The 50,756-nt window shown below is 53.1% G+C and carries 70 protein-coding genes, 6 tRNA genes, 1 pseudogene and 1 CRISPR repeat array (2 of these 78 only partly in view); of the genes and pseudogenes, 14 read left to right on the top strand and 63 right to left on the bottom strand.

Annotation, left to right across the window (positions count from 1 at the left end):
• Positions 1-1,104, top strand: the 3' portion of a protein-coding gene (locus ACZ47M_RS01850; RefSeq protein WP_315339538.1) for a hypothetical protein. 96 nt of this gene lie to the left of the window's left edge; the window shows 1,104 of its 1,200 coding nt (coding positions 97-1,200); its start codon lies off the left edge, out of view; it ends in the stop codon at positions 1,102-1,104.
• Here the strand turns inward: ACZ47M_RS01850 and asnB are convergent.
• From asnB to minD, 3 genes are all read right to left on the bottom strand, one after another.
• Positions 1,087-2,544, bottom strand: a complete 1,458-nt coding sequence (gene asnB, locus ACZ47M_RS01845) for an asparagine synthase (glutamine-hydrolyzing) (protein ID WP_315339537.1) — start codon at positions 2,542-2,544, stop codon at positions 1,087-1,089. The two genes, ACZ47M_RS01850 and asnB, sit on opposite strands and share 18 nt — an antisense overlap.
• Positions 2,545-2,650: 106 nt before the next feature.
• A complete protein-coding gene (locus tag ACZ47M_RS01840) occupies positions 2,651-3,397 on the bottom strand; it encodes an ATP/GTP-binding protein (RefSeq protein ID WP_315339536.1) in 747 nt (248 codons plus the stop codon).
• A 12-nt stretch (positions 3,398-3,409) separates the two neighbouring features.
• A complete protein-coding gene (gene minD / locus ACZ47M_RS01835) occupies positions 3,410-4,144 on the bottom strand; it encodes a cell division ATPase MinD (RefSeq protein ID WP_315340852.1) in 735 nt (244 codons plus the stop codon).
• 95 nt (positions 4,145-4,239) lie between these two features.
• On the opposite strand from minD, the gene ACZ47M_RS01830 reads away from it, so the two are divergent.
• The gene (locus ACZ47M_RS01830; protein ID WP_315339535.1) at positions 4,240-6,048 is read left to right on the top strand and encodes a PINc/VapC family ATPase; all 1,809 of its coding nucleotides are present in this window, start codon (positions 4,240-4,242) and stop codon (positions 6,046-6,048) included.
• Positions 6,049-6,196: 148 nt separating this feature from the next.
• Positions 6,197-6,757, top strand: a complete 561-nt coding sequence (locus ACZ47M_RS01825; RefSeq protein ID WP_315339533.1) for a Maf-like protein — start codon at positions 6,197-6,199, stop codon at positions 6,755-6,757.
• 457 nt (positions 6,758-7,214) lie between these two features.
• Positions 7,215-10,434: a CRISPR direct-repeat array (repeat unit 30 nt; unit sequence GTTGCAATAAGACTCTGAGAGAATGGAAAC).
• 114 nt (positions 10,435-10,548) lie between these two features.
• Here ACZ47M_RS01825 and ACZ47M_RS01820 read toward each other — a convergent pair.
• A complete protein-coding gene (locus ACZ47M_RS01820; protein ID WP_315339531.1) occupies positions 10,549-11,202 on the bottom strand; it encodes a PHP domain-containing protein in 654 nt (217 codons plus the stop codon).
• A gap of 132 nt (positions 11,203-11,334) precedes the next feature.
• Between ACZ47M_RS01820 and ACZ47M_RS01815 the strand changes: the two genes are divergently transcribed.
• From ACZ47M_RS01815 to ACZ47M_RS01800, 4 genes are all read left to right on the top strand, one after another.
• On the top strand, positions 11,335-11,763 hold the full coding sequence (locus ACZ47M_RS01815) for a cobalamin B12-binding domain-containing protein (RefSeq protein ID WP_315340851.1): 429 nt from the start codon (positions 11,335-11,337) through the stop codon (positions 11,761-11,763).
• Between the two features lie 38 nt (positions 11,764-11,801).
• Positions 11,802-12,773, top strand: a complete 972-nt coding sequence (gene meaB / locus ACZ47M_RS01810) for a methylmalonyl Co-A mutase-associated GTPase MeaB (RefSeq protein WP_315340849.1) — start codon at positions 11,802-11,804, stop codon at positions 12,771-12,773.
• Between the two features lie 4 nt (positions 12,774-12,777).
• On the top strand, positions 12,778-13,176 hold the full coding sequence (gene mce / locus ACZ47M_RS01805; protein ID WP_315339529.1) for a methylmalonyl-CoA epimerase: 399 nt from the start codon (positions 12,778-12,780) through the stop codon (positions 13,174-13,176).
• 177 nt (positions 13,177-13,353) lie between these two features.
• On the top strand, positions 13,354-13,836 hold the full coding sequence (locus ACZ47M_RS01800) for a DUF835 domain-containing protein (RefSeq protein ID WP_315339527.1): 483 nt from the start codon (positions 13,354-13,356) through the stop codon (positions 13,834-13,836).
• A 9-nt stretch (positions 13,837-13,845) separates the two neighbouring features.
• Here the strand turns inward: ACZ47M_RS01800 and ACZ47M_RS01795 are convergent.
• Positions 13,846-13,923, bottom strand: a tRNA-Arg gene (locus tag ACZ47M_RS01795).
• A gap of 121 nt (positions 13,924-14,044) precedes the next feature.
• On the opposite strand from ACZ47M_RS01795, the gene ACZ47M_RS01790 reads away from it, so the two are divergent.
• The 3 genes from ACZ47M_RS01790 to ACZ47M_RS01780 all read left to right on the top strand — a co-directional run bounded on the left by ACZ47M_RS01790 (position 14,045) and on the right by ACZ47M_RS01780 (position 16,348).
• Positions 14,045-15,286, top strand: coding sequence for an alpha-amylase family glycosyl hydrolase (locus tag ACZ47M_RS01790; RefSeq protein WP_315339525.1), 1,242 nt, complete (start codon positions 14,045-14,047; stop codon positions 15,284-15,286).
• A 58-nt stretch (positions 15,287-15,344) separates the two neighbouring features.
• Positions 15,345-15,422 (top strand) — tRNA-Gly (locus ACZ47M_RS01785).
• A 170-nt stretch (positions 15,423-15,592) separates the two neighbouring features.
• A complete protein-coding gene (locus ACZ47M_RS01780) occupies positions 15,593-16,348 on the top strand; it encodes a metallophosphatase family protein (protein WP_315339524.1) in 756 nt (251 codons plus the stop codon).
• Positions 16,349-16,360: 12 nt separating this feature from the next.
• Here ACZ47M_RS01780 and ACZ47M_RS01775 read toward each other — a convergent pair whose 3' ends face one another.
• Entirely contained in the window at positions 16,361-16,660 is a 300-nt protein-coding gene (locus ACZ47M_RS01775; RefSeq protein ID WP_315339523.1) for an FUN14 domain-containing protein, read from the bottom strand.
• Between the two features lie 113 nt (positions 16,661-16,773).
• Here ACZ47M_RS01775 and ACZ47M_RS01770 point away from each other — a divergent pair, with 113 nt between their 5' ends.
• Positions 16,774-17,100, top strand: coding sequence for a PadR family transcriptional regulator (locus ACZ47M_RS01770; RefSeq protein ID WP_315339522.1), 327 nt, complete (start codon positions 16,774-16,776; stop codon positions 17,098-17,100).
• A 48-nt stretch (positions 17,101-17,148) separates the two neighbouring features.
• Here ACZ47M_RS01770 and ACZ47M_RS01765 read toward each other — a convergent pair whose 3' ends face one another.
• From ACZ47M_RS01765 to ACZ47M_RS01490, 56 genes and pseudogenes are all read right to left on the bottom strand, one after another.
• The gene (locus tag ACZ47M_RS01765; protein ID WP_315339521.1) at positions 17,149-17,307 is read right to left on the bottom strand and encodes a 50S ribosomal protein L40e; all 159 of its coding nucleotides are present in this window, start codon (positions 17,305-17,307) and stop codon (positions 17,149-17,151) included.
• 35 nt (positions 17,308-17,342) lie between these two features.
• Positions 17,343-17,430: transfer RNA gene (locus ACZ47M_RS01760), tRNA-Leu, on the bottom strand.
• Between the two features lie 39 nt (positions 17,431-17,469).
• Positions 17,470-18,075: a 30S ribosomal protein S2 gene (gene rpsB, locus ACZ47M_RS01755; protein WP_315339519.1), complete on the bottom strand. Its 606-nt coding sequence runs from the start codon at positions 18,073-18,075 to the stop codon at positions 17,470-17,472.
• A 15-nt stretch (positions 18,076-18,090) separates the two neighbouring features.
• Positions 18,091-19,116 (bottom strand): hypothetical protein, encoded by a 1,026-nt coding sequence (locus ACZ47M_RS01750; RefSeq protein WP_315339517.1) that lies wholly within the window; start codon positions 19,114-19,116, stop codon positions 18,091-18,093.
• Between the two features lie 11 nt (positions 19,117-19,127).
• Positions 19,128-19,301 (bottom strand): DNA-directed RNA polymerase subunit K, encoded by a 174-nt coding sequence (locus ACZ47M_RS01745; RefSeq protein WP_010479003.1) that lies wholly within the window; start codon positions 19,299-19,301, stop codon positions 19,128-19,130.
• 36 nt (positions 19,302-19,337) lie between these two features.
• Positions 19,338-19,415: transfer RNA gene (locus ACZ47M_RS01740), tRNA-Pro, on the bottom strand.
• 15 nt (positions 19,416-19,430) lie between these two features.
• Positions 19,431-19,628 (bottom strand): DNA-directed RNA polymerase subunit N, encoded by a 198-nt coding sequence (locus tag ACZ47M_RS01735; protein WP_315340846.1) that lies wholly within the window; start codon positions 19,626-19,628, stop codon positions 19,431-19,433.
• Positions 19,629-19,660: 32 nt separating this feature from the next.
• Positions 19,661-20,068: a 30S ribosomal protein S9 gene (locus ACZ47M_RS01730; protein WP_010479007.1), complete on the bottom strand. Its 408-nt coding sequence runs from the start codon at positions 20,066-20,068 to the stop codon at positions 19,661-19,663.
• 10 nt (positions 20,069-20,078) lie between these two features.
• Positions 20,079-20,507 carry a 50S ribosomal protein L13 gene (gene rplM / locus ACZ47M_RS01725; protein WP_315339513.1) on the bottom strand — a complete coding sequence of 143 codons (429 nt, stop codon included), beginning with the start codon at positions 20,505-20,507 and terminating at the stop codon, positions 20,079-20,081.
• Positions 20,508-20,513: 6 nt separating this feature from the next.
• Complete coding sequence (locus ACZ47M_RS01720) at positions 20,514-20,879, bottom strand: 50S ribosomal protein L18e (protein WP_315339511.1); 366 nt, start codon at positions 20,877-20,879, stop codon at positions 20,514-20,516.
• 66 nt (positions 20,880-20,945) lie between these two features.
• Positions 20,946-21,030 (bottom strand) — tRNA-Leu (locus ACZ47M_RS01715).
• 1 nt (position 21,031) lies between these two features.
• A complete protein-coding gene (locus ACZ47M_RS01710; RefSeq protein ID WP_315339509.1) occupies positions 21,032-21,814 on the bottom strand; it encodes a DNA-directed RNA polymerase subunit D in 783 nt (260 codons plus the stop codon).
• Positions 21,815-21,843: 29 nt separating this feature from the next.
• Positions 21,844-22,260: a 30S ribosomal protein S11 gene (locus tag ACZ47M_RS01705; protein ID WP_010479018.1), complete on the bottom strand. Its 417-nt coding sequence runs from the start codon at positions 22,258-22,260 to the stop codon at positions 21,844-21,846.
• Complete coding sequence (locus ACZ47M_RS01700) at positions 22,257-22,799, bottom strand: 30S ribosomal protein S4 (protein ID WP_315339507.1); 543 nt, start codon at positions 22,797-22,799, stop codon at positions 22,257-22,259. The genes ACZ47M_RS01705 and ACZ47M_RS01700 overlap by 4 nt, the downstream gene beginning before the upstream one ends.
• A gap of 10 nt (positions 22,800-22,809) precedes the next feature.
• Entirely contained in the window at positions 22,810-23,259 is a 450-nt protein-coding gene (locus ACZ47M_RS01695) for a 30S ribosomal protein S13 (protein WP_315339505.1), read from the bottom strand.
• A 35-nt stretch (positions 23,260-23,294) separates the two neighbouring features.
• Positions 23,295-23,381 (bottom strand) — tRNA-Ser (locus tag ACZ47M_RS01690).
• Positions 23,367-23,954, bottom strand: coding sequence for a class I SAM-dependent methyltransferase (locus ACZ47M_RS01685; protein WP_315339504.1), 588 nt, complete (start codon positions 23,952-23,954; stop codon positions 23,367-23,369). Before ACZ47M_RS01685 ends, ACZ47M_RS01690 begins: the two co-directional genes overlap by 15 nt.
• 291 nt (positions 23,955-24,245) lie before the next feature.
• Positions 24,246-24,548 (bottom strand): hypothetical protein, encoded by a 303-nt coding sequence (locus tag ACZ47M_RS01680; RefSeq protein ID WP_315339503.1) that lies wholly within the window; start codon positions 24,546-24,548, stop codon positions 24,246-24,248.
• Between the two features lie 45 nt (positions 24,549-24,593).
• Entirely contained in the window at positions 24,594-25,583 is a 990-nt protein-coding gene (locus tag ACZ47M_RS01675; protein ID WP_315339502.1) for a halocin C8-like domain-containing protein, read from the bottom strand.
• Between the two features lie 219 nt (positions 25,584-25,802).
• Entirely contained in the window at positions 25,803-26,807 is a 1,005-nt protein-coding gene (locus ACZ47M_RS01670) for an RNA-guided pseudouridylation complex pseudouridine synthase subunit Cbf5 (protein ID WP_315339501.1), read from the bottom strand.
• 20 nt (positions 26,808-26,827) lie between these two features.
• On the bottom strand, positions 26,828-27,055 hold the full coding sequence (locus tag ACZ47M_RS01665) for a type II toxin-antitoxin system HicA family toxin (protein WP_315339500.1): 228 nt from the start codon (positions 27,053-27,055) through the stop codon (positions 26,828-26,830).
• Positions 27,027-27,248: a type II toxin-antitoxin system HicB family antitoxin gene (locus ACZ47M_RS01660; RefSeq protein ID WP_315339499.1), complete on the bottom strand. Its 222-nt coding sequence runs from the start codon at positions 27,246-27,248 to the stop codon at positions 27,027-27,029. Before ACZ47M_RS01660 ends, ACZ47M_RS01665 begins: the two co-directional genes overlap by 29 nt.
• Before the next feature lie 44 nt (positions 27,249-27,292).
• Positions 27,293-28,003 carry an SDR family NAD(P)-dependent oxidoreductase gene (locus ACZ47M_RS01655; protein ID WP_315339498.1) on the bottom strand — a complete coding sequence of 237 codons (711 nt, stop codon included), beginning with the start codon at positions 28,001-28,003 and terminating at the stop codon, positions 27,293-27,295.
• A 74-nt stretch (positions 28,004-28,077) separates the two neighbouring features.
• On the bottom strand, positions 28,078-28,329 hold the full coding sequence (locus ACZ47M_RS01650) for a 50S ribosomal protein L14e (RefSeq protein ID WP_010479037.1): 252 nt from the start codon (positions 28,327-28,329) through the stop codon (positions 28,078-28,080).
• The gene (cmk, locus tag ACZ47M_RS01645; RefSeq protein ID WP_315339497.1) at positions 28,330-28,914 is read right to left on the bottom strand and encodes a (d)CMP kinase; all 585 of its coding nucleotides are present in this window, start codon (positions 28,912-28,914) and stop codon (positions 28,330-28,332) included.
• Positions 28,915-28,924: 10 nt separating this feature from the next.
• Positions 28,925-29,197, bottom strand: a complete 273-nt coding sequence (locus ACZ47M_RS01640) for a 50S ribosomal protein L34e (protein WP_315339496.1) — start codon at positions 29,195-29,197, stop codon at positions 28,925-28,927.
• 42 nt (positions 29,198-29,239) lie between these two features.
• Complete coding sequence (locus ACZ47M_RS01635) at positions 29,240-29,761, bottom strand: EMC3/TMCO1 family protein (RefSeq protein WP_315339495.1); 522 nt, start codon at positions 29,759-29,761, stop codon at positions 29,240-29,242.
• Entirely contained in the window at positions 29,754-30,344 is a 591-nt protein-coding gene (locus tag ACZ47M_RS01630; protein ID WP_315340843.1) for an adenylate kinase, read from the bottom strand. The genes ACZ47M_RS01635 and ACZ47M_RS01630 overlap by 8 nt, the downstream gene beginning before the upstream one ends.
• Positions 30,345-30,419: 75 nt before the next feature.
• Positions 30,420-31,799, bottom strand: coding sequence for a preprotein translocase subunit SecY (secY, locus tag ACZ47M_RS01625; protein WP_315339494.1), 1,380 nt, complete (start codon positions 31,797-31,799; stop codon positions 30,420-30,422).
• Between the two features lie 46 nt (positions 31,800-31,845).
• The gene (locus tag ACZ47M_RS01620; RefSeq protein ID WP_315339493.1) at positions 31,846-32,292 is read right to left on the bottom strand and encodes an uL15m family ribosomal protein; all 447 of its coding nucleotides are present in this window, start codon (positions 32,290-32,292) and stop codon (positions 31,846-31,848) included.
• Positions 32,293-32,303: 11 nt separating this feature from the next.
• Complete coding sequence (locus tag ACZ47M_RS01615; RefSeq protein ID WP_315339492.1) at positions 32,304-32,771, bottom strand: 50S ribosomal protein L30; 468 nt, start codon at positions 32,769-32,771, stop codon at positions 32,304-32,306.
• Between the two features lie 11 nt (positions 32,772-32,782).
• Positions 32,783-33,490 carry a 30S ribosomal protein S5 gene (rpsE, locus tag ACZ47M_RS01610; RefSeq protein WP_315339491.1) on the bottom strand — a complete coding sequence of 236 codons (708 nt, stop codon included), beginning with the start codon at positions 33,488-33,490 and terminating at the stop codon, positions 32,783-32,785.
• Positions 33,487-34,092, bottom strand: a complete 606-nt coding sequence (locus ACZ47M_RS01605) for a 50S ribosomal protein L18 (protein ID WP_315339490.1) — start codon at positions 34,090-34,092, stop codon at positions 33,487-33,489. Before ACZ47M_RS01605 ends, rpsE begins: the two co-directional genes overlap by 4 nt.
• Before the next feature lie 10 nt (positions 34,093-34,102).
• Positions 34,103-34,549: a 50S ribosomal protein L19e gene (locus ACZ47M_RS01600; protein WP_315339489.1), complete on the bottom strand. Its 447-nt coding sequence runs from the start codon at positions 34,547-34,549 to the stop codon at positions 34,103-34,105.
• Positions 34,550-34,554: 5 nt separating this feature from the next.
• Positions 34,555-34,938 (bottom strand): 50S ribosomal protein L32e, encoded by a 384-nt coding sequence (locus ACZ47M_RS01595; protein ID WP_315339487.1) that lies wholly within the window; start codon positions 34,936-34,938, stop codon positions 34,555-34,557.
• 15 nt (positions 34,939-34,953) lie between these two features.
• Positions 34,954-35,508, bottom strand: coding sequence for a 50S ribosomal protein L6 (locus ACZ47M_RS01590; protein WP_315339486.1), 555 nt, complete (start codon positions 35,506-35,508; stop codon positions 34,954-34,956).
• Between the two features lie 115 nt (positions 35,509-35,623).
• Positions 35,624-36,016: a 30S ribosomal protein S8 gene (locus ACZ47M_RS01585; RefSeq protein ID WP_315339485.1), complete on the bottom strand. Its 393-nt coding sequence runs from the start codon at positions 36,014-36,016 to the stop codon at positions 35,624-35,626.
• An 11-nt stretch (positions 36,017-36,027) separates the two neighbouring features.
• Positions 36,028-36,198, bottom strand: a complete 171-nt coding sequence (locus tag ACZ47M_RS01580; RefSeq protein WP_315339484.1) for a 30S ribosomal protein S14 — start codon at positions 36,196-36,198, stop codon at positions 36,028-36,030.
• Position 36,199: 1 nt separating this feature from the next.
• Positions 36,200-36,751, bottom strand: a complete 552-nt coding sequence (locus ACZ47M_RS01575; protein ID WP_315339483.1) for a 50S ribosomal protein L5 — start codon at positions 36,749-36,751, stop codon at positions 36,200-36,202.
• Between the two features lie 11 nt (positions 36,752-36,762).
• Entirely contained in the window at positions 36,763-37,494 is a 732-nt protein-coding gene (locus ACZ47M_RS01570; RefSeq protein WP_315339481.1) for a 30S ribosomal protein S4e, read from the bottom strand.
• On the bottom strand, positions 37,494-37,859 hold the full coding sequence (gene rplX / locus ACZ47M_RS01565; protein ID WP_315339479.1) for a 50S ribosomal protein L24: 366 nt from the start codon (positions 37,857-37,859) through the stop codon (positions 37,494-37,496). Before rplX ends, ACZ47M_RS01570 begins: the two co-directional genes overlap by 1 nt.
• 10 nt (positions 37,860-37,869) lie before the next feature.
• The gene (locus tag ACZ47M_RS01560) at positions 37,870-38,295 is read right to left on the bottom strand and encodes a 50S ribosomal protein L14 (protein ID WP_315339478.1); all 426 of its coding nucleotides are present in this window, start codon (positions 38,293-38,295) and stop codon (positions 37,870-37,872) included.
• Positions 38,296-38,298: 3 nt separating this feature from the next.
• Complete coding sequence (locus ACZ47M_RS01555) at positions 38,299-38,643, bottom strand: 30S ribosomal protein S17 (RefSeq protein ID WP_315339476.1); 345 nt, start codon at positions 38,641-38,643, stop codon at positions 38,299-38,301.
• On the bottom strand, positions 38,640-39,017 hold the full coding sequence (locus tag ACZ47M_RS01550) for a ribonuclease P protein component 1 (protein ID WP_315339475.1): 378 nt from the start codon (positions 39,015-39,017) through the stop codon (positions 38,640-38,642). Before ACZ47M_RS01550 ends, ACZ47M_RS01555 begins: the two co-directional genes overlap by 4 nt.
• Positions 38,903-39,169, bottom strand: coding sequence for a stress response translation initiation inhibitor YciH (gene yciH, locus ACZ47M_RS01545; protein ID WP_315340841.1), 267 nt, complete (start codon positions 39,167-39,169; stop codon positions 38,903-38,905). The genes ACZ47M_RS01550 and yciH overlap by 115 nt, the downstream gene beginning before the upstream one ends.
• Positions 39,170-39,205: 36 nt before the next feature.
• Positions 39,206-39,406, bottom strand: coding sequence for a 50S ribosomal protein L29 (gene rpmC, locus ACZ47M_RS01540; protein WP_010479080.1), 201 nt, complete (start codon positions 39,404-39,406; stop codon positions 39,206-39,208).
• Complete coding sequence (locus ACZ47M_RS01535; protein ID WP_315339474.1) at positions 39,393-40,022, bottom strand: 30S ribosomal protein S3; 630 nt, start codon at positions 40,020-40,022, stop codon at positions 39,393-39,395. Before ACZ47M_RS01535 ends, rpmC begins: the two co-directional genes overlap by 14 nt.
• 5 nt (positions 40,023-40,027) lie before the next feature.
• A complete protein-coding gene (gene rplV / locus ACZ47M_RS01530; protein WP_315339472.1) occupies positions 40,028-40,498 on the bottom strand; it encodes a 50S ribosomal protein L22 in 471 nt (156 codons plus the stop codon).
• Positions 40,499-40,508: 10 nt separating this feature from the next.
• A complete protein-coding gene (locus ACZ47M_RS01525) occupies positions 40,509-40,907 on the bottom strand; it encodes a 30S ribosomal protein S19 (RefSeq protein WP_010479087.1) in 399 nt (132 codons plus the stop codon).
• 2 nt (positions 40,908-40,909) lie between these two features.
• Positions 40,910-41,629 carry a 50S ribosomal protein L2 gene (locus ACZ47M_RS01520; protein WP_315339469.1) on the bottom strand — a complete coding sequence of 240 codons (720 nt, stop codon included), beginning with the start codon at positions 41,627-41,629 and terminating at the stop codon, positions 40,910-40,912.
• A 13-nt stretch (positions 41,630-41,642) separates the two neighbouring features.
• Positions 41,643-41,903 carry a 50S ribosomal protein L23 gene (locus ACZ47M_RS01515; RefSeq protein ID WP_315339467.1) on the bottom strand — a complete coding sequence of 87 codons (261 nt, stop codon included), beginning with the start codon at positions 41,901-41,903 and terminating at the stop codon, positions 41,643-41,645.
• Positions 41,904-41,909: 6 nt separating this feature from the next.
• On the bottom strand, positions 41,910-42,677 hold the full coding sequence (gene rpl4p / locus ACZ47M_RS01510) for a 50S ribosomal protein L4 (protein WP_315339465.1): 768 nt from the start codon (positions 42,675-42,677) through the stop codon (positions 41,910-41,912).
• 10 nt (positions 42,678-42,687) lie between these two features.
• On the bottom strand, positions 42,688-43,728 hold the full coding sequence (locus tag ACZ47M_RS01505) for a 50S ribosomal protein L3 (protein WP_315339463.1): 1,041 nt from the start codon (positions 43,726-43,728) through the stop codon (positions 42,688-42,690).
• Position 43,729: 1 nt separating this feature from the next.
• A complete protein-coding gene (locus tag ACZ47M_RS01500; RefSeq protein WP_315340839.1) occupies positions 43,730-44,500 on the bottom strand; it encodes a putative RNA uridine N3 methyltransferase in 771 nt (256 codons plus the stop codon).
• 383 nt (positions 44,501-44,883) lie between these two features.
• Positions 44,884-46,028 (bottom strand): annotated as a pseudogene (locus ACZ47M_RS01495) (RNA ligase).
• 113 nt (positions 46,029-46,141) lie between these two features.
• Positions 46,142-46,690, bottom strand: coding sequence for a 50S ribosomal protein L16 (locus ACZ47M_RS01490; RefSeq protein WP_315339462.1), 549 nt, complete (start codon positions 46,688-46,690; stop codon positions 46,142-46,144).
• A gap of 328 nt (positions 46,691-47,018) precedes the next feature.
• Between ACZ47M_RS01490 and ACZ47M_RS01485 the strand changes: the two genes are divergently transcribed.
• Positions 47,019-48,176: a pyridoxal-phosphate-dependent aminotransferase family protein gene (locus ACZ47M_RS01485; protein ID WP_315339461.1), complete on the top strand. Its 1,158-nt coding sequence runs from the start codon at positions 47,019-47,021 to the stop codon at positions 48,174-48,176.
• 2 nt (positions 48,177-48,178) lie between these two features.
• On the opposite strand, the gene ACZ47M_RS01480 is transcribed toward ACZ47M_RS01485, so the two are convergent.
• Positions 48,179-48,760, bottom strand: coding sequence for a P-loop NTPase family protein (locus ACZ47M_RS01480; RefSeq protein ID WP_315340836.1), 582 nt, complete (start codon positions 48,758-48,760; stop codon positions 48,179-48,181).
• 208 nt (positions 48,761-48,968) lie between these two features.
• On the opposite strand from ACZ47M_RS01480, the gene ACZ47M_RS01475 reads away from it, so the two are divergent.
• Positions 48,969-49,877 (top strand): asparagine synthetase A, encoded by a 909-nt coding sequence (locus ACZ47M_RS01475; RefSeq protein ID WP_315340835.1) that lies wholly within the window; start codon positions 48,969-48,971, stop codon positions 49,875-49,877.
• Positions 49,878-49,942: 65 nt separating this feature from the next.
• A protein-coding gene (locus tag ACZ47M_RS01470; RefSeq protein ID WP_315340832.1) for an aminotransferase class V-fold PLP-dependent enzyme crosses the window boundary here: on the top strand, positions 49,943-50,756 show its 5' portion. Its footprint extends 368 nt past the window's final position; 814 of the gene's 1,182 nt are visible here — the first part of the coding sequence; it begins with the start codon at positions 49,943-49,945; its stop codon lies off the right edge, out of view.

The raw sequence follows: 50,756 nt of genomic DNA, 5'->3' as shown, positions 1-50,756 counted from the left end.
TTAAAGCTAATCCTTCAAGCGGCGAAAAAGTATGAGGAAGAGAAAAAACTTGAAGACGCCGCCAGGCTGTACCAGTACTCCGGGTACTTCTCTCTGGAAAAGTTGAAAAAGCCCGATATTGCCAAAAAACCGCTTCTCAAAAGCGCCTCACTTTACATAGAACTCATTGAGAGGGAGCTGGAAAAGTTGGAAGTTGATACGGACAGGCTCGGCGAGTACATCTCAAAAACCCTCTCTATTTTCGCGACCATAAGGGACGAAAAGAACCTCAAAAAATATGCGAAATACTTCGCGGAGATTTACGAGGACCTGGCCAATACCTACAGGGAAAACGAAAACATCTCACTGGCTATCAAAACGTACGAAGATGCTTTCAGGTACTATAAGCTACTCGAGGACGAAGAATCGATCAAGAGGATCGCCGACATTCTAATAACCATATACGGGGAACTGGCCGAGAAGACGCTCCAAGATGGAAAAATCGGAAAGGCCGCCGAGGCCTTTTACAGGGTCGCCACCTACGTTCTGGAGCTCTTCGACTACGGTTCCCAGTACATTGAGATGATGGACACCGCCGCCAAAAACTATGAAAAGGCCAGCAAGATCGCCTATTCTCAGGGCGACCTGGACGAGACAACCAGCTATCTCCTCGAAGCCCAGTACGCGTATCTTCTGGCAGGAAACGCAAACAGGGCCAAGCTAATAGGCTTAAACAACACAAGAATGCTTTATCAGGTCATAACTTCCCATCAAAAAGAGGGGGACGAGAGAAAAGCAGGAGAAAAGTTCCTTGAACTGTCTCAGGCCCTCCTCCTGATAGGAAAAACGGAAGAGGCTTTTAAAGCATACAGGGAAGCACTCAGCAGGATTGGAGACTTAAAAACCAAAGCCCTCATGAGGGCCGCCATCCTGAAGGTTTATGGAGCTGAGAAAAAAGATAAAAACGTCCTACTTGTCGCTGAGGAAGCCAATTACTACATCGAAAGGGGAGACGCCTCAAGGGCAATTACCCTGCTAAACTCCGTGTTGCTAAACACAGAGGAACTAAGACCGGTCGTTGAACTGCTCCACGAAGCGGAGGGGCTCTCAAGGCCAACCCACTGAACCAAAGACTTTCCGGAAAAGGAACTCAGCAAATTCACCGGGCTTCATTTTTTTCTCCCTAGCCAGTTTCATCAGGATTTTCTGGGAACCGCTACCGTACTGGGCGGCTTTTTTCTCCCTCCAAACCAGATCGGCGGGAAGGCCCATCTTCTCGGCGGCTTTTCTAAGAATAAACTTCCTGACGCCGTTTTTGATCTTCATGCTGTGCGGCATTTTAAGGGCCAGCCCCATGAGTGGAAGTGCAAGGTAGGGATACCTGGTTTCAACGCCGTTGAGCATAGCTATCTTGTCGTCTCTGGTCAGATTCCTCTCGCCCAGCTCAAGAAGGTCCCTCTCCATCAGCTCAGGATTCTCAATGTACCTGGCGTAGCCACCGAAGAGTTCATCGGCGCCCTGACCGCTGAGCAGGACTTTAAGGCCATCGGAAGCGGCGAGGGCCGTGGCAAAATAGAGGGGAATCCCTATGGCAAGGTTCATGAAGTTGGGCTCCTCTATGGCGAAGATGACCTTTTCAATGACGTTTTCAACGTCTTCTTCTGTGAAAAGCCTCTCCTTCAGCGGAATACCGAGCTCGTCAGAGGCCTTTCTGGCCCACTCAACGTCCTCGCTACCCTCAACGCCGGCGGTGTAGAGGGTAACGTCTGAGAACTCTGAAGCTAAGTAAGCGACTATTGAACTGTCCAGACCACCGGAGAAGAGAACCCCTGTTCTGGGGCCAACCCTCATCCTAACGGAGCACTCGAGGGATTTAACCAGGGCCCCAACAGCCCTTTCCTCGGTGAATTCTTTTCTGCACCAGGGAAGCTCTCTTATGTCAAGAACTTTTTTCCTATCGGCACCCCCGGGGGAGAGTCTCACCAGCTCACCGGGCCCAACGGGGACGGCTTTCTCCCCTATTGCCCACAAAACTTTTTTCTCACTGGCAAAAAAGCCGCCGGGGGAAAAGTAAAGGGGCCTTATACCGGCGGGGTCCCTGAACAGGTAGATACTGCCCCTCCAAAGGAAAGCAATGGCGTAGTCACCGTTCATCATTATCATGGCCCTCTTAACGGCCTCGTGAACGCTCAGGCCCCCTGAAATGAGGTACTCGAGGAGGCGGAGCACAACCTCGCTGTCAACGTCGGTTTCAAATTCAACGCCCTTGCCCTCAAGGTAATCCCTGAGCTGGCGGTGATTGTAGATCTCTCCGTTGTGAACGAGAACGATGTCATTGAAAAAGGGCTGTGCGAAGTCCCTCGATCCCGTCATTGCCAGCCTGCACTGAAGAAGACCCACGCTTCCCTCGGGGATTTCACCGATCTTTGAAAAGTCCCCCGACTTGAAAACTCCCAGATCAGTCCAAACGCCAAAGGAATCAGGACCCCTGTGTTTCCCGGCAAGGATCATGCGGATGAACTTATCCTTAAGATTTAATCCCATTCCTCCCGCGATGAGGCACATGGCACTCCCCCGGCGCAGTTGGGGGGATGCCAGATAAGCTTTGCCAATTCCAACTTGGAGAGGTTTTCCAAAAAAAGTTGCAGGATGTGAACATCTGTCCAGGAACTCAGGTCAAATCTCCGCAGGTGCAATAGTGTTCATAGGAAAGGGTTTCCAGCTCATCAAACCCCTCGCCGGTTTTAGCTGAGGCGTAAACAACCCTAACCGGGGAAGAAACCTCTGGAAGAAAAGAACATATCCTGCTCGCCAAAAGGCCCTGCATGGATGGATCGAGCCTAAGGCGGGCGTTTAAATAATCTACCTCCTCAAGGAGCCGCCTTATCGAGGGCAGTTCTTCCTTAATTAAGTCGACCTTGTTGAGGACGGGAACCGTTGTCGTGCCCAGACGGAGGGCTATCATTATGGCGAAGAACCTGACGAAACAGTAGTCGCGGGGCTTCTTCAGGATCTCGGGGCTGAAGAGGTACGCGACCAGCGGCTCGCTCAGGTGCTCCGTAATCCTGATACCAAAATCGTGAAAGAGAAAGCTCTCCATCTGCCCGGGAGTGTCTATAAGGAGGTAGTCGCGCTCTTCATCAAGTTCAAGTATTCCCCCGACTATCCCCTCAGCGTGGGAAAGCAATCTGTCATAGCTCTCAACTATGGCCCCGTTTGGCCCATAGCCCTCCTTCATAAGTTCTTCAACGGTTATTATATCCCGGACGTCGATGTCCGGCCTGTAGGGGAGTTTCTTAACCCCGGTGTCCAGGTTGACGTAACCGACTGATTTACCGTTTTTCTCAAGATACTCCCCGAAGGACGCGGTTATGGTTGTCTTTCCGCTACCTGCCGTACCCAGAAAAATCAGTATCATCGCACCACCTCATTACATGACCCTTGCCTTAAAGCCCGCTATTCTGATAACCTCCTCGGCCAGCTTCATAAAAGCCCTGGCACCCTCCGACTCCGGGGCGTACTCCACAACAGGGACTCCTTCAAGGGTTGCCTCCCTGACTTTGGGGTCCTCTGGAACCACGGCCAGGAGGGGAACTTCCATGACCTCCTCAGCGGCCTCAGGAGGGATGTCGTTTTCGCTTCTTCCGTAGCGGTTGAGAACAAAACCCAAAACGGCCAAACCAGCTTTTTTGAGGACTATCCCAACTTTCATGGTGTCCGCTATGCACGCGATTTCGGGGTTGGTGACTAAGATTACCTCCTCACCGCTAAGCATGGCGTTCATTGCGTCCATCTGAAGGCCGGCGGGGCAGTCTATTAAGACGAAATCGTACCTGTCCTTCAGGGGCTTTATAACCACGGGAAGCTTTCTGGGGTCAGCTTTTTTAACGTGCTCCCAGTCTATAGCTGCGGGAATCAGATCAACGTTTTCGTAACGTGTCTGATATACCACTTCATCGACCGTTGCCTCCCCGGCGAGAACGTCGTGTAGGGTCGGTTCGGCATCATCAATACCCATTACCAGGCTGAGATTGGCCATCGTCAGGTCGGCATCAACCGCCAGAACCTTTTTGCCAAGCTTTCCAAGGGCTATTGAAAGGTTTGCAGTCGTCGTCGTTTTCCCAGTCCCACCTTTACCGCTCGCTATTGATATCAGATGCCCCATTGAGCTCACCGCTGGAAAGTTTGTTTTCCATCTTTATGAACTTTGAGGCACGCTAACTTTATGAAGGCATCCGACCACCCAGTTCCGGTGAGAAAATGAAAGTGTTCGTTCCAGACACGAGCGTGATAGTTGATGGCAGGCTGACCCAGTTCCTCTCAACGCTCGGTGAGAAGGTTAAGGTGGTTATCCCGGAGGCGGTCATAGCGGAGATAGAGCACCAGGCCAACGAGGGGAAAGCCATTGGCCATGTCGGCCTTGAAGAGCTCAAAAAGCTCCGCGAGATGGCCGACAGAGAGGAGATACTCCTTGAGTTCTACGGCGGCAGACCGGAGCTCTGGCAGATTAGAAGGGCCAAGGCAGGTGAGATAGACCACATGGTGCGCGAGGCCGCGAGGGAGCTCGGTGCAACCCTCATAACCGGCGATCAGGTTCAGAGGGACGTTGCCATAGCCAAGGGGATAGATGTAATTTACCTTGCCGCCAAGAAAGAGCTCAGGCACCGCCTTGAGGACTTCTTCGATGAAACAACCATGAGCGTCCACCTCAAAGCTGGTATAAGGCCGCTCGCCAAGAGGGGCAAACCCGGCGAGTGGAAGCTCGTTCCCGTCAGAGACGAACCTTTAACAGATGAAGAGCTCGAGGAGGTTGCCAACGACATTGTAGAGCGCGCCAGGCGCGACCCGGAGAGCTTCATAGAGATGGACGAGCCAGGAGTGACGGTCGTTCAGCTCAGGAACTACCGCATAGTCATAGCCAGACCGCCCTTCGCTGACAGGATAGAGATAACCGCGGTGAGACCGGTCAAAAAGCTCAGCATAGAGGACTACGAGCTAAGCAAAGAGCTCATGGAGCGCCTTAAGGACAAAGCGGCCGGGGTCATCGTGGCCGGCGCCCCGGGCGAGGGAAAGACAACGTTCGCTCAGGCTTTGGCCGAGTGGTACGCCTCCATGGGTAAAATCGTCAAGACGATGGAGAAGCCGAGGGATTTACAGGTCAGCGAGGAGATAACGCAGTACACAGCCCTAAACGGCAGGATGGAGCTGACCGGGGATATCCTCCTCCTCGTCAGGCCGGACTACACGATATTCGACGAGATGAGAAAGACCAGCGACTTCAAGGTCTACGCCGATTTGAGGTTAGCAGGCGTTGGAATGGTGGGGGTGGTTCACGCCACGAAGCCCATCGACGCTATTCAGAGGTTCATCGGCAGGGTCGAGCTCGGGATGATACCGCAGATAGTCGACACGGTAATTTTCATCAAGGCCGGTAAAGTTGCGAAGGTTCTGACGCTGGAGTACCTCGTCAAGGTGCCGAGCGGCATGAAGGAAGAGGACTTGGCAAGGCCAGTCATAGAGGTCAGGGACTTCGAGACGGGCGAGCTTGAGTACGAGATATACACCTACGGTGAGGAGGTAAGCGTCGTTCCCGTTAAGAAGGAGGAGAAGGCCCCCGCCCTGAAGCTCGCGGAGAGGAGGCTCAAGCAGGAGATAAAGAAGTTTCTGCCGGATGTCTACTCGGAAGTCGAGATAGTCAGCCCGCACAAGGCAGTTATCTACGCCGACGAGTTCGACATTCCAACCATAATCGGAAAGAAGGGCAAGAGGATAAGCGAGTTGGAGAAGAAGGTGGGAATAAGCATCGACGTCAAGAGCTTCGCCGAGAGGGAAGCGGAGAAGCCGAAGGAGGAGATACCCGTTGAAGTCGAGGCAAAGAAGAAAACGATCGTCCTCAGAGTTTCGCCTGACCACGCGAAAAAGCCCCTCAAGTTCTACGGGGGAGAGCAGTACATCTTCACCGCAACACCGAACAAGAAGGGCCTCGTGAAGGTGAGCACGAGCACGCCGATAGGGAAGGAGCTGAAGAGGCTCATCGAAGCGGGCATAAAGATATGGGCCAGCACATGAGACAGGCTTTTAACCCCCTTTTCCGGGGGACATTCTGCCCTTCATGGGCTCGGCTGCGAGGGTAGTCATCACACCTCAGCTAGCGAAATCCTCGTCATCGCCCTCATAGGTAGCTCTTCCCCTTTAATGACTTTTCGGGGGTTAAGCCATGCTGGTGCTTGCCTCGGCTTCACCGAGAAGGAGGGAGATACTGGCGAGGTTCATAAAGGACTTTGCCGTGATGCCAAGCAACGCCGACGAGAAGTGCTCCCTCACCGATCCCGAAGAGGTGGCACTGGGGCTGGCCAGGAGAAAGGCGGGGGAAGTCCACTCCAGGGCTGGCGGAACGGTCATTGGAGCCGACACCGTCGTGAGCGTGGAGGGGAGAATTCTTGGTAAGCCGAAGGACGATAACGAGGCCTACGAAATGCTAAAACTCCTCAGCGGCAGGGTTCACAGGGTCACGACGGGCTACTGCATAATCCACGAGGGAAGGGAGCACTGCGGGGCAGTGGTCACGGAGGTTAAGTTCCGCGAGCTGGACGACGGGATCATCAGGGCTTACATAGCCACGGGCGAGCCGATGGACAAGGCGGGGGCCTACGGGATACAGGGGCTCGGGGGCCTCTTCGTCGAGTGGATAAAGGGGGACTACTACAACGTCGTTGGTTTTCCAATGGAGATAATCTGGAAGCTCAGGGAGCTGGGCTTTGAAGTCATATCACGATGACGTTCCTTTTATTGAGATTTTGCCCTTTCTGGCCGGTTTTACTGCGATTTAGACGGCTCCGAGCCCCCTGGAAGTCTTTAGTAACCTTTTGTTATTATCTAACATTTTGTTACAGGTTTTTGTGCATTTTGTAACGAATTTTTTTCGGAGCTTTGAACGGAGGAAGGGAAGAGCCTGGAATCCAGCCCTTCCTATGGAAATCGGAGTTTTTTGAGTTTAAAGGGTTTAAACGCCATTTTTGCCTGTTTGAGCTCTTTTTCTCCCTTTGGAAGTCTCGTGCTCATAAGGGTACATTGTGGGAAAAGCCCCGAGGGATGGTTTTGTCCGTTGAGTTTGGCCTTTCAATAGCCGGAAATCCGGTCTTTTGGGGGCTCTTTTAAGACCCCTCCACAGAAAAACTTATAAAATCCGGGGATTAATATGGTCTTGCAGGACAAACTGAGGAGAAACCCGCCCTGTTGCAATAAGACTCTGAGAGAATGGAAACACATAATAACTCTTATGAAAATACAATGAAATTTCAATGGTTGCAATAAGACTCTGAGAGAATGGAAACTTGTGTGTGGGTTTGTGTGTGTTGTGTTGGTTTTGTTGTTTCGTTGCAATAAGACTCTGAGAGAATGGAAACTATACTCATGCCTCCCAACAGTCACAAACCTCCCAGTTGCAATAAGACTCTGAGAGAATGGAAACATACTCATCAAAACGATTAATCTCATCACCAAACTTGTTGCAATAAGACTCTGAGAGAATGGAAACTATGTTGATGTTGGAGCTGGGTTGAATGGTTATTCTGGTTGCAATAAGACTCTGAGAGAATGGAAACTGAGCTCTCTGTCCAGCCCTGTTGGGAAAAATAATGTTGCAATAAGACTCTGAGAGAATGGAAACTCACAATACTCACACTCAACAGCACACAAAATATACTCGTTGCAATAAGACTCTGAGAGAATGGAAACCGTGTCTTGCCCTGCCTCCCTTACAAAGACTAACTCGTTGCAATAAGACTCTGAGAGAATGGAAACACAACAAAAACAAAAAACCAACACACCACCCAAACAATGTTGCAATAAGACTCTGAGAGAATGGAAACCCGGGAAATCCTTTACGTATCCCTCAACGCTGTCCCAGTTGCAATAAGACTCTGAGAGAATGGAAACCTGCGGTTTTGGCACAAAGAGAACCACTGCGACAACGTACGTTGCAATAAGACTCTGAGAGAATGGAAACCTTGAACCTTTGCTCTAATCAATTCATCATCACTGACAGTTGCAATAAGACTCTGAGAGAATGGAAACCATATACATTCGTAGGTTGGGTAGAAAGGTAGGGGGTTGCAATAAGACTCTGAGAGAATGGAAACTAACGGTTGCGGGGGCAACTGCCTTGATAAGTTCTTGTGTTGCAATAAGACTCTGAGAGAATGGAAACGGAACCGCTTCAAGACCTGCTCCTCCACCATCTTTCCCGTTGCAATAAGACTCTGAGAGAATGGAAACTCCCATTTCCGTTCCCGTTTTCCCAACTTTTCCCATGTTGCAATAAGACTCTGAGAGAATGGAAACCCTGCTCAAGAAGCGCCTGCAGGCGTGCTTTTGCCAGGGTTGCAATAAGACTCTGAGAGAATGGAAACCGTATACTGACCAACTGTAATACTCATTCCCGCCGACACGTTGCAATAAGACTCTGAGAGAATGGAAACTAAGGCGGCACCACAACCCCATTATCAACAACCTCAAGTTGCAATAAGACTCTGAGAGAATGGAAACGTCTGGAATCGTCCCATTCCATGTAAATCTAACACCAGGTTGCAATAAGACTCTGAGAGAATGGAAACACGAACTCGAACTTCCACTTCAACTCCGCCGCTCTTGCGTTGCAATAAGACTCTGAGAGAATGGAAACCATTTTTCCGCCTCCTGCATCTGAGTAATACCAAGGAGTTGCAATAAGACTCTGAGAGAATGGAAACGCGGGAGAGTCTCAGTAACGTTCGGGAAGAACGTAAGTTGCAATAAGACTCTGAGAGAATGGAAACAGTCGTATTAGTAATCATATCAACATACTCCATCTTCTGTTGCAATAAGACTCTGAGAGAATGGAAACACAAGCATATATACCGTAACCGACGAGTTTTCACCAAGTTGCAATAAGACTCTGAGAGAATGGAAACTACAGCTTGTTCGGGTTTAGTTCGATTTGTATCGACTGGTTGCAATAAGACTCTGAGAGAATGGAAACCATACCTGAGCGCAAGTTTCCTGGCGGCTTCCCTGCTCGTTGCAATAAGACTCTGAGAGAATGGAAACCCAACACAAGTAACTGAGTCATCATTATCTCACTCTATAGTTGCAATAAGACTCTGAGAGAATGGAAACGTAGGATACGAATTATTCTTATAAACTCCATTCAAAGTTAGTTGCAATAAGACTCTGAGAGAATGGAAACCGGAACAAACAAAACATAACCCCTCTTATCATAATCACTGTTGCAATAAGACTCTGAGAGAATGGAAACAGCTCGCCTACTACCAGACCCAGCAGGGGTACTATGAAGTTGCAATAAGACTCTGAGAGAATGGAAACAATAAGGTGTATAAGGAGACGGATGAGTTTTATGAGTGTTGCAATAAGACTCTGAGAGAATGGAAACCACTAGATATTAACTAATCAAGAGTATATAAACTTTTGTTGCAATAAGACTCTGAGAGAATGGAAACCGCATTGACGGTAACAAGGACTTAACTATTTGCCCAATAGTTGCAATAAGACTCTGAGAGAATGGAAACCTCACTCAACAGCACAAAAGACTCACGCACATATCATAGTTGCAATAAGACTCTGAGAGAATGGAAACCCTGTACCTTTTTGTTCGCCAGTGCACTCGCTAGCATCAGTTGCAATAAGACTCTGAGAGAATGGAAACAGCATCTCCTTCACCTCCTTTCTTTGGGGAGTCCGGGACGTTGCAATAAGACTCTGAGAGAATGGAAACGACGCGACTGCTTCAGTAAAGTCCTTAATGTAGCATGTTGCAATAAGACTCTGAGAGAATGGAAACTCTTATCACAATACCATCCCTAATAGACTGAACAATGTAGTTGCAATAAGACTCTGAGAGAATGGAAACGCGGTGAAGGCGAGCAGAAAAACAGGGGGTTAACCTGGGTTGCAGTTGCAATAAGACTCTGAGAGAATGGAAACATCCTCTCTCCCCACTCTAACAATGATGTTCCTTCCGGGAACGTTGCAATAAGACTCTGAGAGAATGGAAACTCAAGAACACCCCTACCAACCACATCAACAAACACCGTTGCAATAAGACTCTGAGAGAATGGAAACGCAGGGGGGATGCGTATGAACGTGCTTGAGTTACTTCCCCTGTTGCAATAAGACTCTGAGAGAATGGAAACGACTTTGTGCACTTTTTGCACTTTGTGCACACCCATGTTGCAATAAGACTCTGAGAGAATGGAAACCGTGAAAAACTCACGCGACTTGCTAATGTGCTCTGGTTGCAATAAGACTCTGAGAGAATGGAAACTTGCTCTCGATAACCACGAACCTCCCGCCTGGGTATGTGTTGCAATAAGACTCTGAGAGAATGGAAACAAGAACCGCACTAGGTGGGCGATGCTCCACCTCTCTGTTGCAATAACACTCTGGGAAAATTGAAAGACAAGAACACGGTTCTAACCGGGCTTTGATGGAAGTCCCGGCAAACTTCGAGGGGGTGTGGGGGACGGAACGTCCCCCCAGACTCTGGGAGAATTGAAATCAGAAGAATCGAAACTACAGAAACTCCTCGAAGAGGAGGTCCTCCTTCTTTCCGCCCGCCTTTAAAAACACGCTCTCGCTCCACTTTACACTCCCCACATCCCCTGGAGTGTGGGCGTCGCTCGCGAGGGTGAGCTTTATTCCCCTCCTTATGCACTCCCTCACGAAGTCAAGCTCCGGAACGCTGTAGCGGGAGCTTATTTCAAAGGCCTTTCCGTTCGCTTCCGCAAGCTCGAGGATCTCCCCAATCTCCTCCGCCCCGGGGAAGCCCGTGTACGGAAAGTTGGCCCCGAAGTGGCCGATGACGTCAACCTCCTCGTCCATCAGAGCAATTTTGACGAGCTCCAGGTACTGCCCGGGAGTCTCAAGGTACTCGTGAACGCTCGCTATAACGAAGTCGAGCTTCTTCGCCATAAAAGCAGGGACGTCGACGCCGTTTTCCGTTATGTTCCCTTCCACCCCGGCCAGGACCACGACCTCAGAATCTTCCGCCCACTGCCTTACCTCGCGGACGTAGCGGTTCAGGGTCTTCGGCTCAAGGTAGTGGCTGTGGTCGGTTATTGCGAGAACCCTCAGCCCCTTCTCCTCAGCGGCCGCTATGTTGTCCGATACCGTGCCAATGCCGTCCGAGTAAACCGTGTGCGTATGGGTGTCGTGGGGGAACCTCATGGCAAACACCGGGTGATGTTGGATGAGGGGTTTAAGCCTCTTATTGTTGGACAAAATATCCAACGTAAAACCTAACCTTGAACTTTGACAAACCTTTAAATACGGCGGAGACCATTAGGAGTGGTGGTGCTCATGGTGGAGCGCTCAAAGGTGCGCGTTGTAGTGGCGAAGCCCGGCCTCGACGGCCACGACAGGGGGGCAAAGGTCGTTGCGAGGACCCTCAAGGAGGCAGGCTATGAGGTCATCTACACTGGGATAAGGCAGACGCCCGAGCAGATAGTCGAGACAGTTATCCAGGAAGATGCCGCAGTCCTTGGAATAAGCGTACTTTCCGGGGCGCACATGGTTCTCATCCCGAAGATACTCAGGCTTTTGGAAGAGAAAGGGCTGAAGCCCGGGGAGGACGTTGCCGTCTTTGCCGGCGGAATAATCCCACCCGACGACGCTGAGGAGCTCAAAAAGATGGGGGTCTTCGAGGTCTTTGGCCCCGGAACGCCGCTGAAAACCATAATAGAGGCCGTTGACAAAGCCGTCGAAAACCTCAAGAGGTTCAGGGCTTAGCTTTATATTATCCCTGGATAATTTCTCCAGTGATGCCTATGACTGAGGAGCTCGACGACTTGATCGAACTTGCCCTCAAAGGCGACAAGAAGGCGATAGCCAGGCTGATAACCCTCGTCGAGAACGACGAGGAGAAAGCCAAGGAGATAGTGAAAAGAATATCCCCCCTCACCGGAAAGGCCTACGTCGTTGGAATAACCGGCCCACCCGGCTCCGGAAAGTCAACCCTCCTCGACAAGCTCATAAAGCTCGCGAGGGATGAAGGGCACAGGGTCGGCGTCATAGCCGTTGACCCAACTTCACCTTTCACCGGCGGGGCTTTGCTGGGAGACAGGTTAAGGATGCAGAGGCACTCGACCGACGAAGGCGTATTCATAAGAAGCATGGCAACGCGCGGCGCCCTTGGGGGTCTGGCAAAGGCTACCAACGACGCCATAAAGGTTCTCGACGCCGCTGGCTACGATCTAATATTCGTTGAAACGGTTGGAGTCGGGCAGATAGAGGTGGACATCGTCAAGACCGCCGACACGGTTGTTCTCGTAACCGTTCCCGGACTTGGCGACGGGGTTCAGGCGATAAAGGCCGGCCTCATGGAGGTCGCCGACGTATTCGCCATCAACAAGGCCGACAGGGAAGGCGTGGAGATAGTTTACCTTGAGCTCAAGATGGCCCTCGAGTTCGAAATGGACAGGTGGAAGGAACTGGGATGGGAGCCGCCGATAGTAGAAACGACGGCCTTCACCCTTAATGGAGTCAGACCCCTCTGGGAGGCCATAAAGCGGCATAGAGAGTACATGGAGTCGAGTGGAAGGTTAAGGGAGCGCAGGGCCTTCCGGGCCAGGGAGGAGGTAAAGACCATAATAACCTCCTCGATAGCGAGGAAAGTCGAGGAGAGGCTCGCGGGGGGAGAGGCCAAAGAGCTTATTGACGGGGTCGTGGAGGGGAAGCTTGACTCGTATTCGGCTTCTCAAATCGTCATGGAGAAACTTAAGGAGGACCTCTGGAGGTGATGGCATGTTTAAGAAAATAGACCACGTTGGTATAGCCGTCAGGAACCTTGGGGAGGCCATGAAGGTATGGGAAGGCCTCGGCCTCAGGGTTGACGAGGTTGAGGAGGTTCCGGATCAGAAGGTCAGGACTGCAATAATTCACATAGGGGAGAGCAGGATAGAGCTTTTGGAGCCAACTGCGGAGGATTCACCCATAGCGAAGTTCATAGAGAAGCGCGGTGAGGGTATACACCACATAGCCCTCGGCGTTGATGACATTGAGGAACACCTCAGGGAGCTGAAGGAGAAGGGCTACCAGCTCATAGACGAGAAGCCGAGGATAGGCGCCGGTGGGGCAAAGATAGCCTTTGTGCACCCGAAGGCGGTAACAGGTGTTCTCCTGGAGCTTTGCCAGAGGGAATGAATTTTCAGCTCGTTTCACTTTTTGTGATGCTTTTTGTTTGCCCCCCTAACGGTTTTATCCCAAATGTATTCAAACGTCCAGGCAAACTATGCGAATACAATGGAACTCAATGTTATGACAAGTGCCAAAAACCGATAATCTTTTATACAAAAACTACAACTTTCTCTGGGACTTGATATGATGTTCTCAAGGCTGGCAAAATCGTGGGGAGCGAAAAGGAACGTTGATGAAAGCACCGGAATAATTTCACCAGTGGAGCTTGGGGATGTGCTTCTCTCTGTATCTAAGTGGTCTCCAGTCCTTTTTGTTGGCAGAATTCCACCAAAAGTCCTCCTCTCTAATTTAAAGGTCCCGACAGGAAAAATAAAACCCCTCTGGCTTACAACGGTCGAAACGCAGAGTCCCCACGCGGTTAACCCGAGACATCTGTATAAGATTGTGGCAATAATTGAGAGGGAAGTGGCAACAAACAAGTCCCGGGTAATAGTTGATGGAATCGAGTACCTCATAATAGAAAACGGACTGGAACCAACCCTAAAGTTCTTAGGGCAGGTAAGAGACGTAACGGCTCTCCATGGATCAAGCCTCTATGTTGTGGCAAGCAACGCCCTAAACGAGAAAGAGATAGCCCTCATAAGAAGGGTTTTGGGTTTGCCGTGAAAACTGTTCTGGCGCCCCGGCGGGGATTTGAACCCCGGACCGCGAGGTCCGCAGCCTCGCGCCCTATCCTGGCTAGGCCACCGGGGCACGCCCGCTAACATTCCTGAGGACGCCTTATAAATTTAACTTTTCTGCCGTTGTCGAACCATGCAATGTCAAAGGAACGTTAACTTTATCTCGGGAAATGTGTAACACCGTCGGTGATACCATGAACCCGAAGAAGCTGGTAATCTACGAGGTCTTCCCCAGGAACCACACCGAAGAAGGAACCCTCAAAGCCCTGATGGATGATCTTCCAAGGATAAAGTCCCTCGGCGTGGATTACGTCTGGCTCATGCCCATATACCCAATAGGGGAAGAGGGAAGGAAGGGAACCCTCGGCTCTCCATACTCCATAAAGGACTACCGTTCTATAAACCCGGAGCTTGGAACCTTTGAGGACTTCAAGGCCTTCGTTGACAGGGCACACTCTCTTGGCCTGAAAGTCATGGTAGACGTTGTATACAACCACACCTCCCGGGACTCCATCCTGTTCCACGAGCATCCCGAGTGGTTCTACAGGGAAAACGGAGCCCCTTCCCGGAAGGTTCCGGACTGGAGTGACATCTATGACCTTGATTATTCCAAGCCAGAGCTCTGGGAATACCAGATAGAGACCCTCAAGTTCTGGGCCAGATACGTGGACGGCTTCAGGTGCGATGTGGCCCCCCTGGTTCCCCTCGAGTTCTGGAAGAAGGCGAGGGAAGAGGTTTCCAAGGTGAACCCCAACATCCTCTGGCTTGCCGAGACGGTACATCCTTCCTTCCTGCTCTGGCTCAGATCTAGGGGTTTCGTGGTTCACTCTGATCCGGAGATGCACGCGGCTTTTCACCTCACCTACGACCACGACGGCAGGGAAGTCTTTGAAGCCTACCTGAGGGGGAAGAAAGGCCTCGGGAGCTATGCCGAGTATCTAAACGTCCAAGAGGCGCTGTATCCAGCGGACTACGCGAAGCTCCGTTTCCTGGAAAACCACGACACTCCAAGGGCGGCCTCCATATTCCGGGATGAACTCAGGCTCAGGAACTGGACTGCGCTTACGTTTATGCTCAAGGGAGCGACACTCGTTTATGCCGGCCAGGAATACGCAATAAAAAAGGCCTCGAACCTCTTTGAGAAGGACCCGGTACCCTGGGAGACCGGCGATGAGGAGTTCCTGAGGTTCTTCGAGAGGCTTATTTCCATCAAGAAAGCCTTGAAGTGTGAAAACCAAAGGGTAAGGACGCCCAAAGAGGGTGTGCTTGTCGTGGAGTGCGATAACGCGACGGGGGTCTTCAACGTAGAGGGGAAGATCGGGGAGATCGAACTGGAGATCAACGGAAAGAACCTCCTCACAGGAGAAGATGTAAGGAGCAGGGACGGGAAACTGGAGCTGGACTTTGAGCCCATGATAGTCCTCCGGGATGGCTAACGTGGGAGCCACCGAAAGATTTATAAAGCGGCCGGGAGTGAGTATGTACCGGGCCAGTGCGGTGGTAGTCTAGCCTGGTCCAGGACAGCGGCCTGCCACGCCGCTGGCCCGGGTTCAAATCCCGGCCACCGCACCATAATTTCTGACGTTGCTATTTTATGAGATTTTTCTAAGAATCTTCAAAGCCCGGCACGTTACCGTTTTCTGGGGTTCCCGCTTCCCGCGACGTTAGGGCGCATGTGAAGGGAAAACCTTAAAAGCCCCCAGTTTTTAGTAAATAGGGGTAACAAAAAAGGAGGTGGGAAGATGACGTACGTGGCTGTTCTGGCCAACATAAACGGAAACTTCCCGGCGTTCGCGAAGGCCCTCGAAAGGATTGAAGAGCTAAAAGGAGAGGGTTATGAAATTGAGAAATACTACATCCTGGGCAACATCACAGGGCTTTTCCCATACCCGAAGGAGACCATTGACGCGCTGGAGGACCTGATGAAGGAAAACAGGGTAAAGGTGATCCGTGGTAAATTCGACCAGATCATCGCGGAAAGCGACCCGCACGCGGAGGGCCCGAAGTACATAGACAAACTGGATCTCCCCCGCTACACCAAAAAGGCCCTAAAGTATACGTGGGAAAAGCTCGGACACGAGGGAAGAGAGTTCATAAGGGATCTACCGATTTACTTAGTGGACAAAATAGGGAAAAACGACATCTTCGGCGTTTATGGAAGCCCGCTTAATCCCTTTGACGGAGAAGTACTTCCAGACCAGCCCACAAGCTACTACGAGGCGATAATGAGGCCCGTAAAGGACTACGAGATACTCTTCGTCTCGTCCCCGAGGTACCCCGTGAACGCAATGACCAGGTATGGAAGGGTCGTCTGCCCTGGAAGTATAGGTTACCCCCCGGGGAGAGAACACAGGGCAACGTTTGCACTGGTGGACGTGGAGACCCTGCACACGAAGTTTATAGAGGTCGAGTACAACAAAAAGCTGATCGAGGAAAAGATAAAGACCGAAGGCCTCCCGGAGGAAATCATTAAGGTACTCCACCATGGAAAAGTCTGAGGTTTCCTTTTTTCATCCCTTTTGGAACCCCAGGTAAAAACCTGCTATAAAAGCACCAGTCCCCGGAAGAAGTCCAACGGCCTTCTGGACAAGACTTACTGTCTGAGAGGTTGCACTCTCAGCCAAATTGAAAAGTTTCTGGGTATCTATGGTTATGACGCCCTTCTGCTGGAGCCAGAACAGGCTGAGTATATAGGCACCGATTATAGTCATCACTATTTTCATGAACTTCTTCAGAGCGTAGCCAGTGATGAAGCCCGCTACACCCCCAACGCCAACATCCCCCATCATACCACCAAGGCTAAACTCCATGCGTCATCACCGGAGATACTGAAACATGGGAATTAATAAGGTTTTCCAGAGCAAAAGGTTTAAATTACACAGTTTTGAAATATTTTACAAGCCTTAAACTCGAAGGTGGGAGCATGACGAGCCCAATGGAAAGGTTAAAGGTTAAAATAACGAAGGAAGTTTTATGGCTATACGTACTCAGCCTCCTCAAAGAGAGACCCATGTACGCCTATGAACTGAAGCAGAGAATAAAGGAAAGCTTTGGGTTCGAACCTGCGACGGTAAGTTCTTACGTCGTCCTGTACAAGCTGGAAAAAGAGGGCTACGTAACTTCGGAATGGCAGGAAAGTGATGTCGGGAAGCCACTCAGGAAGTATTACCGTCTAACCCCGAAGGGGGAGAAACTGCTGGAAGAAGGCATAGCTTTTCTCGAAGGGATACTCTCAAAATTGAAGGGATAATCCCCCAGGCGTAGCAAAACGGAAAACATAAAGACAGAATAGAAAACCTCAGCGTGCCATTCCACCGCGTGGCTCTCTCGCCTTTGGTCTAAGCCCCTTGTAGCCGCACTTTCTGCACTTCTCAGCCTTCCAGGGGTTAGTAGCACCGCAGCGCTTGCAAACGTATTTCTTAAATATTCTTGCCTCAGCCTCAGGGAATCTCGCCATCGTAATCACCCCAGGATCCTGACATGTCTTAAAGCTGGTGCGGGGGACGGGATTCGAACCCGCGCAGCCCTGCGGCAGCGGATCTTAAGTCCGCCCCCTTTGGCCAGGCTCGGGCACCCCCGCGCGAGGGAAATTAAGTGGGGGGAGTTAAAAAGTTTCCCCTCAAGCTTTGACGATCGTCATCTCGAAGTCCTCAACCGGAACCTTGAAGTCCTCCCTGCTCTCAATTTCCTTCCTGTTGTAGAGTATCTCCCTTGCGAGGATCCAGTAAATGAGGGCCAAAGATTTTCTGCCCTTGTTGTTGGTCGGTATTGCTAAGTCGACGTAGCTGAGGAAGTTCTCGGTGTCAACGAGGGCAACTATCGGGATGCCTATCTCAACGGCTTCCTTCACAGCCTGGTGGTCGGCCCTTGGGTCGGTGACGATGAGAACGTCCGGTTCTACGAAGTTCCTGACCTGCGGGTTGGTCATAGTTCCCGGAAGGAAACGGCCTGGTATTGTCCTGGCGCCAGTGACCTCGCCGAACTTCTTGACGGGCTTTTGGCCATAGAGCCTGACGCTCACGGCGAGGATGCTCTCGGGGTCAAACCTGGCAAGGAACTTGCCGGTGACCCTCAAGCGCTCGTCGGTTTTCCTGACGTCGAGGACGTAGAGGCCGTCCTGTCTAACCCGGTAGATGAACTTCTTCATGTCCTCGGTCTTCTGCTGGGTGCCGATGTGGACACCCGCGGCAAGGTATTGATCGAGCGGAACCAGATACTCCTCCATCTTTCCCAACCTCCTTCATTCTTCAAACGTTATCAACCTACCCCTTTCGCCGAGATCCTCAGCAATTCTGTTGAGTTCATTAAGCTTAGCCACCGAGTCCTTCCCCAGCATAATGGCCGGGCAGCGAAGGCCCAGGGCTATGTGGGGAAGGGCCTCGTCGGCCGATTCATATCTGGCCTCGGCCAGGATTGGGGTTATTCTCTCGGATTTAACATCGCTGACTAAATTGTAGAGATCAGTGAGAGTGCCGAGGTTTATGGGTTTTATGGACAGGGCATTGTAGTAGCGTCTGTCGAGTATGCCCTTTCTCTGGAAGAGATACTCGCCATCGACAAAAACTCCATGGGTTCCGGCTATTAGCTCAAGGAACACCTCTTCGTCGCCCACCGGCTTTATATAGGAAACGTTGTAATCCTCAACGATGGAAAGCACTTCCTGGATCGAGAGGGGTTTCTTCTGGACTATGCCCAGAGTTACTTCGAGGCCCAGCTCACTTCCAACCTTCTCGCTGGCCCTGGAAAGTTCCTCAAGCGAAGGCTTCTCTGCAACATTCAGGAGATTAACCGCGGCGTCAACAACATCGGTTATCTCCATGATGTCCTTTACCAGGACATAGTAGTCGAAGTCTTCTCCCCCCATAATCTCAAGGAGTGGAACCGGGAGTTCTGTTGTGAATGTACCCCCAATGTAGCTGTACAGGGGCATCTTCTTTACACTGGCCGCCGCCTTGGCAACGGCCACCGAGACGGCCAGGGCAGTGTTGGCACCGATGTGACTGAAGTCCTCCGTTCCGTCTATCTCCCAAAGGTAGCTGTCTATGAGCTCCTGCTCGCTTGCGTCAAAGCCTATGAGCTCAGGGCCGATTATTTCGTCAACCTCACTGACTGCCCTGTGGGCCTCCGCTATGTAGAGCTGAGGGTTATCATCGACAGGGGCGGCGAAGCGGCCGAAGCCCGAAGTAGTTATGACGTCAACTTCAACCGAATACCTACCACCCCTGAGCACTGCAACCCTGCCCACTACGTTCTCTATGATGGTCATCGCCCATTCCCTCATACGGGTCTTACAACTGTTATTGGGATTACCCCCATCTCAAACTCGACTATCGCGGCCTGGAGCGGAGTAGCCCCCTCTGGGACGTCCACCAGCACGGGAGCACCCATTGCTATCTGGAGCGCCCTCGCTCCGATGATGCGGGCCTTTTCAAAGCGGGTATATGTGAACATGCTTACCACCCTGCCACTTCCAGTGAGGTTAAATTTTGGTGGGGCCGCCGGGATTTGAACCCGGGTCTCCGGCACCCCAAGCCGGGAGGATAGACCAAGCTACCCCACGGCCCCCCAGAAAGGTGGTTTTTAATACACCTTATACTCCATTACCTGGTCTATTAACTCGACGTGGCTGAGCAGCGTTCTCCTACAGCAGTATCTCTCAACACCGAGCTCGTCCAGTACTTTAACCGGATCTTCCCCGGCCTCGACCCTCTTCTTGAACTCGTAGTATTTGTCGCCTATGACCTTGCCACACGTGAAACACCTTACGGGGACTATCAACCTCATCACCCCAAATTTTTAAAGGAAAGCCATCAGCGGTAGGACTTCTGCCTCTTGGCCCTCGGACCCTTGGTCGAGCGGTTGGGCTTGTGGGGCTCGGTTCTCCTGCTGTCACCAACGAGCATAGTCCTGTCATACTTCATAAACTTTTCCTTCAGGTTCATGTCGTTGGTCCACTCAACGAGGGCCCTTGCTATGGCGACGCGGGCAGCTTCTGCCTGCCCCATGAAGCCGCCGCCCTCCACTTGGACGTCGATGTCAACCTTGCTGACGATCTCCTCACCCGCAAGGATTAGCGGTTCCATGATGGCGAAGCGAGCCATCTCAGGCTCGATTATCTCGACCGGCTTGTGGTTGATCCTGACGCGGCCCTTCCCTTCCCTTATGGTGGCCCTCGCTATGGCAGTCTTTCTTTTACCAGCAGTCTGGATGACCCTCATCTTTCTCACCTCAGAACTTTCCACCGAGGAACTTGGCAACCTCACCAACGGTGACGTACTTCGGAGTTGCAAGCCTCGACATGTGAGCCTCACTTATGGTCTCGAACTCCTTACCCTCTAACTCCTTGGGAACACCAGCGTAGACCTTGAGCCTCTTGAAGGCCTTCCTTCCGCGGTCTGTCTTCCACGGGAGCATTCCCCTGATGCTTCTCCTGACGATCTCGTCGCTCCTCTTCGGGTAGAATGGCCCCCTCCTGGGGTTGGTTCTGGTTCTGAGCTCAGTCCTCTGCTTGTACCTGGCGAAGATGTCCTCCCTGTTTCCAGTAATGATGGCCTTTTCCGCGTTGACTATGACGACTTCTTCGCCTTCGAGGAGCATCTTGGCAACCTTTGAGGCGAGCCTTCCAAGTATGAGTCCTTCAGCGTTAATTATCCTCATGGCTCATCACTCCATTATGATTACTCCACTACCCTTCGGGTTTCTCTCGATGAGCTCCTCAATCGTGAGAACCTCGCCACCGGCCTCGACTATCTTCTTCTTGGCCATCTCGCTGAACTTCCAGGCGGCAACGGTGACCTTGTGCTCGAGCTTGCCTGCGCCAAGAACGCTCCCCGGAACGATGATGGTGTCACCCTCTTTGGTGTAGCGGTTTATTTTGCTGACGTTTACTTCAGCCCTCTGCCTCCTTGGCCTCTCAAGGCGCCATGCGATGTCCTTCCATATCCTAACCCCTTCTTCGTTAGACCGCTTTCTTAGATAGCGGATGAGTCTCCTCAGGTTCACATCAGTTGGTCCAGTTCTCTTGACCATGATCATACCTCCCGTTCTCTCTCACAGTGGGAAACCGACAGGTCCGGACGGGGTGAGCGTGAATAGTGCGGGGGCGGGGATTTGAACCCCGGAACCCCTGCGGGAGTGGATCTTGAGTCCACCGCCTTTGACCAGGCTCGGCAACCCCCGCGTCAGTCGGCTAATTTATGGAGCTCGTTTATAAATCTATCGCTCTTTCTCATGAGTATCTTGAGTGCTGTGCTGACGATTTCCCCAACGGGGAGTTCTCCGTTGCTCTCCACGGTAAAGACGAACGTATTGGGCACCACTTCTTCCCTGATCTTCTCACCTTCGTATGCCTCAAATTTGCGGGGGAGGTAGAAGGACTTGGTGGTTTCTATCACAAGCTCCTTTTCAGTTTCCTCAACTGGGAGGCCTCTCTTTTCGGCCAGTTCTTTAAGTTCTTTCCACTCAGGAACTTCTTTGCTCACGTGGATCCTCGTGAGGTACTTGTAGTAGACAAAGCCCGGCTGCCACTTGGCGTGATCCTTTCCGCGGCCGAGCCTTGCATAGGCGTTGAGGGCAAGCTTTTGCCCTTCGGCGAGCTTTACTATCGGGATATTGGGATTAGCGGGCTTAATTTCGGGGTCATCGCTCTTGAGATCGCCGGAGTATACGACCCCCGGGCCTTCGGCCTGGAGTGAAAGGGTAACCGTGTAATCATCCAGTTCCAGGGAATCGAGGGAAAACCTGGCGTGTGGCGTCGTCAGAGGGATCATAGCCAGCCTGTGGGCTATTATCTCGTCAAACAGAGCTGAATCGTTCTCGAAAAATTCGACCTCGTCAACCGCAAAAGTCGGGACCTCTGCCAAAATAGTCCTCCTAAGGGCATTGGCAAAAGCTACATCAACGCCACGGAGAATGAACTTCAGAGAATCTTCCTTTTTTTCAAGAATTTCGAACTTAGGCTCCATGTGCACCACCAAAAAAGAAGTTATGGGGATCAGACACGCCTACCCCTTCTTCCGCCCTTTGGCCTCGTTCCATCGTGCGGTATTGGTGTAACGTCCTCAACGCGGCCTATCTTTAGTCCTGCCCTGGCGAGGGCCCTGATGGCCGCCTGGGCACCGGGGCCCGGGCTCTTGCTCTTGCTTCCACCGGGTGCGCGAACCCTTATGTGGACACCGGTGATACCCTTCTCCATGGCCTCTTCTGCAACCCTCCTGGCGGCCAGCATAGCCGCGTAGGGGGAAGGCTCATCCCTGTCAGCTTTGACGACCATACCACCGCTACACCTGCTGATCGTCTCGGCCCCGGTGAGATCAGTGATGTGGATGATGGTGTTGTTGTAGGAGGAGTAGATGTGCGCAACTCCCCACTTCTCCTTCTTCTTTATGCTAACCTGCCCTTCCTCGCTCATGCCTCACCACCCTGCTTAGCCTGTTCAATAACCATCCTCTCGGGGTGGCTCTCCTTGGCAAAGGGAGAGCCCTTGGCGTAGGTTATAGCGTCTTCCTCCTCACGGAGGACGAGATAACCCGGGGAGCGGATTACCTGGCCGTTAACCTGGATATGTCCGTGAACTATAAGCTGTCTGGCCTGCCTTATGGTCCTTGCAAAGCCCTTCCTGTAGACAATGGTCTGCAACCTTCTGTCAAGGACGTCCTCGACGGTGAGGGAGAGGACATCATCGAGGACTGCATCCGCTGGAAGTAGACCGAGCCTGTAAAGCCTCTGGAGGAGCTGGGCCCTCTCGATCTCAGCCTGCTTTCCACGGGCCGCGAGGAGTCTCCTCGCCCTACGCCTGAACTCCTTGAGCTGGGTCTCGTGACGCCAGAGCTCCTTCTTGTTCTTGAGGGCGTACTTCCTCATGAGGACTCTCTCACGGTCGAGCCTCTCCTTAATCCACGGGTGAGAGGGAGTCTCATACTTTTTCCTCTGCCTCTTCGGGTCTCCCATTTACACCACCTCACTTCTTCTTCCTGCTAACACCAACGGTAGTTCCATGCCTGAAGTTCGACCTCGTTCTCTGGCCCCTGACCGGGAGACCAAGCTCGTGCCTGATGCCGCGGTAGGCCCTTATCCTCTTCAGCCTGTTGATGTCCTCACGCCAGGCCATGGCAAGCTTGGCGGTGATGAGGTGCATGTCCTTACCAGTCTCGTAGTCCTTCGGCCTGTTCACTGCCCACGCGGGGATTCCGTGGGCAACAGGATCCTCGAGGATTTTCTCTATCAGCTTGACCTGCTGGTCGGTGAGGTAGCCTGCCTTCATGAACGGGTCTATGCCTGCAACTCTCAGCACCATCGTGGCAAAGTTTATTCCGATTCCCCTTATGCCAGTCAGTGCCCACCTAAGCTGTTTGTTTCCGTCCAGATCAACGCCCGCAACGCGGACTATGTGCCTGAAGTTCTCGGTCATTACCAACACACCTCCACATCTTTCTCAGAGGATTTTGGCGCCGGGACGGGGATTTGAACCCCGGCGGGCAAACGCCCACGGGCTCTCAAGGCCCGCGCCATTCCAGGCTAGGCGATCCCGGCATACACGCGATAGCCAGACCCCTTAGCCAGCTCTCTCACTTCGGTAAAGCTCTCCTCCAGCAGGGCCTTAATATAGTTTGCGCCCTGCTTTGTGCGGACGACCAGCTGCAGCAACCCCCCGTCGTTAAGATGCTGTGGGGCATTTATAACTATTTCCCTCAGGATGTCCTTGCCAGCGTGAACCGGGGGGTTTGTAATGATAGTGTCGAACTTCTCACCCGTAACGGGCCCGTAAAGGTTTCCCCACCTAACCTCGGCGTTTCTAACGCCGTTGATTTTTAAGTTTTTCTTCGCTATAGCAACTGCCCGCCTGTTAACATCGGTCATCACTACATAATCAACGAAGCGGGAGGCTACTATTCCAATCGCACCGTAGCCGCAGCCCAGATCGAGGACGCGCCAGTTATCGTTGAGCACCATGCTCTCTATGAGCAGTTCCGTCCCCCTGTCGAGCTTTCCGAAGGAGAAGACCCCACTGGCGGTGATGAACTTGAAGCACTGCCCCCTAAGGCAGACCTCTATCGTTTTGGTCTTCAACGGCGTGCTCGGCTCTTCTGAGTAGTAGTGGCCCATGTGCAGTGGTAAGAAGAGGGGTTTATAAAGATGAAGGGCAGAGCGGTTTATAGGGCTAATGCCACTTAAAGCCGATAAGCACCGTGAGTATGATCACAACCAGCCATACCCATCCAACTGCTCCCAAGTACTCGGAAGAGCCTCCATTGTGGGCTTTCCAGGTCATGAGACCCAGGAGGACCCTAAAGCTTGCCCCCTCTAGCTGAAGTACCCACGAGACTCTATTCCTGCCCGCAAAGAGATACCGTGTTCATTTTTCACCTCCGGCTGATGGGAATAGACGCTTATATCCTATGTCGCCAGTGCTAAAGTGATAGCCGCAGTAACGATTAACAGAACAACCCCAATCAATAGCTCCACAATGGCGATTTTTCTTGTCCGTTCAAGTACACTCCGCTTAAATGATTCTTCAAGCCTGTTTTTATACTCCCTCACATCCTCCGGAAGCTCCTCCTCTGGAAGGGGATTCAACGTATCTTTTTCAAGCACGAAGGCGAACCACTCCGGCCCTTTAATGTATTTTAGAAGTCCAGATGTTATCAACCACAGCGAAATACCGTAACCAGCTCCGAGGAGGTATTCGACAGGAACCATACCGGGCACCTCCAGTTATATACTGGCAACCTAAATAGTCAAGAGCTAACATAATCCTGCCTTTTCACAGATATAAGCTCCTCCTATCTGACAGGCTGTGTAAGTCCCTGCTCCTATTATAACCCTAAGCAAAGTGTTGCATGTTGTCCCACAAACTCCCATGCAGATTATAAACCCAATGCCTCCCGCTCCTATAAAACCTACACAGAAGGGGGTACAGGCCTTTGTGCACGCTAGATAACCAGACACACCCTCAGCCAGCACTGTACATAGAAAACCAGCTAAAGCTATACAGCCCGTGCATCCAACGCTAAAGTCAAACGTAAGAGCTATTCCCACTGCTTTCTCTTGGTTATACTCTGGGATTTTAAGCCTCACCAGGTGTGATAAGTGTCTCAGCTCGTGGGCGCTCTTATCCCAGATCCACTTCGTCACATCGTGCCTTCCAAGCCCCATGAGAACCCTGCCGAGAGTCCAATAATACTCCGAAAGAGTCAAATTGTCAGCAGTAATTATCACGTCACCAACGGGAACAACCCTATCCTCATCATTCGGAGCAATGTTCATCCCAGTTACGAAAACCCTGTACCCACCAGTCTCTGGGTCAGTGAATATCCTCGTAACGAGGGTGAAATTATACTGGCTCCTTTCAGCATGATAAACCAGCGCATACATCGTGTAATTAAACGTGCCGTTGTAGAAGTTCAGCCCGAAGAACAGCAACTGCTCACGCTTTTCTGTCATGTTGTATAATGTAACCACTGAAACATTGATGTTAGCACTCGCGTTCGAGGCACTGCAGTTCGAACAGACGCACGAATTGTTCGTCAAGTTGGTGAAGTCTATGATCTTGTTAACCCAGGTGACGTTCATGTCAAGCTTACCCTTCTCATCGTACCACGCAACTACCGCCCTGCGGAAGGTCACGCTGGAGTTGCTCGCGCCCATCCCCATGGCCTGGGGAGCCGCAATCAACTCCAGACTCAACAGAAGAGCAACGAGGAAAAAGCTAAGAGCAAACTTCCCCCAGTTCACGACCAACACCCCGGCATGTGGTCATCAACAATAGGGCACGAGACTATATAAGATTTTCCTTTAACCAGTTGGATTAGACAGCACTTTTATCTTTCGTAATGTATTCAATTTCCAACCGTACTAAAACAACGAGAACGAAACAAAAGAAGCAAAAGTAAAAGAGCGAACAAAAGAATACAAAAGGGCACTAGCTCCAGCAACCTTTGCCCGGCAAAGTTTCTACCACATCTTCGGATACCACTCCCTCGGCATGAAGACCTTGTCAACGTCAACGGCTATGCCCTTGCTCCCCTGGAGCATCTCACCGCTCGTCATCGTGGCCTTACCGATTGCCACCAGCTCGTCCTTGAGGGTCATTATGGCGACAAGATCACCCTTCTTGATGCCCTCGTTGAGCTTTACTATACCCGGAACGGCTAAATCGGCCCCGTGGGTGACGGCTGAGACAGCTGAGTCCCTTATCCACACCTTGGGAAGGTGTTCAACTGCCTTCTCCATCGGCTGTATCGCCCTCCTGAGGTACTCCTCGATGCCGTCTTCTTTCCAGAAGTGGTAGTAGTCAACGAGGTCGTGGAGCGTCACGAGGGTTTCATCCTCCTTAAAGGGGCCGCTTCTGGTGCGACGCAACTCGGCCATGTGAGCTCCAACTCCAAGGGCAAGGCCAATGTGGTGGATGAGCGAGCGGATGTATGTTCCAGCCTCAACGCCAGCGCGGAAGAGAACGTCCCTGCCGTCTATCTCAAGAACCTCGATGTAGTAGACCTTCCTCGTCCTAAGCCTCCTTTTGACCGCGCTCCTGAGGGGTGGCCTCTGGATTATCTCGCCCTCAAACTCCTTCATGATGGTCAAGATTTTATCCTCTGAGACATCTCCGTGAAGATGCATTAGAGCAACGTACTCCTTTCCAGCAGGAAGGAGGGCCTGGACAACTCTGGTTGCCCTGCCAATCGCGACAGGTAGAACCCCGCTGACTTTCGGGTCTAAAGTTCCTCCGTGGCCAGCCTTGCTGAGGTTGAGGAGCTTTTTAATCCATGCAACGACTTCGTGGCTCGTCGGCCCGGGTGGCTTGTCGAGGTTTATTACGCCAAACTGCATGTGCATCTCGAGCGGCCTCTTTTCCGGCGGAAAGCCCCATTTCGGATTGGTTTCAGCCTTTTCGTCCTTGATAAGAACTTCTCGCTTTATATCAGCCGGCAAAATCCTCCTGACTTCGTCCCTCGCCATGGGCACCACCTACGGATCCCCTAAAGCTTTAATGAATTCGTTTTCTCAACCTCCGCCAGCCTGAGGACACCTACTAAGGTATCAGGCTTGAGTTCACGGTGCAATGGGACCACAGCACCAACCTTTCGTCCATTGACGTGTTTAATCAAAATTACATGGCTTCCCCTTTGACGGGAGACCTCAAATACAAACTTTGAAACGAGCACCTTAACAACATCTTCACCCGAGAGCCTTGGCAATCTGGACATTGATATCGCCCACAAAGGTTATGTTCTTCAGTTCGTCCTTTAGCTCTGGAAATTCTTCCAGATAAAGTTCCAGGGCCCCCCTCAAGTTCTCTATAGCCTCCTCTATGGTCTCCCCTTGAGTTGTAACTCCGGTGAAGACTTCTCTTATCACATAAACACCCTCTTCCTCCCATATGACCGCGTGGAAGTTCATGCCCTCACCCGCTGGATTTTCTGAGAACGCCCTTATAAATCCACCTAATACCTAAACCGATACGTGAAGACCGGCCAGTTGGGTAGGTATTTAACGAGCTTCAGATAGCCTGGCACAAAGACCTCCCTTTTGCCCCTATCAAGCCCCCTCAGTATGGCATCGACAACTTTTTGAGGTTCCACTGAGCCCTTCGGGACCCTGCCATTCCAGAAATCCGTCTTAACCTGCTTTGGGTATACCCTCATGACGTGAATTCCCCTCGCCTCCAGCTCCCTCTCAAGGTTTATGGTAAGGTAGTGGAGCGCGGCCTTGGCGGCGCAGTAGGATGGCAGTTCAGGGACGTTGATAAAGGTAACTCCGCTGATCACGAACACTACAGTCGAGCCCTTCGGAAGCATCGGAGTGAGAGCCTTCGTGAGCTCAATTGGTGCAAAGGCGTTCACCCGGAAGAGGTTCTCCAACTCCTCTCTCGAGTGCTCAAGAAGGGGTTTCCTGACGGCGAAACCCGCGTTGTTTACCAGAAGGTCAACCCTTTCGACACCAAGCCTCTCGAGCGCCTCTAAGACTTTATCTGAAAAATCCTCCTTACTTAGATCGGCGATTATGTATTCAAAGGACAGCAGCTCATCCCGGAGTTTACGGAGCTTCCCCTCATCTCTGGCCACACCCACAACCCTATAGCCCCGCTCAAGGAGCCTCTCAACGAGGAGTCTCCCAATTCCACCGGTTGCACCCGTCACAAGTGCGGTCTCCATGAAACCACCACAAAAACCTGAAAGCAAGGATTTAAAAGCGTTGAGAAGTGAAGAAGCGGCCAAAGGCCGCTGTATCACTCAAGGCTTATTCCAGCCCGCTCAAGGGCGGCCTTTATCTCCTCGTCGGAGGCGCCCCTGGCGATGTTCACCTTCTCCGGAAGGGGCTCGAGGTGCCTGACGTTCATCCTCCTGCGCTTGACCTTGTTCAGTCCTGCGCCAGTAACGAGGACGAAGTTCCTGTCGATTATGTCGGCAACGACTACCTTCTGACCGGCCCTCCTTCCGGCAATAACGACGGCAATCCTTCCAACCTCTATAGCTGGCATTCATCCCACCTCCTTTTCTTTTTTCTTCTCCCCCTCCGCGTCACCGACGGAGGAAAGGTGGTCGATGGCGGCCTTCACGATCGCGAAGACCCCATCTGGACCCCAATGGGCAGTGTTGATTATCAAATCGTAGATGGATTTGTCCTCGATGTCGATACCGTAGAGGTTTAAATACCTTTTCCTGTTCTGTTTCTCCCTCTCGGCTATCTGGACAAAGGCCTCCTCAACGGAGATGCCTTCCCGTTTGGCAACCCTTCTGGCCCTCTCCATTATAGGAGCATCGAGCCAGATTTTGAGGTCTGCGTTTTTAACCATCCATCCCGCCAGACGACCCTCAATAACCACGTTACACTCCTTGGCTGCCTCGACCTGTTTCTTGTCAACTTCCCTATCGATCTCGGGGTGAAGCTCCGCGTATTTTTGAAACTCTTCGAGAGTCATGCCCATTTCTCTGGCCATCTGACGGAAGATTAGCCCGGCATAGATGTGCTTGAACCCGTAGTGCCTGGCAAGGTTCTGGCACAGGGTTGTGGTTCCCGAACCAGCGAGGCCACCAACGGTTATTACGAGGCAGCCCTTCGGCATGGGAACACCTTCAGAGAGCTATGCTGGCCCTTATCTGAGCCTTCATAACCTTCCTCATGCAGCTCGGGCAGAGGTTCGGGTAGGGCCTTTCCGGCCTCTTTGCGGTCTTCGGGAGCTTCCTGAGTTCGCTAGCCCTTCCGCGCGGGACGCCGTTGAGCGGCCTTCCGCACATGGCGCAGTGAGCTATCTTAGGTTTCTCCCTCTCAAAGTGGATAACGGTTCTTCCCCCGGGAGTTCTGACGTACTTCCTCCTCCATGACCTTGACCTGTACACAGTCTTCATTCCTCTCACCTCGCAACTCCTTTCAGCGGGGCATTTTTAAATTTAACCCATATCGAGGAATTTCCTCAGCACCATGCCGATTACATAGCTCGAAAGCACATACCATCCAAAGTAGCCGAGCTCGTCTGGCCCAAGGGCAGAGTGGTACCAGCCGTGGAACCAATCAAAGAGGAAGAAGTTAAATGGCGCTTTAGCTATCGCGACTTCTACGTACCACCTCCTCAGCCAAGCGAAAAACACCCAAAATATGGGCAGGGTCAAAAGCATAGGAATCATCTGCTGCCTCATCAAGTCGCTCTGCATTCTCATGAGCTCCAGCTGCTTCTGCTGTACTTTTTTTAGCTTCTTTTCATCCCCACTTTTCTGGGCCTCCATCATTTCTTTTTGAAGCTGCTTTGAAAGCTCCTGGATCTTCCGCATCTTCTCGACGTCCATGAAGAAGTAGTAGATCAGAGTATACAAACCTCCGATCACGAATCCGGCAAAGGTTATAGCAAGCAGGGGATGCTGAACTATGTAGCCCCCGAAAAGATCGTCAAGGAACTCGTATATTCCCTCAATCATATTCCCTCACCGCCAAGTTCAGCACTTCCACCAGCTCATTTACTGCCTCTTCAAGACCCTTGTCCTCGTGGTTTTCGATTATCTTTATAAGGGCATCGGAGTGCATGGCGTAGGCCACAGCGGCTGCTCTGTTGAGGTCCTGGTGCCTTTCTATCTGTTCCTCGGTTTCAACGTCCCGGTCTCTCTTCAAGTCCCTCAGCCTCCTGCCAAGGATCTCACTCGGGGTTGCCTCGATGATGACGATAAAATTTGGCCTTATCGTCTCGATGACCTCTTTTGGAAACCCTAAAAGATAGCCCATGGGAGTTTTTATTGTGGCATGCGTGTCGAGAAGAACCGGTTCCTCCCTGGCAATTTCCACGGTTCTTTGGGCCGCCTTAAGCTGAAGTTCCTTCTGGATTTGGGGATCAAGTTTCCTCATCTCGTCCCGGTGCTCCACTAACCCCAGTTTCTTAGCCTCCTCGAACATCAAATCACCGAAATTCACCAGCCGGAACTTAATCCGGGACTTTTGGAGCGCCAGCCGGGTTATTGTGCTCTTCCCAACCCCAGGAATCCCGGTTATCATGACAACGAAGGGCATCCCTACCACCTTTTTCCCCAATCCGGTAAAAATAGACGCACAGGTTTAAAAGATTTAGCCGGAAAAAGAAAAAGTTCACTCGGCAAAGAACCTTCTAAGGGCCGGGAACATTTCTGTAGCCTGCTCTCTGGCTATCTCCTCATAGAACCTGTAGAGTATGCCAACGGTAAGGAGTATTCCCGTTCCGGTACCGAGTGCACCGAGGAAACTTGCCAGCACTGCCACTATTGCAAGGGTAAGCGAACCCCAGAAGGTGACGTAGGGGATGTACCTGCCGAGCACCCTCTCCAGTATCCTCGGATCCCTCCTGAATCCAGGTATCTGAAGTCCGGCGTTCTGAAGCTGTTTGGCTATGCTCCTGGCGTCAAGGCCAGTAAGCTCAACCCACAGGAATCCAAAGAGCACCGACCAGAATATCGTCTGGATTGCGTATATCAAAGCATAAAGCGGGTTGTGTACGAGCTGGAACACATCATAGGGTGGCACAGTATATTTAACGAGACCCGATACCGGAGTGGTGCCCTGGAACGTCCCGAGCCAGGTGTAGCCGTAGTTGTTGAGTAGCCTGGCCCAGAGCTGGATGTTCGAATAGAGCGCCATCGTGAGGATAATGGGTATGTTACTGACGTACATGAACCTTATCGGATACCTTCCGCGGACTGTTACCCTTCCATAGCTGAGGGGTATCTCAACGCGCATGCTCTCCAGGTAAACGACTATCAGGAACACCACGATAGTTGCCAGCAGGTTAGTCATGTCCGGGAGGTTCGGTCTGTACACTGCCCCGCTGAGATCCCCGTTAACGAGGTGCTTTATGAAGGCTGGAATAGCACCGCTGAGTTCATCCGGGTTCCCGGGTAGGGGTAATGGGTTGAGGGATTTTACCATAACCTCCTGAGAGACTCCGGCGGCAATGAACAGGCTGATACCGCTCCCTATTCCCCACTTGCTCACGAGCTCGTCGAGCAGTATCAGTACCGTCGAGCCAAGTCCGAGCTGGATGATAATTAGTATGCCCACTGCGAGAGTAATATCTACCCCGATCTTACCGAACGCACCAGCGAGGACGTATATCGAGGCCTCGAAGAAGGCCATGAATACCGAGAACAACCTCTGAAGGGCCTGATAAAACCTCCTATCCTCAGGATTTGAGAGATCAAGCCTGAGGATCTCGGAACCAACAAGAAGCTGGAGTATGATTCCAGCGGTGACGATTGGACCTATACCGAGGGTCAAAAGCGTACCGTTCTTACCAGCTAACACGAATCTGAGGGAAGCAAGATAGTCCTGGAAGTGAGGCGGGAGACCATACAGCGGTATTTCAGCCAGTATGAAGTACAGCAACAGGGCGGTGCCGGTCCAGGTGAACTTCTCCCTCAGCGGAACCCTTCTCTTGGGCCTTTCAACCTCGGGGAACCATTTTTCGATGGCGTATATTACTTCTCGGACGCCCATTTTTCAACACCCGCGGCAACTGTGATGAAAGTTAAAGAAGGTAGGATCAGGCGAGGATAACCTCGCCACCGGCCGCTTTGATCTTCTCCTCGGCCTTTGGAGTGACATAGTAGGCTTTGACGACCAGTGCCCTGGTTAGCTTCCCTGTACCCATGACCTTGTCAACACCGAGGGCGGTTGCATCAAAGACGAGCTTCCCGTCCTCCTCGTAGATGACGCCCATGTCCCTGAAGAGTTCAAAGTTTTCGTCAATGTCGCTGAGGTTTATGGTCTGCGGAGTGTACTGAACCTCTTTGGGCCTGTGGAAGCCGCGCTTGCCGAGGTGGTCGGGGGCGTACTTGATGGTCCAGGTGAACTTCTGGTCCTTCCTCTTTCCTGTTCCGGCCATACCGCGACCGCCTTTGCTTCCACCGCCGCGGTGCTTCTTCTTGCAACCCCATCCGTGAGTGTGACTCCCGCGAAGCTTTCTAACCTTCTTCCTCCTCCTTATCATCTCTCGCCACCTCAGAGCATTCTCTCAATGAGCTCGTTTATCTTCTCACCGCGGTAGCCCAGGGCACCACCTTCCTTAAAGCTGCGCTTCTTGCTGTCCCTAAGTCCTCCCCTCGGGGGGTGGAGCCTGAAGACGGGCTTTATGTTCGGAAGGTCAGTGAGCTTCATCTCGCCGTTTATTATCTTCTCCGCGAACTCGTCGATGGTTATTCCGAGCTTCTCCTTGACGTACTCATCCGTGACAGGCCTGTTGCCGATGAGCCTGCCGCGCTTCCTGATGAGCTCCGCGAGGGTCTCCTTGTTGATCTCGCCCCAGGTTATGTAGTCCTTGACCTTCTGAATCATACCACTGTAGCTCGGCGTGTCATCAATTATGACAAGGTGGTTAACCCGGTGGAGGCGGAGCATAGCCAGGGTGTCCCTCACTTCACCCTTCGCCCTGATCCCGCTCCTAAGCCTGATGAGTGCGAGCTTTGTCATGTTCTCCCACCTCACTCAACCTGGAAGTTCGCTGACATCTCTTTACCCACAACTATGCCGTAGCGCTCGACGTCCCCTGGCTTAATGGCAACGCGGTTGGTGTTGTAGAGTGCGTTGAAGACGGCCCTGGCGAAGTTGACTGTCGTCCTCGTCTCACCCAGTGTCTGGGACCAGATGTCCTGAACACCAGCCAGAGTGAGGATCTTCTTGCCAACGTCACCGATGACCAGTCCGAGACCACGTGGACCGGGCATGAGCCTGACCTTGACGCTACCTTCTTTCCCCTCAACTGCAAAGGGTATGGAGTGTGGCCTTCTGCACCTGCACTCCCAGCTTCCACAGCCACGTTTGACCTCAATGATGTTCATCTTTGCATAGTCGAGGGCCTTCCTGATGGCTATTCCAACTTCCCTTCCGTGGCCGATTCCGAGGCCGACGTAGCCGTCCCTGTTGCCAACGGCAGCAAGAACGCGGAACCTGATGCGCCTTCCGCTGTCGGTCATTCTAACGGTGAGGGCTATGTCGAGGATCTCCTGGTTCTCCCTGAGGTTGACCTCCGGAAGGAGGACGTCGACTATCTGCGGCTCTTTTATCTGATAACCCTTCCTGAATATCTCGTGAATGTCAGTTATCTGTCCCTCTTTAACGAGCTTACCCAGCTTTGTCCTCGGCTCCCACTCCTCAAGGACGCGCTGGGCCATCTCTCTCGGGTCGCTCATTCTCTCGCCTCCCCAAACTTCTCGATTATCCTAGCCTTAACCTCTTCAAAGTGCTCCGGGAGCTTCTCGGGCTCGAGGCCCTTAATGAGATAGCCACTAAACTGCTTCCTGTAGAGGGCCTCGTCTTCCTCCTTAAGGGCCTTGGCGTAGTTTGCCACGTGCTCACCGTTTATCCTGTAGTCCTCCGGATAGATCTCCTCGCTGTGGGGAATGTTAAGCCCGGCATCAACGGCACCCTTGAGGACGGCGAAGATTGAGCTTCCCCTGGTCGGAGGGTGAAGGCCTATGTCGAGGATTGCCTCCTCAATGCCCGCCTGCTTCGCTTTGTAACCTATTAGAAGACCGAGAAGGTAAGCTGACGGAGTGTTTCCGCCGTGGCCCTTCCAGCCGAAGTCCCTCACGAGCTCCCTGGTGTGGGCGGAAACGAGTGTCCTGTCCCCCTTGGGGTCGTAGACAACTATCTGCGCTATGTGGTGGTTGAGTGTCTTCCTCACGACAAGCCTGGGCTTGCCGGACTTTAGGAGGGCAAGCCTCTTGTGATAGTTGGTCTTACCCTCTCTCCTCCTCCTGAACGGAACCTTATACCTCGGTCCGTGTGCCATTTCTCTCACCTCACCCTTTCAGGATACCGTGCTCCTGCATGAACATGTAGAGCTGCCTCTTGTTCCTGAACTGGCCGCCCTTGACTCTGATGTACAGCCTCCTGTAGGTGTGGGCATCCAGTTTTCCTTCCGCTTTGAGCTTTCTCAGCTCCTTCCTCAAGGCCCTTATGATCATCATCCAGCGCTCCTTCTTGCCAATCCTGGCGGTCTTCTTGCCCTTCCTGCTTCCCGGGCCGCGGTGCCTGCCCTTTCTCCTGGCTTCCTGATAGGCCCTCGCCCTGGCCCTGCTCTGGCCCCTGACCGGCTTCTTCTTTATGACCCCGTCGTGAATCATCCTCTTAATGTCCCCACGGGTTATCGCGGTGGCAACGTCATCAATCCTCTCGGGGTCTATCCATACCCTGTTCTCTCCACACTTCAACAGCTCGGCTGCGATCCTTCTCTGGGTCCTGAGCATGATTATCACCTCACGTTGAGAACCTTAATACCGAGCTCCCTGGCCCTTGCAATGATTATCTCCCTCTTCTTGGCCCCGACGGTTCCCGCAATCCTGGCGGCCTGCCTGATTGGATCTATGGCTTCGAGCTCTTTGACATTGTGAACGAGGACTTCCTCGTAACCGCTCGGGTGGAGACCGCGAACTGCTTTCGGTGAGCTCCAGCCGATGCTGGGTGAGAGCGGCTTGCCCTTCTTCTTGAGCCTCATCTTGCTGTCTATTCCCTGGGGCTTTCTCCACTTGGGGTCGTTCTTGAACTTCGGATACCTCCACCACTCCTGGCGGAGGAACCTCGGTTTTTTCCTCTTGAGCCTGGCCCTTATCCTCAGGAGTCTCGCCTTCTCGTTCATCCCTCACACCTCACTTCAGAACTTAATCGGCTTGCCCGCCTTTTCAACTATGTAAATACCATCCTGGAACACTCTTCTATCCCACTTGGTTATCCTTGTGGCCTGCTCGATGTTTGCGGCAGTCTGACCAGTTGCCTCCCTGTCAATGCCCTCGACGATGACCTCCTGACCGCGAACCTTGACGGTAACGCCCGGGAGTATCTTTGCCCTCCTCGGGCTCTTCTCACCGAGGAAGTTCTCTATGATGACCTCATCCCCCTGAACCTTGACCGTTATCGGGAAGTGGCTGTAAACTACCTTGAGCTTGTAGGTGAAGCCCTCGGTCACGCCCTTAATCATATTGGCTATGTGGGCCCTGAAGGTTCTCGCTATAGCCACGTCCTTCTTCCTCGGGAACTCCTTGTAAACCACAACTTTCCCGTTCTCGGTGAATATCTGGACGCCGGGGTACTTGAGCTCCCTCTCAAGCTCGCCCTTTGGTCCTTTGACCTTGACGGTGTTACCCTCAACGGCAACCTCGACGCCCTCCGGTATCTCAATTTCCTCACGAATCCAAGCGTCCATCGGCATTCTCACCACCTCTTCGCTCCGCAAAGCGCTGGCGCAGATCCTGCCAGCGGGATCGTCAACACATTTTTCTGCTTCATATCCTCCAACTCCTTTTCGTCAGCCGTTCTCAGGCTGCTCAGTAGACGTAGGCTATCAGCCTTCCGCCGATCCCTTTCTCGATGGCCTCCTTGTGCGTCATAACGCCCTGAGACGTCGAGACTATGAGGATACCGAACTCGAACGCCGGAAGGAACCTCTTCTCCCATTTCTCGTATTCCATGGCCTTAACCGGGAAGCGGGGTTTTATTGCTCCGGCCCTGTTTATCTTGCCCCCCAGCTGAACCCTGTAAATGCCGGCCCTACCATCGTCAATGAACTCAAACTCGCCGATGTAACCGTTCTTCTGCATAACCCTGAGGACTTCGCCGATTAGCTTTGAGGCGGGCTTTATGTAGACCTCCTTCTTTCCAACCCTCTCACTGTTGGTCATGTGGGAAAGAGCGTTTGCAAGCGGGTCGAGCAGAGTCATCGCATCTCACCTCACTCATACTTCTTAAAGCCGAGCTTTGGAGCGATCTCGCGGAAGCAGTGCCTGCAGAGCATGAGGCCCTGCACCCTGACTATCGGACCGTACTGGCCGCAGCGCACGCACCTTCTCGCTCCCTTCCCAAACTTCCTCGGCTTCCTCTTGTTGTAATCAGCTTTCGCCATCTCACAATCCCTCCACCTTGGCCTTCAACTCTTCCATAGCGAAGAGGATTCCCTCCTCTTTGGTCAACTTGTGCCTGGTCGGTATCTTCCCCCTCTGCCTCTTTCTCCTCGCTACCCTAAAGCCCGGCCTCTCGAGGGTGACGCATACGTCCATACCGAAGATACCTATCTCCGGGTCGTACTCAACGCCGGGGATGTTGATGTGCTCGTGAATTCCAAAGCAGAAGTTGCCGTGCTCGTCAAAGTTGCTCACGCTGAGCTTTCTGTCGACGGCATCAAGGAGCCTGTTGAGCATCTGCCTGGCTTTCTCGCCGCGGAGGGTGACTTTCACGGCTATTGGCTCACCACGCCTGATTCCAAAGTCCCTGTTTGTCTGCTTGGCCTTTCTCCTTATCGGCTTCTGGCCAACCAAGCGCTCGAGCATTGTCTCGGCTTTGGTAAGTCTCTCACCGCTCTCGCCAACACCGATGTTTATGGTGACCTTGGCTATCCTGGGCTTCCTCATGGGGTGAGCTTCCCAGTCAGCGAGTATGGCTTCTCTGTTTATCTCCATCTCTTCTCACCTCACGGAAGGGAAATAACGGGCCTGTCCTTACCAAGGACAAAGGCGTATTCCTTCAGGGTGTCGAACTTCTCCCCGTTCTCGTCCTCGATTGTGACTACATCAGGCCAGCCCATCGGGAACTGCCTGATCTCAACGATTCTACCCTTTCTTGCCACGTTCTTACCCTGAGTAACGAAGACGTAGGCACCGACCTCGAAGGGTATAACTTCGACGATCTCCCTCTCCGGGACCTTCATGACGACGGTGTAGGATGTCCTGAAGGAGTCTTTCTCAGCAAAGCCAACGAGGTGGTTGCTTCCGTCGTGGAGGTTGAGCTGGACCTTGGAACCCTTGACCATACGCTTGTTGGTTATCCTGAAGGGCTTGAGCTTTGCCTCTTCCTCGCTTATCGGGTGGAGTATGAGCTTTCCAATCCTGTTTGGAAGAACCCTGTAGTGTTCGCCGGTTTCAGGAATGGAAACTACGTCCATTATTCCAACCGGGAACTTGTAGTCCTTCCTAACGCGTCCATCGACGAGAACCTTGCCCTCGTTGAGTATCTTTCTGGCCTCACGTGCGGTCTTCGCGTAGCCGAGGTAGTCCCTGACTATGTAGAGCAGCGGTATCGAAGTGCCCATGCTGTGCGGGCCCGGCATCGGTCTAACGGCCCATTTGTACTCCTTCCTGTGGAGATACCATGAGGTTGGAGCGGCAAGCCTCTTAAGGTGCCTCTTCGGACCCTTTCTCGCCATCAGGCAGCCCTCCTCTCAATTATTTTTTTCCTCTCCTCGTCCTCGAGGTTGAGTTCGATTATCATCACGTTGGATGGGTGAAGCGGATAGAAGACCTCGGTACCGTTTGCCTTGGTCTGAGTAATGCCCTCAACGTGAATTCTGTAGCTCCTGAGATCAACCTCGAGAACTTTGCCTTCCTTCCCCTTGAAGTCACCGCGCATTACCCTAACCTTGTCCCCTTCCCTGATTGGGAGATTTCTCACGCCGTACTTCTCCCTGAGCTCCCTGCTAAGGGGAGCGCTCATTATCTTCTGCCTAAGGTGAAGGGGGGCGTTGTAAAGGAACTTCCTCTGCTTTTTGGGCTGTTTAGAGTCGAGCCTCATTTCTCTCACCTCACAGCACTATGCTCGCTATGCTACCGAGCCTGATCCACCTCTCGGCGGCCTCCCTAGCTATCGCACCCCTGATCTCGGTTCCCCTCGGAACGCCCTCGGGCGTGACTAAAGCTGCCGCGTTGTCCTCGAACTTGACGCGCATGCCGTCAAGCCTTCTGTATTCCTTCCTCTGCCTTACGACGACAGCTCTAACCACCTGGTGCCTCATGTCCGGTCTTCCCTTCTTGACTGCTGCTATAACCATGTCACCAACGCCTGCTGAGGCGAGCCTTCTCCTGGTGCCCTTGTAGCCAACTACACCGATGATCTGGATGACCTTGGCGCCGCTGTTGTCAGCTACATTGAGGTAAGCACCAACCGGGAGGGCCCGAGTGGGCCTGACCGGACTTATACCCCTCGTTGCACCTGCACCCTTCTTGGCCATACTTCACACCCCCTCAGCCCTTTCAGCCCTCTGGACGACTGCAACGACGACAAAGCTCTTGGTCTTGCTTATAGGCCTGGTCTCAGCTATGAGGACACGGTCGCCCATCTTGGCGTTTATGCACTCCGGGTTGTGGGCGTGAACCTTGCTCCTCCTGAGCTCGTACCTCTCGTACTTCTTGAGGTACCTGTAGTGCTGTCTCTCGACCACTACCGTCTTCTTACCCTTGTCGCTGACCACTACCCCTTCGAAATATCTACCGTGTATCTTGAGGTGCCCGTGCCAGGGGCACTTGGGATCGTCGCACTTTTCAGCGGGAGGCTGAACGTTCAATCCTATCTCTCTCATTTTCGCCACCTCTTTTTCAACCTCATCTCAGGTCTCCCAACCAGGTTAATACCATTCACCCGAATCTTGCCGGCGGCCGTTTCAAACTCGAACTCGGCAACGTCCTTCGGAACGGTCCAGACCCTATCACCCAGGATGGTGAGAGTGTTACGAGTCTCATCAAGGACGTAGCCCTCGATGCCAACCAGCTCTGGATGAGATGCCCTTATAACCTTTGCTTTCAGCCCTATGAGCTCGTGCCAGAGTATGTTTTTTGCCGTTACTCGACCTCTATGAGCCCCTCTGAAAATCCAAGTTCTACCAGCAATTTCTTGACCCTTTCTCTGTGGTCTCCCTGAAGCTCGATTCTTCCGTTCTTTACTGTTCCGCCGCATGCCAGCTTCGCCTTCAGATTTTTTGCTATGTCCTCAAGGTCGAATTCCTTCTCGTCTATGCCCTCGATTATGGTCTTGAGCTTTCCATAGCGGGCTTTCTCAACGTAGACCCGAATCCTCTGCTGTTCCTTCAGCACTTCTTTAAAGAGCATCTCATCCAGAGGGTTAACAATCCTTGGCACCGAACCTCACCTTTTCTCCCCGAGCTTCTCCTTTTTTATGGTAAGCAGGCGCGCTATATCGCGCCTGAGGTTGCGGATGACCATGGGGTTCTCCAGAGAAGTCCCCATGGTGAGCATACCCCTCTCCTTGGCGAGCTCGAGGCGGAGCTGCCTGATCTTCTCATTAATCTCCTCGACGCTCATCTCCCTAATCTCACTGGGCTTCATTGGTGCTCACCTCTTCCTCCACTATCTCCTTGATCTCGATCTCGTCCGGAAGCTTTGCATCGGGAGGCATGATCGAGACCTTGACCCCTATGACACCCAGCTTGAGCACTGCCTGGGCGTAGCCCTTGCTGACGAGAGTCTCGGCCGGATTTCCAACCTTTGCCAGGTAGCCCTGGTAGAACCTAACGCTCTTAGCTCTTTCACCGGTGAGCTTTCCGCTGAGCCTTATCTCAACGCCCCTTGCACCGTTCCTCATAATAGCACTTATGGCAGAGTAAGCGGCTCTCCTGAAGTGTATTCCCCTCTCAAGGGCCTGGGCCAGGCGAACGGCCTGAACCTTGGCGTTGAGGTAGGGGTTCTTTATTTCCTCGACCTCGATCTGGGGGTTCTCGAGGCCAAACTGCCTCTCAAGTACTCTGGTCAGATCCCTTATCTTCCTTCCGCCCCTGCCAATAACGTAACCGGGGTCGGCGGCGAATATTATGACCTTGGTTCCGAGGGGGGTCTTCTTGATGTCGATTCCACCATAGCCGGCTCTTCTGAGCTCCTTCTCAAGGTACTCGTCGATAAGCATCTCCTTAACTCCTTCCTTGATGAAGTACCTCTCAACGGCCAAAAGTTTCACCCCCTAATCTCCTCGACAACTATCTCTATGTGAGTGGTCTGCTCGTTAAACTGGGTGGCCCTTCCAAAGGCCCTCGGGAGGTAGCCGTGAAGCACTGGACCGCGGTGCGCTGCAGCATGGATTATCCTGAGCTTGTCAACGTCGAGGCCCTTCTGCTCGGCGTTGTTCCTGGCGTTGAGGAGTATCTTCCTGACTGCCCTGGCAACTTTGACTGGATAGCGACCGGGACCGAAGCCCTTGCCCGGCTTGTGGCCCTGGCTGTCGTGGTGCTTCCTCAGTGGAACGGGCCTCCTCTTTGCTATGACGTCGTCGAGGTAGCGGAGAGCGTCGTTAAGCATCATGCCCCTTATCTCCCTGAGCAGTTCAACGCTGTACTTGGGTGAAATCCTAAGGTCCCTTGCGCTGGCGCGAGCCATCCTCTCGGGGTCAAAATTTTGGAATGAGTAGGAAAACCTGCCCCTGCTCATCTATACCACCTCACTTAACCGCCACGAACATCGATGACCTCGTTGCACCGACACCCGGTGCGCCGTGGTGGACGACCTTTCTCGTCATGGCAAACTCCCCGAGGTAGTGACCTATCATCTCCTCCTTTATCTCAACCGGGACGAACTCCTTCCCGTTGTGGACGTGGATGGTTATGCCGACCATCTCAGGGAGTATAACCATGTCCCTGCTGTGTGTCCTTATCGGCTTGTTGTACTTGCCCTTCTTGGCAAGCCTTATCTTCCTGAGGAGCTTCTTCTGCTCAGGTGGAAGGCCCCTCTTAAGGCTCCTCCTCTGCCTGGAGGGGAGGAGCTTGGCGAACTCCTCAAGGGGCATGTTGAGCAACTCATCGAGCGTATAACCCCTATATCTAAATTCCTTTCTCGCCATCTTCACTTCCTCCTACCAGTTCTTCTCGCGGCTATGTGACCAACCTTCTGACCTGGAGCGGCCCTCCTCGACACTGTGCTCGGACTACCGATGTGGTGCTCCTTACCACCGTGCGGGTGGTTGACCGCGTTCATCTTGACACCCCTCGGCTTCGGCCAGAACCTGTTCTTAGCCTTGGCTATGTAGTAGGCCTTACCAGCCTTGACGATGGGCTTCTCAAGCCTACCACCGCCGGCGACAATGCCTATCGTTGCCCTGCACTCTGGCTTGAACTGCTTGAGCTCACCGCTCGGGAGCTGGACTATGACTTTGTCCTTCTCCCTGCTCACGACGAGGGCGTAGGTTCCCCCGGCGCGGACGTACTTCCCCCCGTCTCCAGGGGTGCCCTCGATGTTGTATACGTACGTTCCCTCAGGTATGTTTGCGAGGGGAAGGGTGTTGCCCGTATCTATTGGAGCCTCGGGACCGATGTAAATCTCCTGTCCAACGAGAACTCCCTCGGGGGCAATGATAAGCTTCTTAGTCCCATCCTCCAACTTAACGCGGGCAACTGGGGCCGTTCTTCCAGGGTCATGGAGGATTTCCTCAACGACTCCCCTAATGGTCTTCTCCCTCGTGATGTTGAGTGGAATGTACTTAACAGCGCCCCTGTACCTGTGGGAGGGGGCCCTAAAGGTTGTGGTTCCCTTACCTCTCCTCTGCTGGATCAAACTCTTTCCCATCTCACTCACCCCGTCAGAACAATCCCATTCTTGCGGCAACCTCACTTGCGTTGTACTCGGGCTTGAGCTTCACGTAGGCCTTCTTCTCGCCTTTCATGGTTATGAGGGTGTTGACCTTCTCAACCTTGACCTGGAACATCTCTTCCACGGCCCTCTTGATGTCCTGCTTGGTTGCCCTCTTGTCCACTATGAAGGTGAGCTTGTTCTCCTTCTCAATGAGTGAAACGGCCTTTTCGGTAACGACGGGCCTTACGATAACCTTGTACGGATCCATCTCCCATCACCCGTAGATCTCCCTAAGCCTCTCTATCGCACCCTTCGTCCAGATTGTGAGCCTTCCCGGGTGGGTTCCCGGGGCGAGCAGCTCGACACCGAGGTTGTCAACGGTAACGACATCGACTCCGGGGTGGTTCCTGGCCCCCTGGACGATGCCCTCGTTCTTTGCAACGACGATGAGCGGGCCCTTGGCCTTCTTGTATCTCCTTCCACGCATCTTGCCCTTTCCGGCCCTTATTCCGGTGTTCGCCTTTGCCCTCTCGATGTCGTCCCAGACGCCGAGCTTCTTGAATATCTCCCTGGTCTGTGCCGTTTTGAAGACCTTCTCGAGGTCGTCAACTACAACGAGCGGGAAGGCAGGAACGTTGTCTACGATGTGACCCCTGGCCTTAACGAGGTCTGGGTTTGCCGTTGCGGCGATGGCGCTCATTATAGCTAACCTGCGCTCCTTCCTGTTGATGTCCTCCCAGATGATCTTCTCGACCTTCGGCGGGTGGGTCCTTCTTCCTCCGACCGCGAAGGGAACGAATGCGGCAAACCTCGGCGGAGTCTTTATCCTCTCAACCCTCGCCATGTCGTGGCCCTTTCCGATGTTCTCGGTAACCCTTCTCTTACCCGCCTGGGGGTCCCTGCCCTGCGGCTGTATCCTGTGAGTCCATGAAGCGATGACTGCGCGCCTTATGAGGTCGGGCCTGAAAGGCGTGGCAAAGACCTTGGGAAGCTCGATTTCCTCAACGGCCTCGCCTTCGAGGTTGAAAACCTTAACCTTCATTTATCTCACCTCACTGCTTGGACTCCCTACTGATGTAAGTTATCTGCGGCCTCTCAACGGGCGGCTTCTTCGCGGGCGGCCTTATGGCCGGCCTAACCCTTATTATCCTCTTGAATGAGCCCGGAATCGTGCCCTCTATCATGAAGAAGTCACTCCTGACGATTCCGTAGTGCGGGAAGCCACCCTTGGGGGTTATCTCAATCTCGTTACCGTCCAGGTTGAGCTTTCCGTTCTCCCCTATGGCGATGAGCCTCTTGTTGAGCTCGGTCCTGTGGTGGAAGCCCGTCTGACCAGCCTGCGGGACAGTCCACATAACGCGAGCCGGGTGCCACGGGCCGAGGTTACCGATGTGCCTGCCCTTTCCAGCACGCTGGGCCTTGTGGAACTGGATCTTGACGCCCCAGCGCTTGACCGGACCCTGGGTTCCCTTGCCTTTGGTGACCGCTACAACGTCGAGAAGCTCGCCCTCGTGGAGAACCTCACCGACCCTTATCTCCCTGCCTATCCTCTCCTTGGCGTATTCGAACTTTGCCGCGATGTCGTTGCCACCAATGGCGTACTCCATGACTTCCGGCTTCTTCTTGAGCCCGATGAGCCACGGCTGGGTGTGGACGAGAAGGCGAACGTCGACTACCTCACCCTCGTTGACGAGGTCCTCAAGCTGGCCGAGCCTGGCCTGGAACGCCTCCTCGCTGTAGTCCTTGGGAAGGGTCTTTATGCGCCTCTTAACGTGGTCGTTCAGCTTGTGGAACCAGACCTCGGTCGCTGTTTCAAGGCCGAGGTAGCCCTGTCTGTAAGCCCTGATGCCGTAGACGAAGAGCGGCGGAACCTCTACTATGGTAACCGGTGCGAATATCTCCTTTCCTTTGGTGAGCCCTGGGTTGTCGTCTATCATGAGGATGTGGGTCATCCCGGCCTTATAGCCCGCAAAGCCCAGCATCCTGACTTCACTGTCCTCCGGCCAGTTTCTAATCTTGGGCACTATGCTCCTGGCCCTCTTCCTCGGGGAATATGCCAGTGAACCTCTCCTTGGCCTGTGTACTTTTCCCATCTCAATCCCTCCTTATGAGGTTAAATATCGCGAGCGTAGCGAGGAGAGCCTCCTCGGTGCGGACCGTTTCAGTCCGCTGATCAGGGATCGTGTTGAGGATCAGATCAAACTCAAACTCCTCTCCGCCGAGGAGCTCCATCACGCCCTTCCTCGGTGAGCCAAACACGAAACCGACCTCCCCCTCCAGCGGGGGAAGCTTCACCTCCCGGATGTCGCGACCCCTCCTGGAGGTCGCGATGACCAGATCCAGCCTGGCCTTTTTAAGTGTTTTCGCCAGCGACTCCTCCGTCAGGTGCACCCTGTACCCCCAGTATTCAGCTGGCTTCGCTGGCACCACTCTGAGCGGTCTTAACGAGATAATCCTGAACGTCGCACGCCCCTCGATGTCCCCTTCGACCATCGCGAGTTCGTCAAGCCCGATGTCCGCGTAGACCCTTCTGCCCTTCCTGAAGGCGATGCCCTCGCGGATTTCGCCAACCTCCGGCTTTCCCTTGAGCTTGTGGTGGGGCGTCCTGAGCGGCGGTATAACGCCGGCGTACTTGAGCTCTGGCATGAGCGGGAACAGCTTCTTCCTGAGATACTGCGGCGTTTCCGCGTATTCGAGGAGGGTCTTGATGAATTTCCCGTCCCTCCCGCCGGCCCCGTAGATCCAGATGTGCTCGACGCCGAAGATTGCACAGGCCCTGGCTATCTGTCCGACCTTGTAAGTTCTGATCTTTGGGTCATCGCGCTCTTCGAGGAGTGAATCCGGAATGAAGACGTGCCAGGCCATTTTTCCGTCATCCTTCTCTCTGCTAACTTCAACGCTGGAGTGGGGTCTATGGAGACTGTTTAAAAGGCTTTCGAACCCTTCCACCCTTTTTGGTTTGGGAGATGTGAAATTTTTTTGCAATCAGCCCTTGCTTGCGCAAGCGCTGGCGGAAAGTTGGGGGCTTTTTCAGTGGTGCCAAAGTGGAGGTAATTTCCTGTTTATTGGCAGTTCACGGGTAAGTCCTCTCTTCATTACCTGGATCACCCGCCGGATTAACTTTCAAAACGGAAGCTACAAACTTTTGGTCAAGCTTCCCCAAAGCTTGCTCTGTACTCTTAAACCCCCGGAGAGGGCTTCGCCCCACGGAAAAAACTTTGCCAGCGCAAAAGCTGGAGAAGGTAACCTCAGTCCACAAAAGCCAGCCCGTTCCACAGCTCCCGTATCTGGCGCGTGGCCTCTGGATAGACCCGCTTGAAGGTTATCCTCCAGTAGCCGTTCTTCAAATCCTCGATGTCCTCGATGTGGATCTCAACGCCCAGCCCCTCGAAGTGGGTGACCATCCTGTGGGCGGTGTGCCTATGCCCTTCACCCTGACAGTGAAGGTCTCCTCGACCTCCCCGCCGTGTGCCACCTCGTGTATGCTCTCGACGAAGGGCCTCAGCAGGGCCTTTCCGAGGGCTTTGGCGTACTCTTCGAACTCCTCTCCTTTGACGTGCTTCTCAGCTAAGTAGAAGGCGAGCCTCTCTATCCTTCCCATGAAGTAGCCGTGGGGGAGGTCGCGGAACACGTGCGAGCCTATCTTTAGGTCATTGATGTTGGCGTAAGGAGTTGCGTACTTCGCCATCTTCATCATATCCGGGCTCTTCATGACGATGCCCTCCCTCTTCTCCCTGCTGAGCCTCTCTATTAGGTTGTAGAGCTCATCCAGGCGGGAGTAATCAAAGAGGCCAAAGCTCTCGACCTGCGGAATCCCGTATTCCTCAGCGAGTTTATAGCGCTCCTCAACCGGCAGGCTCTTTCCGGTTCCCTTCTCCTGGATATCGAAGAGGAAGAACCCTATATCCTCCTTCACGTAGGGCGGCCCCTCAACTATGTAAGGGCTTTCGGGCCCGGCTACCTCCCCAGCCAGGACAAGGTCGGGATAGTCTTTGAAAAACTCGAAGTCCACAAAGTCCCCTATCCTCTCCGTCGTGAACGGGCAGACGAAGCCGCCGCGGGTGAGGGCGAGGACTTTCTCCCCAACCTTAACGACGCGGACGTTGTAGCCGTCCACCTTCTCCTCGACGTAGAAGGGCCTGCTCTTGAAAACCCTCTTTACCCCGTTCTCAAGCTGAACGATCCTCTTTATGTGGGGAAAGCCGATAACGGCTTCTCCGTTCTCGAAAACTACCGTCCCCCTGCGGAGTCCCCCGGCAGAATCGCGGAAACGGACGTATCTAACGCCCTCAAACTCGTCCTCAACGATGCCTCCCTTACCTTCCAGAACGAGCAACCTCTCCTCGGGGAGGCCCAGCTTGAGGAGGAGATGCCTGAACTGTGGGCTCACCATCTTCCCACCGGAGAGAATAGGGCAGCATCATTAATAATCATTATGAACCCCGCACAAAAATTCGCCATGGGGCGCGCACAAAAGTTGTAAAAGGGAGGCAAAGGGATAGCGCATCAGAGCTTCATCGCGGAAAGAACCTTGGTGGTGACGTCATTGCCTTCCTTGTCGTAGATCCTGTAGTAGGCTGAGTAGGGCAGCTTCATCTTTGCCCTGCGCATCGAGTCAATGGCAAACTTAAGGTGGGCCTCGTTCACCCAGACGGTGAGGATTTTCTGGTCCTTCTTAACCCTCGCCGCCAGTCCAATCGGCTTTCCAAAGGGCCTGCGCATACCGTTTCCGTAACGGTCGGCCTTCCTTCCGGTAGCCATCGGGTTCTCCCTGAGCACCTGGAACGGGTAAACCCTTATCTTGAAGTGGTAGTTGCTCTTTCCGGCGGCCGTCTGAAGGTACCTGTTGACCTGTATACGGATGGCCTCAAGGGCGTTCTGCCTTATCTGCATGGCCTGCTTGGCGTGAAGGCTGACCTCGTACTCAAACTCGGCCGAGGGTTCGCCCATGTCGAATATCGTTATCTTCGGCCCGGGAGCACCGCGGATGTACTCCCTCCTCGTGTAAGCGGGCTTGTCAACGTCCCTATCAATCTTTGCTGGCCTCAGTCCCATACTCTCACCTCCAAATGAGCGTAAGCCAGGCCTAAACTTAGCTTGACCACCCTTTTATAAAAGTTTTGGACGGTCTCTCAGCAGGTCGCATTTTACCTGCCTTTAAGCTTAACTGCCCCCAGATGATGGGCACCTATTAATGCCCGTTCTCGCCCGCGTTCCATCGGGCGGACCCTGAACGTCAGTGTGAAATTTTAAAAAGCAACGGCCGAACTGAAAACTTTTCATTTACCTGGCACCAGCGAGAAAAAAAGCTTCAAAAACCAAACCCCCAGTTGGGGAGAATCCTTTTATAGATCCCGGCTCAACTCTCACCGAGGTGATGTTGATGGAGCTGAGGTTCAAAATGCAGTACGAGGACGCGTACAGGGAAGTTTACGAGATGGTGAAGCCCAAATACAAGCTCTTCACAGCCGGCCCCGTTGCCTGCTTCCCCGAGGTTCTCGCGATAATGAGCGTCCAGATGTTCAGCCACCGCGCGGCCGAGGCAAAGGAAGCTCACGTTGATACCCTCAAAAGGCTCAAGGCTTTCCTTGAGGCCGATAAGGGCGAGATAATCCTCTTCCCGAGTTCTGGCACTGGATTCATGGAAGCGGCCGTTAGAAACACCGTACCGCGCGGCGGGAAGGTTCTCGTCACAGCCGTGGGAGAATTCGGAAGGCGCTTTGCGGAGGTCGTCAGGGCCAACGGAAGGGAGGCCGTTGTCTTTGAGAAGGAACCGGGCCAGGCGGTCAAGCCCGAGGAACTTGAAGACACCCTCAGGAAGAACCCGGACGTTCATGCGGTGACGATAACCTACAACGAGACTTCAACTGGTGTCCTCAACCCGCTCCCCGAGCTGGCAAAGGTTGTCCACGAGCATGATAAGCTCCTCTTCGTCGATGCCGTTTCAGCTATGGGCGGTGCAGACATAAGGTTCGACGAGTGGGGCATTGATCTGGTCTTCTCGAGCAGTCAGAAGGCCTTTGGAGTGCCGCCCGGGTTGGCGATGGCGGCCGTCAGCCAGAGGGTGTTCGAGATCGCCGAGAAGATGCCGGAGCGCGGCTGGTACTTCGACCTGCCCATGTACAGGAAGTTCAACGAGAAAGATAAAGGAACGCCCTCAACGCCACCCCTGCCGCAGATACTCGGCCTCAACGTCGTTCTCAGGATAGTTGAAAAGATGGGCGGAAAGAAGGAATGGCTCGACATGTACAGGAAGAGGAGTGAGATGATAAGGAACGGTGTTAAAGAGATGGGCCTTGGGATTTTGGCGGAGCCCGGCTACGAGAGCCCGACCATCACAGCCGTTGTCGTACCCAGCGGAATGAAGGGCGTTGACGTCTACAACGCGATGCGCGAGCGCGGCTTTGAGCTGGCCAAGGGTTACGGAAGCGTGGCAGAGAAGACCTTCAGGATTGGAAACATGGGCTACATGACCTTCGAGGACATAGAAGAGATGCTCGCCAACCTCCGCGAGGTCATAGAGAAACTCAGGAAGAAGTGAAATCAGAGCAGGGGCTTGAGCTCCCCGTTCTTCACTTTGTAAATTTTGTTTATCCCCCTTGTTCCCGTCCTCCAGTCCCTCTTGAGCTCCACAACGACATCGAACCTGTCGAAGGTCTCCCCGCCTATCCTGAGCCAGTGCTTCACCTCGCTTTTTATGTCATCTGCGAGGGCGAGCGAAGTCACTATGAAGGCGTAATGGCCTATCAGCCCGAGCAAGATCCTGGCCACGTCTACCGTGTGGAGCGTGTCGATGACAACGTAGTCCGGGTTTATCTTCTTTATTTTGGCTATCACATCGGCGGTGCGATTCTCAAGCGGCTGGCCCTCGAACTGGGTGTCTATGATAGCTAAGTTGGGCTTGAAGGGCTTGAACTCGCCGTAGGCAGTAATTACCGCCACTTTCCAGTCATCTGGGACGTAGTGGAGGAGGGCCTCAACGAGCTTCGTCTTTCCGGAGCGGCTGGAACCAACTATGAGAACGTTCTTTTTGGCCAAAAGAGCCTCTTTAAGAACCTTGAGTTGCTCCTCCGTTGCGGAGCCGTAGCGGACGAGGTCTTCCGGCGTGAAGATGTAGACGCCCATGGCTTCCACCGCAGATACTCCGTTTCAGGAGTTATAACCCTGCCGCTTGGCCACTTCAAACTTGACTGAATATATGTCAATTCAAATCGAAAATTTGGAACTTTAGACAAAAATTTTGCTAAAATCTTGTCATTATCTGACAAGAATTCAAAAATTTTTGCACAAGGGTAATAAATCCAGAGCATCTTGACGAAAATTGGTGACCAACATGAACGCCCTCCCAATCGTAACCAGAAAAATTGAACCTGCAATGGATGTCCAGACGAAAGCCATTGACTATATGACAGGATACCTAGTGGAAAGGGGCTTTAAGTGGCTCCTCCCCGTGATGCTGAGCCCGATAACCGACCCGCTGTGGCCGGATCCGGCGGGGGAAGCTTTGAAGCCTCCGGAGATAGAGGCCTATGGCTCAAGGCTCAGGCTGATGCACAGCATGATACTCCACAAGCAGGTTGCAATAGCCATGGGTATAGATAAGCTGTTCATCCTTTCCCCAAACATAAGGCTCGAAGGCAGGGAAGCAGACGACGGGAGGCATGCCTACGAGTTCACCCAGCTCGACTTTGAAATCGCCTACGCGAGCATGGAAGAGGTTATGAGCCTTATTGAGGAGCTAATAACGGGCCTCTTCCACGAGCTTAAACTTCTCGTATGGGAAACCTTTGAAAGGGAGCTTCCGAAGGCAAGGAGACCTTTCAGGCGCTTTACCCTCGAAGAAGTCAGAGAAGAGTTTGGAAGCGAGGAGGAAGCGAGCAGGGCTTTGGAAGAGCCCTTCTGGATAACGGACATTGAAAGGGAGTTCTACGACAGGGAAGACCCTGTGAGGCCCGGGCACTTCAGGAACTACGACCTCTACCTTCCCGAGGGCTATGGAGAGGTTTCAAGCGGTGGGGAAAGGGAGTGGGAGTACGGGAAGATACTCGCGAGGATACGTTCCTCCGGGTTGAGCGAAGAATCCTTCAGGCCCTACCTCGAGGTCGCAAAGGCCGGCCTCTTGAGACCCAGCGCGGGAGCCGGGATAGGTGTGGAGCGCTTGGTCCGCTATATTGTGGGGGCAAGGCACATAGCAGAGGTTCAGCCCTTCCCGAGGATTCCTGGCCTTCCGGCGGTTATTTGATCCCCGCCTTTAACACTTATCACAATTGATTTAAACGTATTCCCCAAACTTTTTTGGCGATGCCAATGAGGAGAAACCTGTTCCCGGCGCTGAGAAAGTTCAGGGCCTACCTGAACACAGCCAGCCTCGGCCTCATGCCGGCAAGCGCCCTCCAGAGGGCCAACGAGCTTCTAACGGACGTTGTGAGCTTCGAGGGCGAGGTCAATTCGGTGGACTACATGAACCAGGTTTTCCTCGAGCCGGCGCTCAGGGAGGCCGCAAAACTAATGGGGGTTCACGTTGAAAACGTGGGCCTCTCAATCCAGACAACAGAGGGGCTCAGGAGACTCCTCCTCTCGATGGAGCCGCGGAAGGGACAGAACATAGTCTCCCTTGACACCGAGTTCCCAACGATACCGGCGCTTCTGAAGAGCTACTCCAAGAGGTTCGGCTTAGAACTCAGGGTGGTCAAGAACGAAAACGGCCTCCACCCCCTGGAGACCATCGAAAGGGCCATAGACGACAACACCCTCGCCGTAGTCCTCAGCAGTGTCAACTGGGTAACCGGTGAGAGGATCAACCTGCGGGAGCTCTCCAGGGCTGTTCACGAACACGGGGCGTGGCTTATCGTTGACGCCGTCCAGCACCTCGGCTCCCTGAGGCTTTACCCTGAGAAGGAAGGGGTGGATGCCCTCGCAGCGGGGGGAGAAAAGTGGCTCCTGAGCCCGGACACCGGGGCGGGACTGATCTACGCCTCTGACGAGTTCTTAGAGGGGGCAAAGCCCATAACCGGCCTTCTAAACATGGAGCCTCCAACAGAAAACTGGGGGAGCTGGTGGGGGTTACCGGACAAGGACCCCTGGGGCAGGCTAAAGGTTTCCGAAGGCGTCAAGAAGCTTG

The organism is Thermococcus waiotapuensis, from assembly GCF_055384795.1.
This window is presented reverse-complemented; position numbering and strand designations above follow the sequence as displayed.

What these genes read in the sequence shown, in the direction of transcription:
- asnB (WP_315339537.1), bottom strand. Translation starts at nt 2,544, where the DNA reads ATGTGCCTCATCGCGGGAGGAATGGGATTAAATCTTAAGGATAAGTTC.
- ACZ47M_RS01840 (WP_315339536.1), bottom strand. Translation starts at nt 3,397, where the DNA reads ATGATACTGATTTTTCTGGGTACGGCAGGTAGCGGAAAGACAACCATA.
- minD (WP_315340852.1), bottom strand. Translation starts at nt 4,144, where the DNA reads ATGGGGCATCTGATATCAATAGCGAGCGGTAAAGGTGGGACTGGGAAA.
- ACZ47M_RS01830 (WP_315339535.1), top strand. Translation starts at nt 4,240, where the DNA reads ATGAAAGTGTTCGTTCCAGACACGAGCGTGATAGTTGATGGCAGGCTG.
- ACZ47M_RS01825 (WP_315339533.1), top strand. Translation starts at nt 6,197, where the DNA reads ATGCTGGTGCTTGCCTCGGCTTCACCGAGAAGGAGGGAGATACTGGCG.
- ACZ47M_RS01820 (WP_315339531.1), bottom strand. Translation starts at nt 11,202, where the DNA reads ATGAGGTTCCCCCACGACACCCATACGCACACGGTTTACTCGGACGGC.
- ACZ47M_RS01815 (WP_315340851.1), top strand. Translation starts at nt 11,335, where the DNA reads ATGGTGGAGCGCTCAAAGGTGCGCGTTGTAGTGGCGAAGCCCGGCCTC.
- meaB (WP_315340849.1), top strand. Translation starts at nt 11,802, where the DNA reads ATGACTGAGGAGCTCGACGACTTGATCGAACTTGCCCTCAAAGGCGAC.
- mce (WP_315339529.1), top strand. Translation starts at nt 12,778, where the DNA reads ATGTTTAAGAAAATAGACCACGTTGGTATAGCCGTCAGGAACCTTGGG.
- ACZ47M_RS01800 (WP_315339527.1), top strand. Translation starts at nt 13,354, where the DNA reads ATGATGTTCTCAAGGCTGGCAAAATCGTGGGGAGCGAAAAGGAACGTT.
- ACZ47M_RS01790 (WP_315339525.1), top strand. Translation starts at nt 14,045, where the DNA reads ATGAACCCGAAGAAGCTGGTAATCTACGAGGTCTTCCCCAGGAACCAC.
- ACZ47M_RS01780 (WP_315339524.1), top strand. Translation starts at nt 15,593, where the DNA reads ATGACGTACGTGGCTGTTCTGGCCAACATAAACGGAAACTTCCCGGCG.
- ACZ47M_RS01775 (WP_315339523.1), bottom strand. Translation starts at nt 16,660, where the DNA reads ATGGAGTTTAGCCTTGGTGGTATGATGGGGGATGTTGGCGTTGGGGGT.
- ACZ47M_RS01770 (WP_315339522.1), top strand. Translation starts at nt 16,774, where the DNA reads ATGACGAGCCCAATGGAAAGGTTAAAGGTTAAAATAACGAAGGAAGTT.
- ACZ47M_RS01765 (WP_315339521.1), bottom strand. Translation starts at nt 17,307, where the DNA reads ATGGCGAGATTCCCTGAGGCTGAGGCAAGAATATTTAAGAAATACGTT.
- rpsB (WP_315339519.1), bottom strand. Translation starts at nt 18,075, where the DNA reads ATGGAGGAGTATCTGGTTCCGCTCGATCAATACCTTGCCGCGGGTGTC.
- ACZ47M_RS01750 (WP_315339517.1), bottom strand. Translation starts at nt 19,116, where the DNA reads ATGACCATCATAGAGAACGTAGTGGGCAGGGTTGCAGTGCTCAGGGGT.
- ACZ47M_RS01745 (WP_010479003.1), bottom strand. Translation starts at nt 19,301, where the DNA reads ATGTTCACATATACCCGCTTTGAAAAGGCCCGCATCATCGGAGCGAGG.
- ACZ47M_RS01730 (WP_010479007.1), bottom strand. Translation starts at nt 20,068, where the DNA reads ATGAGGGTCATCCAGACTGCTGGTAAAAGAAAGACTGCCATAGCGAGG.
- rplM (WP_315339513.1), bottom strand. Translation starts at nt 20,507, where the DNA reads ATGAGGATAATTAACGCTGAAGGACTCATACTTGGAAGGCTCGCCTCA.
- ACZ47M_RS01720 (WP_315339511.1), bottom strand. Translation starts at nt 20,879, where the DNA reads ATGGTCAAGAGAACTGGACCAACTGATGTGAACCTGAGGAGACTCATC.
- ACZ47M_RS01710 (WP_315339509.1), bottom strand. Translation starts at nt 21,814, where the DNA reads ATGGAGCCTAAGTTCGAAATTCTTGAAAAAAAGGAAGATTCTCTGAAG.
- ACZ47M_RS01705 (WP_010479018.1), bottom strand. Translation starts at nt 22,260, where the DNA reads ATGAGCGAGGAAGGGCAGGTTAGCATAAAGAAGAAGGAGAAGTGGGGA.
- ACZ47M_RS01700 (WP_315339507.1), bottom strand. Translation starts at nt 22,799, where the DNA reads ATGGGAGACCCGAAGAGGCAGAGGAAAAAGTATGAGACTCCCTCTCAC.
- ACZ47M_RS01695 (WP_315339505.1), bottom strand. Translation starts at nt 23,259, where the DNA reads ATGACCGAGAACTTCAGGCACATAGTCCGCGTTGCGGGCGTTGATCTG.
- ACZ47M_RS01685 (WP_315339504.1), bottom strand. Translation starts at nt 23,954, where the DNA reads ATGGGCCACTACTACTCAGAAGAGCCGAGCACGCCGTTGAAGACCAAA.
- ACZ47M_RS01680 (WP_315339503.1), bottom strand. Translation starts at nt 24,548, where the DNA reads ATGGTTCCTGTCGAATACCTCCTCGGAGCTGGTTACGGTATTTCGCTG.
- ACZ47M_RS01670 (WP_315339501.1), bottom strand. Translation starts at nt 26,807, where the DNA reads ATGGCGAGGGACGAAGTCAGGAGGATTTTGCCGGCTGATATAAAGCGA.
- ACZ47M_RS01665 (WP_315339500.1), bottom strand. Translation starts at nt 27,055, where the DNA reads ATGTCCAGATTGCCAAGGCTCTCGGGTGAAGATGTTGTTAAGGTGCTC.
- ACZ47M_RS01660 (WP_315339499.1), bottom strand. Translation starts at nt 27,248, where the DNA reads ATGAACTTCCACGCGGTCATATGGGAGGAAGAGGGTGTTTATGTGATA.
- ACZ47M_RS01655 (WP_315339498.1), bottom strand. Translation starts at nt 28,003, where the DNA reads ATGGAGACCGCACTTGTGACGGGTGCAACCGGTGGAATTGGGAGACTC.
- ACZ47M_RS01650 (WP_010479037.1), bottom strand. Translation starts at nt 28,329, where the DNA reads ATGCCAGCTATAGAGGTTGGAAGGATTGCCGTCGTTATTGCCGGAAGG.
- cmk (WP_315339497.1), bottom strand. Translation starts at nt 28,914, where the DNA reads ATGCCGAAGGGCTGCCTCGTAATAACCGTTGGTGGCCTCGCTGGTTCG.
- ACZ47M_RS01640 (WP_315339496.1), bottom strand. Translation starts at nt 29,197, where the DNA reads ATGAAGACTGTGTACAGGTCAAGGTCATGGAGGAGGAAGTACGTCAGA.
- ACZ47M_RS01635 (WP_315339495.1), bottom strand. Translation starts at nt 29,761, where the DNA reads ATGATTGAGGGAATATACGAGTTCCTTGACGATCTTTTCGGGGGCTAC.
- ACZ47M_RS01630 (WP_315340843.1), bottom strand. Translation starts at nt 30,344, where the DNA reads ATGCCCTTCGTTGTCATGATAACCGGGATTCCTGGGGTTGGGAAGAGC.
- secY (WP_315339494.1), bottom strand. Translation starts at nt 31,799, where the DNA reads ATGGGCGTCCGAGAAGTAATATACGCCATCGAAAAATGGTTCCCCGAG.
- ACZ47M_RS01620 (WP_315339493.1), bottom strand. Translation starts at nt 32,292, where the DNA reads ATGATAAGGAGGAGGAAGAAGGTTAGAAAGCTTCGCGGGAGTCACACT.
- ACZ47M_RS01615 (WP_315339492.1), bottom strand. Translation starts at nt 32,771, where the DNA reads ATGACAAAGCTCGCACTCATCAGGCTTAGGAGCGGGATCAGGGCGAAG.
- rpsE (WP_315339491.1), bottom strand. Translation starts at nt 33,490, where the DNA reads ATGAGCGACCCGAGAGAGATGGCCCAGCGCGTCCTTGAGGAGTGGGAG.
- ACZ47M_RS01605 (WP_315339490.1), bottom strand. Translation starts at nt 34,092, where the DNA reads ATGGCACACGGACCGAGGTATAAGGTTCCGTTCAGGAGGAGGAGAGAG.
- ACZ47M_RS01600 (WP_315339489.1), bottom strand. Translation starts at nt 34,549, where the DNA reads ATGCTCAGGACCCAGAGAAGGATCGCAGCCGAGCTGTTGAAGTGTGGA.
- ACZ47M_RS01595 (WP_315339487.1), bottom strand. Translation starts at nt 34,938, where the DNA reads ATGAACGAGAAGGCGAGACTCCTGAGGATAAGGGCCAGGCTCAAGAGG.
- ACZ47M_RS01590 (WP_315339486.1), bottom strand. Translation starts at nt 35,508, where the DNA reads ATGCCGATGGACGCTTGGATTCGTGAGGAAATTGAGATACCGGAGGGC.
- ACZ47M_RS01585 (WP_315339485.1), bottom strand. Translation starts at nt 36,016, where the DNA reads ATGACTCTGCTCGACCCGCTTGCAAACGCTCTTTCCCACATGACCAAC.
- ACZ47M_RS01580 (WP_315339484.1), bottom strand. Translation starts at nt 36,198, where the DNA reads ATGGCGAAAGCTGATTACAACAAGAGGAAGCCGAGGAAGTTTGGGAAG.
- ACZ47M_RS01575 (WP_315339483.1), bottom strand. Translation starts at nt 36,751, where the DNA reads ATGGAGATAAACAGAGAAGCCATACTCGCTGACTGGGAAGCTCACCCC.
- ACZ47M_RS01570 (WP_315339481.1), bottom strand. Translation starts at nt 37,494, where the DNA reads ATGGCGAGAAAGGGTCCGAAGAGGCACCTTAAGAGGCTTGCCGCTCCA.
- rplX (WP_315339479.1), bottom strand. Translation starts at nt 37,859, where the DNA reads ATGAGGCTCGACTCTAAACAGCCCAAAAAGCAGAGGAAGTTCCTTTAC.
- ACZ47M_RS01560 (WP_315339478.1), bottom strand. Translation starts at nt 38,295, where the DNA reads ATGGCCAAGAAGGGTGCAGGTGCAACGAGGGGTATAAGTCCGGTCAGG.
- ACZ47M_RS01555 (WP_315339476.1), bottom strand. Translation starts at nt 38,643, where the DNA reads ATGAGAGAGATAGGATTGAACGTTCAGCCTCCCGCTGAAAAGTGCGAC.
- ACZ47M_RS01550 (WP_315339475.1), bottom strand. Translation starts at nt 39,017, where the DNA reads ATGCGGCGGAACAGTAAAGAACGGAAGAATCGAGCTTCAGGGAGACCA.
- yciH (WP_315340841.1), bottom strand. Translation starts at nt 39,169, where the DNA reads ATGCTCTTTAAAGAAGTGCTGAAGGAACAGCAGAGGATTCGGGTCTAC.
- rpmC (WP_010479080.1), bottom strand. Translation starts at nt 39,406, where the DNA reads ATGAAGCCCAGTGAGATTAGGGAGATGAGCGTCGAGGAGATTAATGAG.
- rplV (WP_315339472.1), bottom strand. Translation starts at nt 40,498, where the DNA reads ATGAGCAGGGGCAGGTTTTCCTACTCATTCCAAAATTTTGACCCCGAG.
- ACZ47M_RS01525 (WP_010479087.1), bottom strand. Translation starts at nt 40,907, where the DNA reads ATGGCGAGAAAGGAATTTAGATATAGGGGTTATACGCTCGATGAGTTG.
- ACZ47M_RS01520 (WP_315339469.1), bottom strand. Translation starts at nt 41,629, where the DNA reads ATGGGAAAGAGTTTGATCCAGCAGAGGAGAGGTAAGGGAACCACAACC.
- ACZ47M_RS01515 (WP_315339467.1), bottom strand. Translation starts at nt 41,903, where the DNA reads ATGGATCCGTACAAGGTTATCGTAAGGCCCGTCGTTACCGAAAAGGCC.
- rpl4p (WP_315339465.1), bottom strand. Translation starts at nt 42,677, where the DNA reads ATGAAGGTTAAGGTTTTCAACCTCGAAGGCGAGGCCGTTGAGGAAATC.
- ACZ47M_RS01505 (WP_315339463.1), bottom strand. Translation starts at nt 43,728, where the DNA reads ATGGGAAAAGTACACAGGCCAAGGAGAGGTTCACTGGCATATTCCCCG.
- ACZ47M_RS01500 (WP_315340839.1), bottom strand. Translation starts at nt 44,500, where the DNA reads ATGGCCTGGCACGTCTTCATTCCGGATTCACTCCTCGAAGAGCGCGAT.
- ACZ47M_RS01490 (WP_315339462.1), bottom strand. Translation starts at nt 46,690, where the DNA reads ATGGGACTGAGGCCAGCAAAGATTGATAGGGACGTTGACAAGCCCGCT.
- ACZ47M_RS01485 (WP_315339461.1), top strand. Translation starts at nt 47,019, where the DNA reads ATGGAGCTGAGGTTCAAAATGCAGTACGAGGACGCGTACAGGGAAGTT.
- ACZ47M_RS01480 (WP_315340836.1), bottom strand. Translation starts at nt 48,760, where the DNA reads ATGGGCGTCTACATCTTCACGCCGGAAGACCTCGTCCGCTACGGCTCC.
- ACZ47M_RS01475 (WP_315340835.1), top strand. Translation starts at nt 48,969, where the DNA reads ATGAACGCCCTCCCAATCGTAACCAGAAAAATTGAACCTGCAATGGAT.